59 protein-coding genes (2 of these 59 only partly in view) are annotated in these 55,862 nt (G+C 64.5%); 19 read left to right on the forward strand and 40 right to left on the reverse strand.

All coding sequences use genetic code 11. The features are described from left to right. The 4 genes from MB818_RS11765 to MB818_RS11780 all read right to left on the reverse strand — a co-directional run. On the reverse strand, positions 1-156 hold the 5' end (the start) of the coding sequence (locus MB818_RS11765; RefSeq protein WP_234139804.1) for a F0F1 ATP synthase subunit gamma. 720 nt of this gene lie to the left of the window's left edge; only the first 156 of its 876 coding nucleotides appear in the window; it begins with the start codon at positions 154-156; its stop codon lies beyond the left edge, outside the window. A 15-nt stretch (positions 157-171) separates the two neighbouring features. Then, complete coding sequence (atpA, locus tag MB818_RS11770) at positions 172-1,710, reverse strand: F0F1 ATP synthase subunit alpha (protein ID WP_234139805.1); 1,539 nt, start codon at positions 1,708-1,710, stop codon at positions 172-174. After that, positions 1,711-2,271 carry a F0F1 ATP synthase subunit delta gene (locus tag MB818_RS11775; protein WP_234139806.1) on the reverse strand — a complete coding sequence of 187 codons (561 nt, stop codon included), beginning with the start codon at positions 2,269-2,271 and terminating at the stop codon, positions 1,711-1,713. A gap of 274 nt (positions 2,272-2,545) precedes the next feature. After that, positions 2,546-3,280: a class I SAM-dependent methyltransferase gene (locus tag MB818_RS11780; protein WP_234139807.1), complete on the reverse strand. Its 735-nt coding sequence runs from the start codon at positions 3,278-3,280 to the stop codon at positions 2,546-2,548. 60 nt (positions 3,281-3,340) lie between these two features. Between MB818_RS11780 and gloB the strand changes: the two genes are divergently transcribed. From gloB to MB818_RS11795, 3 genes are all read left to right on the forward strand, one after another. Continuing rightward, the gene (gene gloB / locus MB818_RS11785) at positions 3,341-4,108 is read left to right on the forward strand and encodes a hydroxyacylglutathione hydrolase (RefSeq protein WP_238905183.1); all 768 of its coding nucleotides are present in this window, start codon (positions 3,341-3,343) and stop codon (positions 4,106-4,108) included. A gap of 174 nt (positions 4,109-4,282) precedes the next feature. After that, positions 4,283-6,610: an ATP-dependent Clp protease ATP-binding subunit ClpA gene (clpA, locus tag MB818_RS11790; protein ID WP_238905185.1), complete on the forward strand. Its 2,328-nt coding sequence runs from the start codon at positions 4,283-4,285 to the stop codon at positions 6,608-6,610. Continuing rightward, a complete protein-coding gene (locus MB818_RS11795; protein WP_234139810.1) occupies positions 6,610-7,569 on the forward strand; it encodes a M23 family metallopeptidase in 960 nt (319 codons plus the stop codon). The genes clpA and MB818_RS11795 overlap by 1 nt, the downstream gene beginning before the upstream one ends. Positions 7,570-7,572: 3 nt before the next feature. Here the strand turns inward: MB818_RS11795 and MB818_RS11800 are convergent, their stop codons facing one another. From MB818_RS11800 to MB818_RS11810, 3 genes are all read right to left on the reverse strand, one after another. After that, positions 7,573-9,873: a peptidoglycan -binding protein gene (locus MB818_RS11800; protein ID WP_238905187.1), complete on the reverse strand. Its 2,301-nt coding sequence runs from the start codon at positions 9,871-9,873 to the stop codon at positions 7,573-7,575. A gap of 3 nt (positions 9,874-9,876) precedes the next feature. Next, positions 9,877-11,058 (reverse strand): biopolymer transporter ExbB, encoded by a 1,182-nt coding sequence (locus MB818_RS11805; protein ID WP_238905189.1) that lies wholly within the window; start codon positions 11,056-11,058, stop codon positions 9,877-9,879. Positions 11,059-11,128: 70 nt separating this feature from the next. Next, a complete protein-coding gene (locus MB818_RS11810) occupies positions 11,129-11,659 on the reverse strand; it encodes a gamma-glutamylcyclotransferase (protein WP_234172086.1) in 531 nt (176 codons plus the stop codon). A 65-nt stretch (positions 11,660-11,724) separates the two neighbouring features. Here MB818_RS11810 and MB818_RS11815 point away from each other — a divergent pair, with 65 nt between their 5' ends. Then, on the forward strand, positions 11,725-12,726 hold the full coding sequence (locus MB818_RS11815; protein WP_238905191.1) for a DUF2125 domain-containing protein: 1,002 nt from the start codon (positions 11,725-11,727) through the stop codon (positions 12,724-12,726). Positions 12,727-12,738: 12 nt separating this feature from the next. Here the strand turns inward: MB818_RS11815 and MB818_RS11820 are convergent, their stop codons facing one another. The 4 genes from MB818_RS11820 to MB818_RS11835 form a co-directional block, all read right to left on the reverse strand. Continuing rightward, positions 12,739-13,599, reverse strand: coding sequence for an extensin-like domain-containing protein (locus tag MB818_RS11820; protein ID WP_234176613.1), 861 nt, complete (start codon positions 13,597-13,599; stop codon positions 12,739-12,741). Next, positions 13,596-14,519: a prephenate/arogenate dehydrogenase family protein gene (locus tag MB818_RS11825; protein WP_238905193.1), complete on the reverse strand. Its 924-nt coding sequence runs from the start codon at positions 14,517-14,519 to the stop codon at positions 13,596-13,598. Before MB818_RS11825 ends, MB818_RS11820 begins: the two co-directional genes overlap by 4 nt. Further along, complete coding sequence (gene hisC, locus MB818_RS11830; protein WP_238905197.1) at positions 14,516-15,601, reverse strand: histidinol-phosphate transaminase; 1,086 nt, start codon at positions 15,599-15,601, stop codon at positions 14,516-14,518. Before hisC ends, MB818_RS11825 begins: the two co-directional genes overlap by 4 nt. A 66-nt stretch (positions 15,602-15,667) precedes the next feature. Then, a complete protein-coding gene (locus MB818_RS11835; protein ID WP_238905199.1) occupies positions 15,668-17,083 on the reverse strand; it encodes an aminotransferase class V-fold PLP-dependent enzyme in 1,416 nt (471 codons plus the stop codon). 105 nt (positions 17,084-17,188) lie between these two features. Between MB818_RS11835 and MB818_RS11840 the strand changes: the two genes are divergently transcribed. Next, the gene (locus MB818_RS11840) at positions 17,189-17,647 is read left to right on the forward strand and encodes an Lrp/AsnC family transcriptional regulator (protein WP_234139818.1); all 459 of its coding nucleotides are present in this window, start codon (positions 17,189-17,191) and stop codon (positions 17,645-17,647) included. On the opposite strand, the gene rpiB is transcribed toward MB818_RS11840, so the two are convergent. From rpiB to MB818_RS11855, 3 genes are all read right to left on the reverse strand, one after another. Further along, entirely contained in the window at positions 17,644-18,093 is a 450-nt protein-coding gene (gene rpiB, locus MB818_RS11845) for a ribose 5-phosphate isomerase B (RefSeq protein WP_234172078.1), read from the reverse strand. The two genes, MB818_RS11840 and rpiB, sit on opposite strands and share 4 nt — an antisense overlap. Before the next feature lie 130 nt (positions 18,094-18,223). After that, positions 18,224-18,844, reverse strand: a complete 621-nt coding sequence (gene rpsD / locus MB818_RS11850; RefSeq protein ID WP_164133047.1) for a 30S ribosomal protein S4 — start codon at positions 18,842-18,844, stop codon at positions 18,224-18,226. Between the two features lie 201 nt (positions 18,845-19,045). After that, positions 19,046-20,110 (reverse strand): Hint domain-containing protein, encoded by a 1,065-nt coding sequence (locus MB818_RS11855; RefSeq protein WP_234139820.1) that lies wholly within the window; start codon positions 20,108-20,110, stop codon positions 19,046-19,048. Positions 20,111-20,347: 237 nt separating this feature from the next. On the opposite strand from MB818_RS11855, the gene MB818_RS11860 reads away from it, so the two are divergent. Beyond that, the gene (locus MB818_RS11860; protein WP_238905201.1) at positions 20,348-22,381 is read left to right on the forward strand and encodes a molybdopterin-dependent oxidoreductase; all 2,034 of its coding nucleotides are present in this window, start codon (positions 20,348-20,350) and stop codon (positions 22,379-22,381) included. Here MB818_RS11860 and MB818_RS11865 read toward each other — a convergent pair. Beyond that, positions 22,378-23,085 (reverse strand): GNAT family N-acetyltransferase, encoded by a 708-nt coding sequence (locus MB818_RS11865; protein WP_238905202.1) that lies wholly within the window; start codon positions 23,083-23,085, stop codon positions 22,378-22,380. The two genes, MB818_RS11860 and MB818_RS11865, sit on opposite strands and share 4 nt — an antisense overlap. 88 nt (positions 23,086-23,173) lie before the next feature. Here MB818_RS11865 and pdxR point away from each other — a divergent pair, with 88 nt between their 5' ends. Next, positions 23,174-24,577 (forward strand): MocR-like pyridoxine biosynthesis transcription factor PdxR, encoded by a 1,404-nt coding sequence (gene pdxR, locus MB818_RS11870; RefSeq protein WP_238905203.1) that lies wholly within the window; start codon positions 23,174-23,176, stop codon positions 24,575-24,577. A 90-nt stretch (positions 24,578-24,667) separates the two neighbouring features. Here the strand turns inward: pdxR and MB818_RS11875 are convergent, their stop codons facing one another. The 6 genes from MB818_RS11875 to MB818_RS11900 all read right to left on the reverse strand — a co-directional run bounded on the left by MB818_RS11875 (position 24,668) and on the right by MB818_RS11900 (position 32,388). Beyond that, on the reverse strand, positions 24,668-26,503 hold the full coding sequence (locus MB818_RS11875) for a BCCT family transporter (protein WP_234139824.1): 1,836 nt from the start codon (positions 26,501-26,503) through the stop codon (positions 24,668-24,670). A gap of 107 nt (positions 26,504-26,610) precedes the next feature. Further along, positions 26,611-27,624: an Ldh family oxidoreductase gene (locus MB818_RS11880; RefSeq protein WP_238905205.1), complete on the reverse strand. Its 1,014-nt coding sequence runs from the start codon at positions 27,622-27,624 to the stop codon at positions 26,611-26,613. 12 nt (positions 27,625-27,636) lie between these two features. Further along, complete coding sequence (locus tag MB818_RS11885) at positions 27,637-28,269, reverse strand: DUF3726 domain-containing protein (protein ID WP_234139826.1); 633 nt, start codon at positions 28,267-28,269, stop codon at positions 27,637-27,639. Then, complete coding sequence (locus MB818_RS11890) at positions 28,266-29,954, reverse strand: hypothetical protein (protein ID WP_238905207.1); 1,689 nt, start codon at positions 29,952-29,954, stop codon at positions 28,266-28,268. Before MB818_RS11890 ends, MB818_RS11885 begins: the two co-directional genes overlap by 4 nt. Before the next feature lie 5 nt (positions 29,955-29,959). Further along, positions 29,960-30,940, reverse strand: a complete 981-nt coding sequence (locus MB818_RS11895) for a membrane dipeptidase (RefSeq protein ID WP_238905209.1) — start codon at positions 30,938-30,940, stop codon at positions 29,960-29,962. After that, positions 30,937-32,388: an aldehyde dehydrogenase family protein gene (locus MB818_RS11900; protein ID WP_238905210.1), complete on the reverse strand. Its 1,452-nt coding sequence runs from the start codon at positions 32,386-32,388 to the stop codon at positions 30,937-30,939. Before MB818_RS11900 ends, MB818_RS11895 begins: the two co-directional genes overlap by 4 nt. Before the next feature lie 102 nt (positions 32,389-32,490). Here MB818_RS11900 and MB818_RS11905 point away from each other — a divergent pair, with 102 nt between their 5' ends. Next, positions 32,491-33,363 (forward strand): LysR family transcriptional regulator, encoded by an 873-nt coding sequence (locus tag MB818_RS11905; RefSeq protein WP_234184294.1) that lies wholly within the window; start codon positions 32,491-32,493, stop codon positions 33,361-33,363. Between the two features lie 3 nt (positions 33,364-33,366). Here the strand turns inward: MB818_RS11905 and MB818_RS11910 are convergent, their stop codons facing one another. Beyond that, entirely contained in the window at positions 33,367-33,798 is a 432-nt protein-coding gene (locus MB818_RS11910; RefSeq protein WP_238905212.1) for a DUF1489 family protein, read from the reverse strand. A 131-nt stretch (positions 33,799-33,929) separates the two neighbouring features. Between MB818_RS11910 and MB818_RS11915 the strand changes: the two genes are divergently transcribed. Then, positions 33,930-36,212: an adenosylcobalamin-dependent ribonucleoside-diphosphate reductase gene (locus MB818_RS11915; protein WP_234165836.1), complete on the forward strand. Its 2,283-nt coding sequence runs from the start codon at positions 33,930-33,932 to the stop codon at positions 36,210-36,212. Positions 36,213-36,301: 89 nt separating this feature from the next. Beyond that, positions 36,302-37,027, forward strand: coding sequence for a DNA repair protein RecO (recO, locus tag MB818_RS11920; protein ID WP_238905214.1), 726 nt, complete (start codon positions 36,302-36,304; stop codon positions 37,025-37,027). Here recO and MB818_RS11925 read toward each other — a convergent pair. From MB818_RS11925 to folK, 10 genes are all read right to left on the reverse strand, one after another. Then, complete coding sequence (locus MB818_RS11925) at positions 37,011-37,406, reverse strand: META domain-containing protein (RefSeq protein ID WP_234142939.1); 396 nt, start codon at positions 37,404-37,406, stop codon at positions 37,011-37,013. The genes recO and MB818_RS11925 overlap by 17 nt on opposite strands. A 7-nt stretch (positions 37,407-37,413) precedes the next feature. Beyond that, complete coding sequence (gene rnc / locus MB818_RS11930) at positions 37,414-38,091, reverse strand: ribonuclease III (RefSeq protein WP_234139835.1); 678 nt, start codon at positions 38,089-38,091, stop codon at positions 37,414-37,416. After that, positions 38,088-38,927 carry a signal peptidase I gene (lepB, locus tag MB818_RS11935; protein ID WP_234139836.1) on the reverse strand — a complete coding sequence of 280 codons (840 nt, stop codon included), beginning with the start codon at positions 38,925-38,927 and terminating at the stop codon, positions 38,088-38,090. Before lepB ends, rnc begins: the two co-directional genes overlap by 4 nt. Positions 38,928-38,959: 32 nt before the next feature. Then, positions 38,960-39,406, reverse strand: a complete 447-nt coding sequence (gene acpS / locus MB818_RS11940) for a holo-ACP synthase (RefSeq protein WP_234139837.1) — start codon at positions 39,404-39,406, stop codon at positions 38,960-38,962. Then, a complete protein-coding gene (locus MB818_RS11945) occupies positions 39,403-40,023 on the reverse strand; it encodes a LysE family translocator (protein WP_238905216.1) in 621 nt (206 codons plus the stop codon). The genes acpS and MB818_RS11945 overlap by 4 nt, the downstream gene beginning before the upstream one ends. Continuing rightward, on the reverse strand, positions 40,020-40,766 hold the full coding sequence (locus MB818_RS11950; protein WP_238905218.1) for a pyridoxine 5'-phosphate synthase: 747 nt from the start codon (positions 40,764-40,766) through the stop codon (positions 40,020-40,022). The genes MB818_RS11945 and MB818_RS11950 overlap by 4 nt, the downstream gene beginning before the upstream one ends. A gap of 36 nt (positions 40,767-40,802) precedes the next feature. Then, positions 40,803-41,459, reverse strand: coding sequence for a DUF2062 domain-containing protein (locus MB818_RS11955; protein WP_234216943.1), 657 nt, complete (start codon positions 41,457-41,459; stop codon positions 40,803-40,805). A 31-nt stretch (positions 41,460-41,490) separates the two neighbouring features. Then, a complete protein-coding gene (locus MB818_RS11960; RefSeq protein ID WP_234139841.1) occupies positions 41,491-43,623 on the reverse strand; it encodes a RelA/SpoT family protein in 2,133 nt (710 codons plus the stop codon). A gap of 28 nt (positions 43,624-43,651) precedes the next feature. Next, on the reverse strand, positions 43,652-44,005 hold the full coding sequence (gene rpoZ / locus MB818_RS11965; RefSeq protein WP_234139842.1) for a DNA-directed RNA polymerase subunit omega: 354 nt from the start codon (positions 44,003-44,005) through the stop codon (positions 43,652-43,654). Between the two features lie 91 nt (positions 44,006-44,096). Beyond that, positions 44,097-44,666: a 2-amino-4-hydroxy-6-hydroxymethyldihydropteridine diphosphokinase gene (folK, locus tag MB818_RS11970; protein ID WP_238905220.1), complete on the reverse strand. Its 570-nt coding sequence runs from the start codon at positions 44,664-44,666 to the stop codon at positions 44,097-44,099. Positions 44,667-44,803: 137 nt separating this feature from the next. On the opposite strand from folK, the gene MB818_RS11975 reads away from it, so the two are divergent. The 6 genes from MB818_RS11975 to MB818_RS12000 all read left to right on the forward strand — a co-directional run bounded on the left by MB818_RS11975 (position 44,804) and on the right by MB818_RS12000 (position 48,896). Then, positions 44,804-45,376: a LabA-like NYN domain-containing protein gene (locus MB818_RS11975; RefSeq protein ID WP_234139844.1), complete on the forward strand. Its 573-nt coding sequence runs from the start codon at positions 44,804-44,806 to the stop codon at positions 45,374-45,376. Positions 45,377-45,567: 191 nt separating this feature from the next. Then, positions 45,568-46,518 (forward strand): 4-hydroxy-3-methylbut-2-enyl diphosphate reductase, encoded by a 951-nt coding sequence (gene ispH / locus MB818_RS11980; RefSeq protein ID WP_234165830.1) that lies wholly within the window; start codon positions 45,568-45,570, stop codon positions 46,516-46,518. A gap of 249 nt (positions 46,519-46,767) precedes the next feature. Then, positions 46,768-47,220 carry a DUF3429 domain-containing protein gene (locus MB818_RS11985; protein WP_234165829.1) on the forward strand — a complete coding sequence of 151 codons (453 nt, stop codon included), beginning with the start codon at positions 46,768-46,770 and terminating at the stop codon, positions 47,218-47,220. Then, a complete protein-coding gene (locus tag MB818_RS11990) occupies positions 47,217-47,810 on the forward strand; it encodes a class I SAM-dependent DNA methyltransferase (RefSeq protein WP_238905221.1) in 594 nt (197 codons plus the stop codon). Before MB818_RS11985 ends, MB818_RS11990 begins: the two co-directional genes overlap by 4 nt. After that, positions 47,803-48,270: a ribonuclease HI gene (gene rnhA, locus MB818_RS11995; protein ID WP_234216945.1), complete on the forward strand. Its 468-nt coding sequence runs from the start codon at positions 47,803-47,805 to the stop codon at positions 48,268-48,270. The genes MB818_RS11990 and rnhA overlap by 8 nt, the downstream gene beginning before the upstream one ends. Further along, complete coding sequence (locus MB818_RS12000) at positions 48,267-48,896, forward strand: trimeric intracellular cation channel family protein (RefSeq protein ID WP_234176585.1); 630 nt, start codon at positions 48,267-48,269, stop codon at positions 48,894-48,896. The genes rnhA and MB818_RS12000 overlap by 4 nt, the downstream gene beginning before the upstream one ends. Positions 48,897-48,962: 66 nt before the next feature. On the opposite strand, the gene MB818_RS12005 is transcribed toward MB818_RS12000, so the two are convergent. The 6 genes from MB818_RS12005 to def (MB818_RS12030) are packed head-to-tail and all read right to left on the reverse strand — an operon-like array spanning position 48,963 to position 51,870. Continuing rightward, entirely contained in the window at positions 48,963-49,202 is a 240-nt protein-coding gene (locus tag MB818_RS12005) for a GlsB/YeaQ/YmgE family stress response membrane protein (protein ID WP_234139850.1), read from the reverse strand. Between the two features lies 1 nt (position 49,203). After that, a complete protein-coding gene (locus tag MB818_RS12010; protein WP_234139851.1) occupies positions 49,204-49,440 on the reverse strand; it encodes a hypothetical protein in 237 nt (78 codons plus the stop codon). Positions 49,441-49,453: 13 nt separating this feature from the next. Then, a complete protein-coding gene (gene fmt, locus MB818_RS12015; protein ID WP_234165826.1) occupies positions 49,454-50,359 on the reverse strand; it encodes a methionyl-tRNA formyltransferase in 906 nt (301 codons plus the stop codon). Between the two features lie 4 nt (positions 50,360-50,363). Beyond that, positions 50,364-50,861, reverse strand: a complete 498-nt coding sequence (gene def, locus MB818_RS12020; protein WP_234139853.1) for a peptide deformylase — start codon at positions 50,859-50,861, stop codon at positions 50,364-50,366. Continuing rightward, positions 50,858-51,355, reverse strand: coding sequence for a peptide deformylase (def, locus tag MB818_RS12025; protein ID WP_234139854.1), 498 nt, complete (start codon positions 51,353-51,355; stop codon positions 50,858-50,860). The genes def (MB818_RS12020) and def (MB818_RS12025) overlap by 4 nt, the downstream gene beginning before the upstream one ends. Then, positions 51,352-51,870, reverse strand: coding sequence for a peptide deformylase (gene def / locus MB818_RS12030; RefSeq protein ID WP_234139855.1), 519 nt, complete (start codon positions 51,868-51,870; stop codon positions 51,352-51,354). The genes def (MB818_RS12025) and def (MB818_RS12030) overlap by 4 nt, the downstream gene beginning before the upstream one ends. Positions 51,871-51,969: 99 nt before the next feature. Here def (MB818_RS12030) and MB818_RS12035 point away from each other — a divergent pair, with 99 nt between their 5' ends. After that, positions 51,970-53,142 carry a MalY/PatB family protein gene (locus tag MB818_RS12035; RefSeq protein WP_238905222.1) on the forward strand — a complete coding sequence of 391 codons (1,173 nt, stop codon included), beginning with the start codon at positions 51,970-51,972 and terminating at the stop codon, positions 53,140-53,142. Between the two features lie 113 nt (positions 53,143-53,255). On the opposite strand, the gene MB818_RS12040 is transcribed toward MB818_RS12035, so the two are convergent. Next, on the reverse strand, positions 53,256-53,606 hold the full coding sequence (locus MB818_RS12040; RefSeq protein WP_234142924.1) for a hypothetical protein: 351 nt from the start codon (positions 53,604-53,606) through the stop codon (positions 53,256-53,258). Positions 53,607-53,807: 201 nt separating this feature from the next. Between MB818_RS12040 and MB818_RS12045 the strand changes: the two genes are divergently transcribed. Continuing rightward, the gene (locus MB818_RS12045) at positions 53,808-54,797 is read left to right on the forward strand and encodes a glutathione S-transferase family protein (protein ID WP_238905223.1); all 990 of its coding nucleotides are present in this window, start codon (positions 53,808-53,810) and stop codon (positions 54,795-54,797) included. Here the strand turns inward: MB818_RS12045 and MB818_RS12050 are convergent. Further along, entirely contained in the window at positions 54,779-55,141 is a 363-nt protein-coding gene (locus tag MB818_RS12050) for a response regulator transcription factor (protein WP_234139859.1), read from the reverse strand. The two genes, MB818_RS12045 and MB818_RS12050, sit on opposite strands and share 19 nt — an antisense overlap. A 185-nt stretch (positions 55,142-55,326) precedes the next feature. Here MB818_RS12050 and cobD point away from each other — a divergent pair, with 185 nt between their 5' ends. Continuing rightward, a protein-coding gene (gene cobD, locus MB818_RS12055; RefSeq protein ID WP_238905224.1) for a threonine-phosphate decarboxylase CobD crosses the window boundary here: on the forward strand, positions 55,327-55,862 show its 5' portion. The gene runs 454 nt beyond the window's last position; 536 of the gene's 990 nt are visible here — the first part of the coding sequence; its start codon is at positions 55,327-55,329; its stop codon lies off the right edge, out of view.

Here is a 55,862-nt window from a genome sequence, read left to right on the forward strand (position 1 = left end):
CACGGCATTGAACCGTTCGGCATAGGGGCGGGCCGCTTCAGCGGATTCCTGGGCGCGGCGGAGCTTTGCCGCCGCGACCATTTGCATGGCTTTGGTGATCTTGCGGGTCGATTTGACCGACTCGATCCTGTTTTTAAGGTCCTTGAGAGAAGGCATGTCCCAACTCTCTCCTTATGCGAACGTGGCGGCGTATTCGTCGATCGCTGCCTTGAGTTTGTCCTCGGCGTCGCCCTTGATCTTGGGATCTTCCTTGGTGATCCACTCAAGAACATCGGCCCGCTTGCCGCGCATATGCGCGATCAGGCCCGCTTCCCACCGGCCGACATCCTTGAGGGCGATCTTGTCGAGATAGCCTTTGGTGCCAGCAAAGATGACGCAGACGATTTCCGCGTTGGTCAGCGGCGAGTACTGCGGCTGCTTCATCAGCTCGGTCAGACGCGCGCCACGGTTCAGCAGCTGCTGGGTTGCGGCGTCGAGGTCGGAACCGAACTGGGCAAAGGCCGCCATCTCGCGATACTGGGCCAGCGACAGTTTCACCGGACCGGCAACGGTCTTCATCGCGTTGGTCTGGGCCGAGGAGCCCACACGCGAGACCGACAGACCGGTGTTCACGGCGGGGCGGATGCCCTGGTAGAACAGTTCGGTTTCCAGGAAGATCTGGCCGTCGGTGATCGAGATCACGTTGGTCGGGATAAAGGCCGACACGTCGCCGCCCTGGGTTTCGATGACGGGCAGAGCGGTCAGCGAACCGGCGCCGAAGTCCTCGTTCAGCTTCGCCGAACGCTCCAGCAGCCGCGAGTGCAGGTAGAAAACGTCGCCCGGATAGGCTTCACGTCCCGGCGGACGGCGCAGCAGCAGCGACATCTGACGATAGGCCACGGCCTGTTTGGACAGGTCATCATAGATGATCAGCGCGTGACGGCCATTGTCGCGGAAGTACTCGGCCATCGCGGTTGCGGCATAGGGGGCCAGGAACTGCATCGGCGCGGGGTCGGATGCGGTGGCGGCGACAACGATGGAGTATTCCATCGCGCCGTTTTCTTCCAGCTTCTTGACCAGCTGGGCCACGGTCGAGCGCTTCTGGCCAACAGCCACGTAGACGCAGTAGAGCTTCTTGCTCTCGTCGTCGCCAGCGGCATCGTTATAGGATTTCTGGTTCAGGATGGTGTCGAGCGCGATCGCGGTCTTGCCGGTCTGACGGTCGCCGATGATCAGCTCGCGCTGGCCGCGACCAATCGGGATCATCGAGTCGACGGCCTTGAGGCCGGTCGCCATCGGCTCGTGCACCGATTTACGCGGGATGATACCGGGCGCCTTGACGTCTGCAACGCCGCGCTTTTCCGCCTTGATCGGGCCTTTGCCGTCGATCGGGTTGCCCAGACCGTCGACAACGCGGCCCAGCAGCGCTTCGCCTTGCGGCACGTCCACGATGGAGTTGGTGCGCTTGACGGTGTCGCCTTCCTTGATGTCCCGGTCGGAACCGAAGATCACGACGCCGACATTGTCGCTTTCCAGGTTCAGCGCCATACCCATGATGCCGCCCGGGAACTCGACCATTTCACCGGCCTGAACATTGTCGAGGCCGTAAACGCGGGCGATACCGTCGCCGACGCTCAGCACGCGACCGATTTCGGCCACTTCTGCTTCCTGACCAAAATTCTTGATCTGGTCCTTCAGGATTGCAGAAATCTCTGCAGCTTGGATACCCATTTATCCGACCTCTTTCATTGCATTCTGGAGGGAGTTGAGCTTGGAGCGGATCGAGCTGTCGATCATCTTCGAGCCAACTTTGACGACAAGACCGCCGATGAGGCTTTCATCCACGGTCGCATTGATGGTGACCGATTTGCCGACCTGCTCGCTCAGCGTCTTGGTCAGTTTTTCGATCTGGGTCTTGGTCAGCGCCTTGGCCGATGCGACCTCTGCCGTGACTTCGCCGCGCGCCTCTGCCAGCGCGTCGCGCAGCGCGTTCAGCAGTTGCGGCAGCACGAACAGACGCCGTTTCTGCGCCATCAGGCCCAGCGCGTTGGCCAGAACCGGATTCAGTTTCATCTTTTTGGCAACCGCGGTGATCGCGGCCTCCTGATCGGCGCGCGAGACCAGCGGCGAGGCGATCAGGCTGCGCAGATCGGCGCTGTCACCCAGGGCGGCGGTCAGATCGTTGATGCCGGTTTCCAGACCCTTGAGGTCATTGTTGTCTTGCGCGATCGCAAAAATCGCGGTGGCATAGCGCTGAGCAATGCCTGCGGAAATCGAAGCTGGTTCGGACACGTCCACCCTTCCGATATTTTGGCCCCGAACGCGCGTGGCGCGCGACCCCGGGGGCGTGAAGATACCCCGCCCTGGCGGCAGGTCATCAAAATCAGGGGGGATGTAGCAGAGCAGTCCCAGTGTCGCAATATAGTATAGCGATAACGGCCTTGCACCCAAATCATGTGTTTTCAAGGCGTTACCTGAACTGCGACCCTTTGGACCCTCTTAAGTGCTTGAAAAATGTTACCCGTTTGCAGCTTTTCGCGATTCCTGTGACGCATCCGGGGCCTGATCAGGCCGGCTTCAACAACCCGTCCAGCGCCTTGACCGGGCGGCGCGTGGCGTCGCGAGCCGGGTTTCCGCGCGGCGGGTGCACCCGTTTCGAAACCTCGACGATGAACACCCCACCCGCCATGATGGTGGGCAGCCGGGTGCCCGTCCGCTCGATCAGGGCGCCCGATTTCAGCCAGAAGCGTTTGAACGAAGGCGGCTGATACAGGGCCGAACAATGGAATTCGGGCAGGAACTGATGCTTACGCAGCTGGGTTTCCAGCTGGCCCAGCGTATAGGGGCGGCCAAAGCCGAATGGCGTCTTGTCAGAACGTGACCACAGCCCGGCCCGATTGGGCACCACGAATATCGCCTTGCCCCCCGGCCCCAGCACCCGCCAGCATTCATCCAGCACCTGGGTCGGATGTTCCGAAGTTTCAAGCCCGTGCATCACCACCAACCGGTCCACATGGCCGGTCTCGATCGGCCACAGCGTCTCCTCGCACAGGACCGAGACATTGGGCATACCAGCGGGCCAGGGCATCACCCCTTGCGGGCCGGGCATCAGGCCGATCACCCGCCGCGCCTCGGTCAGATATGGCCTGAGCAGCGGCACCGCAAAGCCGAAGCCCGCGACCGTCTGGCCCTTGGCCTCGGGCCAGATCTCCAGCAGTCGGCCGCGCACAGCGGCCTGCGCCGCCCGCCCCAAGGTGCTGCGGTAATAGAAATTCCTCAGGTCCTGCACGTCCAGATGCATTGCAGCCGCTCGCCCGATCTGTTTGGCTGGGGCAGTCTAACAACGAAAGGCCAAAAGACCATGCCCCATGAGATCGTGACGGTCCCGTGCCTCGACGACAATTACGCCTATCTCGTACATGACGCCGAAAGCGGCAAGACAGCGCTGGTCGACGCGCCGGAGGCGGCCCCGATCCAGGCCGAGCTGGATCGGCGCGGATGGTCGCTGGACCAGGTTTGGCTGACCCACCATCACTGGGACCATGTCGACGGGCTCGAGGCGCTGCGAACCCGCTACACCCCCACTGTGATCGGGGCCGAGGCCGACGCGCATCGCCTGCCTCCGCTCGACCTGGCCGTGTCCGAGGGCGACCGGTTCGACCTTGGCGGCGACCCGGTCGAGGTCCTGGATGTATCGGGCCACACGGTCGGGCATATCGCCTTCTACCTGCCAAGTGGCAAGGCGGTGTTTACCGCCGACAGCCTGATGGCGCTGGGCTGCGGCCGCCTGTTCGAGGGCACGCCGGACCAGATGTGGGCCAGCCTGTCGAAACTCGCCGCCCTGCCCGACGACACCCTGGTGTGCAGCGGCCATGAATACACCCAGTCGAACGCCCGTTTCGCCCTGACAGTCGATCCGGGCAATGCGGCCTTGAAAACCCGCGCCGACGAGATAGATCATGCGAGGGCCGAGGGGCGTCCGACCGTTCCCAGCCTGCTGTCGCTGGAAAAGGCCACCAACCCGTTCCTGCGCGCAGCCGATCCCGGTATCCAGAGCCATCTGGGCATGCATGGGGCAGACCCCGCCCGTGTCTTTGCGGAAATCCGCGCCCGCAAGGACCGGTTCTGATGCCGCAAATGCAACATTCGCGCCACCTGTCACCATAAATGTGAGCGGCAAACGCAAGAAAACTCTTGAAGAGCCGCACACATCAACCAAACTCTAATACTATGAGCACATGGTTGGATGTGGGGTCCGACCGCTACTCGGCCCCCTCCCGACCCAAGACAGAGGAGCACGCCTGTGCCTTCATTCTCGAGCACACTTGAGCAGGCCATTCATGCCGCCCTGGCGGCTGCAAACGAACGGCGCCACGAATTCGCCACGCTGGAACATCTGCTGCTGGCGCTGCTGGACGAACCCGACGCGGTGCGGGTGATGCAGGCGTGCAGCGTCGACCTGAAGGAACTGCGCGATACTCTGGTGGAGTTCATCGACGAGGATCTGTCGAACCTCGTCACCGATATCGACGGGTCCGAGGCGGTCCCGACCGCCGCGTTCCAGCGTGTGATCCAGCGCGCCGCGATCCATGTGCAAAGCTCGGGCCGGACCGAGGTGACTGGCGCCAACGTGCTGGTGGCGATCTTTGCCGAGCGGGAATCGAACGCCGCCTATTTCCTGCAGGAACAGGACATGACCCGTTATGACGCGGTCAATTTCATCGCCCATGGCGTCGCCAAGGATCCCGCCTATGGCGAGAACCGCCCGGTGACCGGCGCCGAACATGGCGAGGAAGAGACATCGAGCGCGCCCACGGGCGATGGCGAGCAGAAGGAAAGCGCGCTTTCCAAGTATTGCGTGAACCTGAACGCCAAATCGCGCGCCGGCGACATCGACCCGCTGATCGGCCGTGACCACGAGGTCGAGCGCTGCATCCAGGTCCTGTGCCGCCGCCGCAAGAACAACCCGCTTCTGGTGGGCGATCCGGGCGTGGGCAAGACCGCCATCGCCGAGGGGCTGGCGCGCAAGATCGTCGCCGGCGACATTCCCGAGGTTCTGTCGAAAACCACGATCTATTCGCTCGACATGGGCGCGCTGCTTGCGGGCACCCGCTATCGCGGCGATTTCGAAGAACGGCTCAAGGCCGTGGTCAACGAGCTTGAGGATCATCCCGACGCGGTGCTGTTCATCGACGAAATTCATACCGTGATCGGTGCCGGGGCCACCTCGGGCGGGGCGATGGATGCCTCGAACCTGCTGAAACCTGCGTTGCAGGGCGGCAAGCTGCGCACCATGGGCTCGACCACCTACAAGGAGTTCCGCCAGCATTTCGAGAAGGACCGCGCGCTCAGCCGCCGGTTCCAGAAGATCGACGTGAACGAACCCACGGTCGAGGACAGCGTCAAGATCCTGAAAGGACTGAAACCCTATTTCGAGGAGCATCACGAGGTCCGCTATACCGCCGACGCGATCAAGTCGGCGGTGGAGCTCAGCGCGCGCTACATCAACGACCGCAAGCTGCCCGACAAGGCGATCGACGTGATCGACGAGGCCGGCGCGGCGCAGCATCTGGTAGCCGAAAGCAAGCGGCGCAAGACCATCGGCGTCAAGGAGATCGAGGCCGTGGTGGCCAAGATCGCCCGCATACCGCCCAAGAACGTCACCAAGGACGATGCCGAGGTTCTGAAAGATCTCGAAGCCAGCCTGAAACGGGTGGTGTTCGGCCAGGACAAGGCGATCGAAGCGCTGTCGAGCGCCATTAAGCTTGCCCGCGCGGGCCTGCGCGAGCCGGAAAAACCCATCGGCAACTACCTGTTCGCCGGTCCCACCGGTGTCGGCAAGACCGAGGTGGCCAAGCAGTTGGCCGAGACGCTGGGCGTGGAGCTGCTGCGCTTCGACATGTCGGAATACATGGAGAAACACGCCGTCAGCCGCCTGATCGGCGCACCGCCGGGCTATGTCGGCTTTGATCAGGGCGGGCTTCTGACCGACGGCGTCGACCAGCATCCCCATTGCGTGCTGCTGCTGGACGAGATCGAAAAGGCGCATCCGGATGTCTACAATATCCTGTTGCAGGTGATGGATCACGGCCAGTTGACCGACCATAATGGGCGCACGGTGAATTTCCGCAACGTGGTGCTGATCATGACCTCGAACGCGGGCGCCTCGGAACAGGCCAAGTCGGCCATCGGCTTTGGCCGCGACCGGCGCGAGGGCGAGGATACCGCCGCCATCGAGCGCACCTTCACGCCCGAATTCCGCAACCGTCTTGACGCGGTAATCTCGTTTGCGCCGCTGCCCAAGTCGGTCATCCTGCAGGTGGTTGAGAAATTCGTGCTGCAACTGGAGGCCCAGTTGATGGATCGCCATGTGCATATCGAACTGACCTCGAAAGCCGCCGAATGGCTGGCCGACAAAGGGTATGACGACAAGATGGGCGCCCGCCCACTGGGCCGGGTGATCCAGGAGCACATCAAGAAGCCTCTTGCCGAAGAGTTGCTGTTTGGCAAGCTGGCCAAGGGCGGTGTGGTCCGGGTCGGCGTCAAGGGCGGTGAGCTGGTGCTGCAGATCGACGGCCCTGACCGGCCGCGGATATCTGGCGACAAGCCCCCCCTGCTGACCGCAGATTGATGCGCCCGGGGCTCACGCTCCTTCTATCGCTCGCCGCCTTGCCCGCGGCGGGTGATCCCGTTTTGGATCTGCCCATCGACTGTACTCTGGGCGCATCCTGTCACATTCAGCAATATGTCGACCGCGATCCTGGAAAGGGTGCGCGCGATTTCACCTGCGGTGGGCTCAGCTATGACGGCCACAAAGGCACCGATTTCGCGCTCCCTACGCTGGCGCATATGCGCGCAGGGGTCGATGTTCAGGCCTCGGCGCCCGGTATCGTGACAGGCCTGCGTGACGGGGTCGAGGATCGTGTCTATGGACCTGACAATGCGGCGGCGGTCGAAGGCCGTGAATGCGGAAACGGCGTGGTACTAAGGCACGAAGATGGCTGGGAAACCCAGTATTGCCACCTCAAGAAAGGTTCGGTCAGGGTGCGCAAGGGCGACCGAGTTGAGCGTGGCGCCATCCTTGGACAGGTTGGGATCAGCGGCAAGGCCCAGTTTCCTCATGTGCATCTGTCGGTCCGCCACAACGGCGCGGTGGTCGACCCCTTCGATACCGGTGATACGGCGCAATGTAATGCAAGTGGGGGCAGCCTCTGGCGAGAAACGCCCATTTACGAGGCCAGTGGCTTGATCGACGCGGGCTTTGCCGACGCGGTTCCCGAATATGCGCAGGTACAAGACGGCACCGCCACCCGGGCCAGTTTGCCCGGGGACGCAGGCGCATTGGTGTTCTTTGTCCTAGCGTTTGGCGGGCAAAAAGGTGACATCCTGCGGCTGACGGTCGAGGGTCCCGGAGGACAGCTGATGCAACAGGACATGACCCTAGACCGCGCTCAGGCACAGTTCTTTCGCGCGGCGGGACGCCGCCTGAAGGGGCCGTCCTGGCCCGCAGGTACCTATGAAGGCACCGCATCCCTGTTGCGTAAAGGGGTCGAGGTCGACCGGACACTGGCGACAGTCTCGGTCGAGTAAGCGCTACTTCTCGGTCAGTTTCAATTCGATCCGCCGGTTCTGCGCGCGCGCTTGGTCGGTGTCGGCCGAATTGACGGGCTGGTATTCACCAAACCCGTTAGCCGAGAGCCGGTCAGGTGGCAGGCCCAGCGCGTCGACCATGTAGCGCACCACCGACAGCGCCCTGCCCTGGCTCAGCTCCCAGTTATCGGCATATTTGCCGGTGCCCAGCAGCGGCACGTTGTCGGTATGCCCATCGACCCGGATCACCCAATTGATTTCGGGTGGGATATCGGCGGCAATCGCGCGCAGGATCCGCGCCACCTTGGCGATCTCGAACTGACCCTCGGGCGACAGATCGGCGCTGCCCGGATCGAACAGCACCTCGGAGGAGAACACGAAGCGGTCGCCCTCGATCCGCACGCCTTCCTGATTGCCCAGCACGTCGCGCAGCCGCCCGAAGAATTCCGAGCGATAGCGCTCCAGATCCTTGGCCTGCTCGGCCAGCACACGGGCCTCTTCCTCCAACCGCTTGCGCTCGGCCTCTTCCAGCAGGCGGCGCTTGCGCTCCTCGGAGGCGGCACGGGCCAGCGCGGCGTTCAGGTCCTGGCCCAGGCTTTGCAACTGCACTTCGGCAGAGGCGTTGCGGGCCTTGTAATCGTCCAGCAACGCCTGAAGGCTGCCCAGCTGGTTGCGCAGGGCTGCGACCTGCTGGTTCAACAGCGCGGTCTGGCGCTGCGCCTCGGTCGACACCGCCTGTTCCTCGCTCAGAGCGGCCCGCGCCTGCGCCAGCAACGCTGCACGCTCCTCGGCCAGGCTGCGCTGGCGGGCGGCACTGCTTTCCGCCTCGGTCTGCGCGTCGAGCGCCGCCAGCAGACGCCGCTGCAACACCTCGTTATCCGAGGCGGCGGCCTGCGCACGATCAAGCGACTCCAGCGCCATCAGCAGCCGCGCCTCGACCGAGGCGCGATCTTCAGCGGTGGAATCGGCGGCGGTACGCGCGGCGGTCAGATCGGCGCGCGCCTGAGCCAGCTCGGCCTCCAGCCCGGCCTGGATGCTGGCCGCCTCGGCCTCGCCACGCGCCAGACGTTCCTCCAGATCGGTGCGAGTGGTGTCGGCCTCGGCGCGGGCCTTGGCCAGTTCCGCCTCAAGCGCCGCACGCGCGGCGGCATGTTCGGATTGCAGCCGGTCAAGCTCGTCCTGGTATTGCGAACGGGTCGCCACGGTGGCCGCGCGCTGCTGGGCCAGCGCCGCTTCAAGCGCGCTTTGTGTTTCTTCCGCATGGGCGCGCGCTTCGGCCAGAGCAGCACGGGTCTCGCCGCCTTCGGCGCGGAGCCGGTCCAGCTCGGCCTCAAGCGCGCTGACGCGCGCGGCATCCTCGGACCGGGCCACCTCCATCTGGCCCAGCACCCGGGTCAGACGCTCGGCCAGTTCGTCGCGTTCGCGCGCCTGGGCGCGGGCCGCCTCGATCCGGGACAGCGCCTCGGCCAGTTTCGCGTCCAGCTGTTCACGCGCGGCGTCCGCCGCCGCCAGCAGGGTCAGCGTATCCTCGGCCTCGCGGCGCTGCGCCTCCAATGCCAGAGTCATCGCGGTCAATTCAGCATCGGCGTTTTCAAGCTTCTCGCGCAGCGCCTGAGCGGCGGCGGCTTCGGCCAGGCGGGCAGCCTCTTCCTCGCTCAACTGCTGTTCCAGCGAGCTGATCTGCGCGGCGTTCTCTTCGCCCGAGCGGCGCAGATCGGCAATCATCGCCTCCAGCGCCTCGCGCCGGGCGGCGGCCAGCCTTGCCGCCTCGGTCCGGTCGTCGATCTCGTCGCGAGCCTGTGCCAGTGCCAGGTTCAACGCCTCCTGTTCGGTAAGAAGCCGGCCCCGCTCGGCCTCAAGCGCCGCCACATCGCCCAGCGCCCGGTCGCGATCGGCCAACAGCGCGGCGACCTGCGCCTCGAAGGCGGTAATCCGGGTCGCGGCCTCGTCCAGCGCGGCGCGGCTGCGGTCACGTTCGACCGTCAGCGAGGCAATCAGCGCCTGAGCCTGGCTCAGATCGTCCTGGGTATCGTTGAGCGTGGCATTGAGCGCGCCCAACCGCGCCTGCAACTGGTTGTTGGTGCGTTCCTCTAGCCCCAACGCCTGCGCCAGCCGCCCAACCTCGCCTGCCAGCGCGTCCAGCTCGTCCTCTTGCCCGGAAATGGTCTCGCGCAGTACGAACTGCACCACCATGAAGATGGTAAGCACAAAGGTCAGCACCATCAGAAGGCCGGTCATCGCATCCACGAAACCTGGCCAGACCGACCCCTGAAACCTGTGTCCGGTGCGGCGTGACAGGGCCATGGATCACCCCTCGTCGCGGGTGACGCCGCGCAGCGGACGCCGCGGAACCGACAGCGCCTTGGCCAACAGCTCGATATCCTTGCGCAGCTCGGCCATGCTTTCCTGCCGACCGGCGGAAATCTCCTCGAGAATGCGCAACATCTGCACGTCGATCGAGCGCAGCCGCATCCGGCTTTCGGCGTCAAGCCCGTCATGGGCGCCCTGTTCACGCAGAAAGTCGATCAGCGCCTCCTGCCCCGCCGCCACCCGGTCGAGCGCGGCAGTCACGTCCTCGGTCTCGGCCTGGCGCTGGTTCATCTCGGCAATTGTGTCGACCAGTGCCCCCAGCTTGCCGCTGACCTCGGCGCGGCCCTCTTCCGAGGTTGCGAACATGGCGTGCAGCGCGTCCATCTGCTCGACCATCGTGTCGACCACCCCGGCAATGGCGCCGCTTTCCGAGTGTCCCTCCTCGCCCGAGGAAAACCCGACCCGGGTGATGGTCGACAGCCATTCCTCGAGTTCGCGGTAGAACCGGTTCTGGCCGTGGCCGGTGAACAGCTCCAGCAATCCAACGATCAGCGACCCGGCCAGACCCAACAGCGATGAACCAAAGGCGGTGCCCATGCCTCCCAGCTGCGCCTCAAGCCCGGTCATCAGCCGGTTGAAGACGGCCAACCCCTCTTCGCCCTCTTGCGGGTTGAGGCTGCGGATGGTGTCCACCACCGCCGGGATCGTGGTTGCAAGGCCAAAGAACGTGCCCAGAAGACCCAAGTATATCAGTACGTTGGTGATATAACGGGTGATCTCGCGCTCTTCCTCGATCCGCTCGGCCACCGAGTCGAGGATCGAGCGGGTTGAGCTGGACGAAATCTGCATCCGCGCCACGCGCGAGCGCAACAGCGAGGCCAACGGCGCCAGCATCGAGGGCGGTCTGGTATCCTCGCGCTCATGCCCGGCGGCGAACTCCTCGATCCAGCGGACCGACCCGATCAGCTGCACCACCTGCCAGAAACAGGCCAGCACACCGATCAGGAAGACCAGCAGGATGAACCCGTTCAGATAGGGGTTGGCCTGAAACACCGGCAAAACGCGCGGCATGGCGACAAAGACGCCAAAACCCGACAGGCCGATGACGATCAGCATCATCAGGATCTGGCGGGTCGGGTGCGAGAACTGCGGCCTCGCTTCTCGGTCTGGCTGGGCCATTCGCGGCGTTCCTGAACCCTTGACTGCTCTGGCCCGAACCTATCGAAAAGAGAGGCGCAACGCCAAGGGTTTATGCGGTAATCTCGCGCACGCGGGCGGAAAGCCAGTCGAGATCGGGATCGTTGAGCCCAATTTCCGCCAGATGGGCCGCGGTGTTGTAGAGATACTCGGTATTGGGGCCGCGCCCGCCGATCGCGGTGGCGATGATCTGGGCCTGCCGCTCCAGCGGCATGCCGCCGCAATACTGCTCGTGATCGGGGTCGATGACATAGGTGACCGCGCGCACCAGGCCGCCGATATCCAGTGCCACGTCCAGCTCACGCTCAAGATATGCCGAGGAGATCAGTTCGCGTTCGCGCAGCTCGTCCAGAGTGCGTGCCTCGTGCCCCGGCTCGACCGCAAAGGCGATGCCCCGGCACTGTGCGTCGTGCACGGCGTCAAGCGCCAGCACCAGCCCCGGTTTTTCCTCGGTACCGCGATGGTGGATCGAACTCATGCAGAAAGAGCGCGACCAGCCGTTCAGCGTCGCCAACTCGCGTCGCGCCACCGGAAAACCCGGGTTCCACATCAAAGATCCGTATCCGAATACCCACATCGTCATCGCGCTGGTCCTTGCCCGTTTCGGCCTATAAACAGGAAAACGAGCAGAGACAAAAGGGGCAGGCGATGTTGAACCTGGTGCGGGTGGCGCTGCTGGCGGCGGTGATCTGGTCGGGCTATTGGGCGGTTGCGGGGTTCGGCCTGCGCGGTTCTGTCGTGAGCTGGTTCGAAATGCAGGCCGCGCGCGGCTGGCAGGCCGAATATGCCGAGACCGGCCTGTCGGGCTATCCCTTCCGTCACCGGATCGAAATCGAGGCTCCGGCTTTGGCCGACCCGGACACCGGCACCGCCTGGCGGGCCGACTGGCTGGCGCTGCAAAGCCCGGCGATCTGGCCCGGACGGCGAAGCCTGTTGTTTCCCGACACACCTCAGCGACTGTCCTATTTCGACCGGACCCTGGTGATCGAGGCCGAGGCTATGCGCGCCGATCTGGATCTGGCGCCGGGGGTGGTGCTGGAACTGCGCACGATGGGGTTGAGCGCAGGCGAATGGTCGGTCACCCGCGATGGCGAGGTTCTGGCCGATGCCGACGCGCTGACCCTGTCGATGACGCAACAGGATCAACCCGAAGCCTATGTGCTGCACGCCGAACTCAGCGATCTGGCACCGGGTCGCGACCTGCGCCGCGCCATGGGCGGGGCCGAGGGGCTGCCGCGCAGTTTCGAACGGGCCGAGATCTCGATGGCGGTGACCTTCGACCGCCCCTGGGACCGCGCCGCGCTGGAGGAGCGCCGCCCGCAGCCGGTCGAGATCAACCTTTCTCTGGCCGAGGCCGCCTGGGGCGAATTGCGCCTCTTTGCCGCCGGCAAGGTCAGCGTCGACGAATACGGCATCCCCACCGGATCGGTGGCGCTGAAGGCCGAGAACTGGCGCGAGATGGTGGCGATGGCACAGCAGGCGGGCGCCCTGTCCCAGCAGGCCGCCGAGCCGCTGAGCCGGGTGCTGACCATGCTGGCGGGGCTGGGCGGAAACCCGGACGCGCTGGATGTGGAACTGGGCTTTCGCCGTGGCTTTGTGACGCTGGGGCCGATTCCGCTGGGTCCGGCGCCGCGCATCATCTTGCGGTAGGAGACAAAGGCGTCAGCGGCAATAGGGGCCGCCCCGGTGGCGGGCGGTGTCCAGATGCAGATGGTCCTTGTGATAGCGGTCCGCCTCTGGCCCCAGCACGGTGCCGAACGGGCCGCAGGCCTCTTTCCAAACCTGCCGTAGCATCTTGCGCGTGGCGCCGCGTTTCCAGCCTTCGAGAACGGTGATCCGCTCGCCGTCATTCATCACAAAGGCCGAGATGTCGATCGCGCGGCCCTTGCCATGTTCCGAGATCTTGGCGCCGCGCTGGTTGTTGCGAGTCCGGCACGAGTAATGCGCGGCGACCTGAAGCTCGACCACCGGACCGCGACGGCGAAAGGTGGGTTTGACGCTGCGCGCGACCCAGTGATTCAACGCCTCTGCCGTGCCGCATTCCATCACCGCCGGCGTGCTGAGCCGCACGCCCGAGACCGAGGTGACACGCACCGCGTCCTTGATACCGCAACCCTTGATCTTGCCCGGAACCCGGCCTGCTGCACTGCCCTGAATATCCGGGTTTCCGCAGACCGCACCCTTCATCCGCTTCTTGCGGCCAAACAGCGCGCGCTCTTCCACCTCTTTCGGGCGCAGCTCGGGCCGTGGCGACAGGTCGAGGCCGGGCGCGTCTGGTCGGGGTGGCGTGGCGGCGGCCAAAATCTCCTGTTCCGAGGGCGGGCGCAGGTTCGGGCGCATCCGGGTCACCGCAACCGAGGCGGCGGCCTCCTCTGTCGCCACAGCGATGGCGGCCTGAACCACCGGATCGGCAGCAACCGCGCGGGGCACCGGCCGCAGCGAGCGGGCCGGGGCATTGGCCGCCAGCGGCAGCGCCCAGAGCGTCAGCACCAGCGCCGACAGGAGACGCCCGCGCCCGGTCATGCGGGCTTGCCCTTGACCCGGCCGAAATCGGGGGCGTCAGTGTCCTGACCCGCCTCGATGATGCCCCGGCGGATTGCGCGGGTGCGGGTGAAATAGTCGAACAGATAGGTCTCGTCGCCCATGCGGATGGCGCGTTGCAGCATGAACAGTTCCTCGGTGAAGCGGCCTAGGATATCCAGCGTCGCCTCGCGATTGTTCAGGAACACATCGCGCCACATGGTCGGGTCCGATGCGGCGATGCGGGTAAAGTCGCGAAACCCCGCCGCCGAATACTTGATGACCTCGCTTTCGGTCACCCGCCGCAGATGGTCGGCCACCCCCACCATCGTATAGGCAATGGCATGGGGCACATGGCTGGTCACCGCCAGCACCAGATCGTGATGATCGGCCTCCATCTCTTCGACATTGGCCCCCATGCCCTCCCACAGCGCGCGCAACCGGGCTACCGCCTGCGGGTCGCTGCCCTCGGTCGGCACCAGCAGGCACCAGCGGTTGTCGTAGAGCTCGGCAAAGCCCGATTGCGGCCCCGAATGCTCGGTCCCGGCCAGCGGGTGAGCCGGGATGAAATGCACCTCTTCGGGAATATGCGGCCCCACCGCGTCGATCACCGCGCGCTTGACCGAGCCGACATCGGACACCGTGGCGCCCGGTTTCAGCACCGGGCCGATTTCCGCCGCCACCTGCCCCATCGCGCCCACCGGCACGCAGAGCACCACCAGATCGGCCCCCTCGGCCGCTTCGGCGGCGCTGTCGCAGACCCGATCGCACAGACCGATCCGGCGCGCGGTGTCCCGCGTCGCCTCAGAGCGCGCATAGCCCGTCACCTCGCCCGCCAGCCCGGCGCGCTTGATCGCCCAGAACATGGACGAGGCGATGAGGCCCAGACCGATCAGGGCGACGCGGTCATAGACCGGGCTCATGCGCGACCCTCCTTGAAGGCGCGCACGGCATCGACGACGGCACGGCATCCGGCCTCATCGCCCACGGTAATCCTAAGCGCCTGCGGCAGGTTGTACCCCGCCACCCGGCGCACGATCAGGCCGCGCGATTGCAGGAACAGGTCGCAGGCCTCGGCCTCACCCTGATCGGAGAAACGGGCCAGGATGAAATTGGCGCAGGACACGTCCGAAGGCACGCCAAGCTCGGCCAGCCGCGCGGCCAGCCAGGCCCGCCAGGTGGTATTCTGCTCCCGGCACTGGGCGACCCAATCCTGATCGCGCACCGCCGCCTCGGCCGCGGCCAGCTGCATGGTCGACAGGTTAAAGGGCTGGCGGATCCGGTTCAGCACGTCGATGATCTCGCGCGGCGCGTAACCCCAGCCGATCCGCAGCCCGCCCAGCCCGTAAATCTTGGAAAATGTGCGGGTCATGATGACGTTGTCGCGGGCCGAAACCAGCGCGGCGCCACCATCGAACCCCTCGACAAACTCGGCATAGGCCCCGTCGAGCACCAAGAGCACATGACCGGGCAGACCGTCGGCCAGCCGGGTCACCTCGGCCTCGGAAATCATGGTGCCGGTGGGGTTGGCCGGATTGGCCAGGAAGACCAGCCGCGTGCGGTCGTTGACGGTCGCCAGGATCGCATCGACATCGACAACGCGCTGACGCTCGGGCACCTGAACCGGGGTCGCCCCCGCCATCCGCGCCAGGATCGGGTACATCGAGAACCCGTGCTCGGTATAAATCACCTCGTCCCCCGGACCGGTATAGGCCTGAGCCACGAATTGCAGCACCTCGTCGCTGCCGACACCGCAGATGATCCGGTCGGGGTCCAGCCCGTGCACCGCGCCGATGGCGGCGCGCAGTTCGGCATGGTCGGTGCTGGGATAGCGATGCGCCTGCGCCGCGGTGGCCCGGATCGCCTCGACCGCCGCCGGGCTGGGGCCCAGCGGGTTCTCGTTCGAGCTGAGCTTGATCACATTGGCCACGCCGTCCACATGGGCCTTGCCCCCCTGATAAAGGGCGATGTCCATGATGCCGGGCTGCGGGGTGAACTGGTTCATGCGGGGCGCTCCTGAAGATTAGCCCCTCATACCGGTCTCATTCGGCTGAGAAAAGACGCAATTCCCTCATGCGGCCTTGAAGCGCGCGGTGGCAGGATCCCCCTGATAGAGCGGCACATAGTCTCCGGTCCGCCGTGACAGGTCATTCACCGCGTCGATGATGAAGCGCACTGTCGCCTCGTCCATCAGGTAAGAGAAGTTGAGCCGCACCCAGCCGGGCTTGTGCATCTCGCGCCCGGCGGCCAGATCGGCATGCAGCGCCTCGGAGGTGGCCCGGTCGATCCCCAGCAGCCGGTGGCCGTAAGGACCGGCACAGGCACAACCGCCACGCGCCTGGATGCCATGCACGTCGCTCAGCATCCGGGTGAACAACTGCTGATGCACCGGACGGCCAGCCTCGTCGCGCACCTGGAACGAGAAGAAGGGCAGCCGGTGACCCTTGTCGGTACCCAGCAGCATCAGATGCGGATTGTCGACCCAGCCCTCCAGCGCCATGGTGTTATAAAGCGCCTCGCGCCGGGCGATCTCGTCCGCGCCCACCGCGTCCTTGACGATAAAGGCCAGCGCGGCGCGGATATCGCCGATCACGTTGGGCGTGCCCGCCTCTTCGCGCGCGGCCAGGTCGGGGCTGTAATCATGCCCCCAGGGCGAGACGAAGCTGACCGTGCCGCCACCGGGCCAGGTCGGCACATCGCGCCGCACCGCGCCGCGATTGACCACCAGAACGCCCGAGGCACCGGGGCCGCCGGGAAACTTGTGCGGCGAGACCACGATGGCATCCTTGCGCAGCCCGCCCTCGCCCATGTCGATGGGCAGATAGGGCCCACCGCCCGCATAATCCCAGACCGACAGCGCCCCATGCGCCTTGAGCAACCGGGTCACCGGCACGGTGTCGGTGATGATGCCGGTCACGTTCGAGGCCGCCGAAAAGGCGCCGATCATCAGGTCGCTGCCCGCATGGGCGCGCAGCGCCGCGTCCAGACGGGCCAGGTCCGGCCCGCCCTCGGGTGCCTCGGGGATCTCGACCACCTTGGCGCCGCTTTCGCGCCAGGGCAGGATATTGGAGTGATGTTCATAGGGTCCGATAAAGACAACCGGCCGGTCAGCCTCCCCAATCCCAAACAGGCTGACCAGCCGGTTCAATCCGGCAGTGGCGCCCGACCCGGCAAAAATCACCGCGTCGTCTTCCGTGGCGCCGACACACCGGCCGATCTCGTCCCGCGCCTCCCTGCGCAGACGAGTCATGTACGATCCGCAAAAAGACGCCTCCGTATGGCTGTTGGCATAGAACGGCAGGACATGTTCGGTCACATACCGCTCTACCTGCCGCAGCGCTCGGCCCGAGGCGACGTAATCGGCATAGACCAGCGGCACGTCCCCGTTGAGGCCGGGGATCATCACCCCTTCTCCGATCAGCCCGTCGGCCAGGCGTCCGGCACGGGCATCACCTTCGATCACTTGGCGAAACTGGGAAAGGGTCATGTCTGCGGTCTCCTGCTGGTGAGGGCAGATTGACCTAACAAACCAGAGAATTTCTCACCTATCTTTAGTTGATTTTCTAAATTTTCGTGTCATTTGATAGAAGCCATGAAAAAGATAGACCATATTGACACAAGACTGTTGAAAGAGCTGCAACGCGATGCCTCGCTCAGCCAGCGGGACCTGGCCGACCGTGTCGGGCTGTCGCAGAATGCCTGCTGGCGGCGGTTGAAGGCGCTAACGGATGAGGGCGTGCTCAAAGGCTCCACCGCACGCGTCGCGCGCGAGAAACTCGGGCTCGATCTGGTGGTTTTCGTCATGCTGCGGACCCGCCACCATTCGGCGGAGTGGCTGCAAAAGTTCCGCACACATGTGCTGACCATCCCCGAAGTGGTGGATTTCCACCGCATCGGGGGCGACTACGACTATCAGCTCAAGGTGGTGACGCGCGACATGGCCAGCTATGACAAGGTTTATCAGCGGCTCATTGAGAAGGTCGAACTGGACAGCGTCACCAGCTATTTCGCGATGGAGGCGATTGCCGAGGGGAGGCCACTGCCGCTTTAGCCCTCGGGCGTTTCGATCATGTCCACGCGCGTTGCATGGCGGCCGCCTTCGAATTCGGCCGACAGAAACGCATCGACGATATCCAGCGCCAGCCCCTCGCCCACCACGCGCGCACCGATCGAGAGCATGTTGGCGTCATTATGCATGCGGATCATCCGGGCCGAGAACGTATCGGAGCAGACACCGCAACGGATGCCCGCGACCTTGTTGGCGGCCATCATGATGCCCTGACCGGTGCCACACAGTACGATGCCCAGGCTGCAATCGCCCGAGGCGACCCGCTCTGCCGCGGCGCGGCCATGTTTGGGGTAATGGGTGCTTTCGGTGGTTTGCGGGCCGATATCGACCACCTCCCAGCCCTGGGCCGAGATATGCGCGGCAACCGCGCGACGCAGTTCGATGGCAGCGTGGTCGCTGGACAGGACGATACGTTTGCTGGCGGTCATGACGGCAGGCTCCGAATTGCGCAAAGGGCTTTGGCCGCGCGATACCCACAGCGACCGACAGGGTCAACCCGGACAAAAGAAAGCCGCGCAGAATATGCGCGGCTTTCAGAAATCTCGGGAACTGAACGGATCAGTTCTTGGCGTAGTATTCGACGACCAGGTTCGGTTCCATCACCACTGCGTAGGGCACATCGCCCAGGCCGGGGGTACGGACGAAAGTTGCGGTCATCTTCGAGTGGTCGACTTCCAGATAATCCGGAACGTCGCGCTCGGCCAGCGACACGGCTTCGAGAACCGAGGCCAGCTGCTTGGAGCGGTCACGCACCTCGATCACGTCACCCTCTTTCACGCGGTAGGACGGGATGTTGACGCGCTTGCCGTTGACCAGAACGTGACCGTGGTTCACGAACTGACGGGCGGCAAAGACGGTCGGCACGAACTTGGCGCGGTAGACGACGGCGTCCAGGCGGCGTTCCAGCAGGCCGATCAGGTTTTCACCGGTGTCGCCCTTCACACGTTCGGCTTCGCCGTAGATGCGGCGGAACTGCTTTTCGGTCAGGTCGCCGTAATAGCCTTTCAGCTTCTGCTTGGCGCGCAGCTGGAGGCCGAAGTCGGACATCTTGCCCTTGCGGCGCTGGCCGTGCTGGCCGGGGCCGTATTCGCGGCGGTTGACCGGGGATTTCGGACGACCCCAGATGTTTTCGCCCATCCGGCGGTCGATTTTGTACTTGGCAGACGTGCGTTTGGTCACGGCTGATCTCCTTCGTTATGGTCGAGGCCCAAAGGGCCACTATGAAGGGCGTTGTCCTCTTGCCTTGCGGCATGACAGGCGATCCCTTGCGGGAGCCACCAACACCAATGAAGCCGCGCTTATAGCCGCGCGGCAGGGGGAGTCAACAGGGGTTTTGCAGGGGATGCGCGGAATGAACCGCCCGCGCATCCGGGATCGGCCTCAAGCGGCCTCGTGCAACATCAACGCCGCCTCGGTCGGGGTCAGGCTGCGCCGGGCAAAGCCGCCATAGAGGTACGGGTCGGCCTCGATCTCGGGCATGCGCTGCAACAGCCGCCGCCGGTCGGTTTCGGCCAGCGCCGAAAGCGCCGCGTGGGCGGGATGAAAGCTTTCGGTTTCGATGCCGTTGGCCCAGAGGATCTGGTGGCTGGGCAGCATGAGGTGGACATAGGTCACCTCGCGCAGGGTCAGGTCGACCATGATCGTACTGTCATTGACCAGGTCGCGCGCCGGTACCAGCACCTCGTCGGTGTTGAACAGCGCCTGCGCGGTCGGACCGCGCAGCAGCATCCGGTGTTCGGGCGAGACCAGCAACTCGGCGTCGGGCCGGTCGATGCCCAGCGCCCCCACCCGCATACGGATCGGGCGCAGGTGCGGCATTACGAACAGGCGCGCGCCGGTCATCCGGCGCTGGCCGATCCACTGGATCTCCTGCGGGCCGCTGTCTCGGGTCTGAACCTTGTCGCCTTCGCGCAGCTCCTCGATCAGGCGCGGGCCGGTCGGCGTGGCAATGCGGGTTCCGGGGGTGAAACAGATCACCCCGCCGCGTTCGCGCGCGCCCGGCAGCGGATCGGCGCTGTTCAGGTTGTGATGCACCACCCACAGATCGGTATCGCGCGGTGGCAATTCGTCGATGAACATCAGAAGCGGCGGCGTGCCATTGCCTGTTTCGATCACGGTGATGGTGTAGCTCTGCGCCCCGTTGGTGACCACAAAGGCCTGATCCATCAAGGGGTCCTTGACCTCGACCGCCTCAACATCGGTACGATGCTGTACCGCCGCCCCGACCAGACGCCTCACCTTGCGGGCCGCGCGTTTGCGCAGCGCCTCTTCTCCGTCCGCCCGGTCCAGCCGCAACACGCCCGTGGGCCCATCCACCTGCACGGTCTCGCCACGCCATGACCAGACCGCCCCCGCGGTCAGCGCGTCGAGGGGAGCCCCCTCAAGACCATCCAAATCCGTTTGCGACCAGGAAATGACGAACGTGCCGCGAAAGCCCGTTTTCATTAACCGTCTGCCTGCCTCAGTTTTATTATTAAGTTTTCGGTAGCAAATTATTGCTAATAGGGGAAGAACTTTGTTTCCAGTCTCTTAAAACGTGTTCTTAAGGCCGCAGTGATGCGGCCCAAGGCTGAATGGCGGGTACCCGCCGATGATTGGTCTGCTTGTTTTGACTTGTTTTGGCCGTTTTCCACCAGTCCTGTTTGGCTATCTTGTCCTCTCACCTTCTGATCGGAGACCAAGATGACCCTTACCCTGCCCTCTGTCTGCCCGCTGGATTGCCCGGATACGTGCAGTTTGAGCGTCACTGTCGAGGACGGCCGGGTTGCGCAGGTGCGTGGATCTGCGGCCAATCCCTTTACCGCCGGGGTGATCTGTAACAAGGTCGCGCGCTATTACCCTGATTTCGTGCATGGTCCCCGTCGGCTGACCCACCCCCTGCGCCGCACCGGGCCGCGCGGTTCGGGGGCCTATGAACCCATCAGCTGGGAGGGTGCGCTCGACCTGATCCACGAGGGGTTCTCTCGCGCAATCGCCACAGCTGGGCCGCAGTCGGTGCTGCCGCTGAACTATGCCGGCCCGCATGGAGAGCTGGCAGGCGGCTCGATGGACCGGCGGTTCTTTTACCGGATGGGTGCGACGATGCTGGATCGCGGACCGCTCTGCGGCGGCGTGCGCGGCACCGCGTATACAAGTCTGTTCGGCTCTGCTCCCGGTATGCCACCGGAACAGGCCGAGCTGGCCGACCTGGTATTGGTCTGGGGCAACAATGTCACCGTCTCGAACCTGCATCTGATGCGGGTTCTCAAACGGGTCCGCGCGGCGGGCGGGCGGGTTGTGGTGATCGACCCGCGCCGGATCAAGCTGGCCGAACAATGCGATCTGCACCTGCAACTCCACCCCGGTTCGGACGTGGTGCTGGCACTGGCGCTGGCGGCTGAACTGGAACGACGCGGCGCGCTGGACCATGGTTTCATCGGCAAATGGGTGCTGGGCGCCGACCGGTATCTGGAGGCCGCGCGCACCCATGACGTGGACGCGGTGGTGCGCCATTGCGGGTTGACCCCGGTCGAGTTCCACATGCTGGCCGACTGGATCGCCGGAGCGCGCACCATGGCAACCTCTCTGGGCAACGGGATCGAGCGCGGCCGCTCGGGCGGGGCGGGCCTGCGCGCGGCAATGGCCCTGAACGCGCTGACCGGCCAGCATGGCCGCCCCGGCGCGGGCGTGATCGCCAAGCCCGGCCTCGCCTTTCCGCGCACCACGGCACGACTTCAGGGCGATCATCTGAAGCAGCCCGGAACGCGGGTGTTCAACATCGTCGATGTGGCGGCGCATCTGCTGGACGACAGGCTCGACCCGCCGATCCGTGCGCTGATGATCTACAATCACAACCCGGTGGCGACACATCCGGACCAGTCCAATATGATCCGCGCGCTCAACCGGCCGGATCTGTTCATCGTCGGCGCCGATGTGACCATGACCGACAGCATGGCCTATTGCGACGTGATCCTGCCCGCCGCCAGTCATTTCGAGTTCGACGATATCTATGGCGCCTATGGGCAGACCTGGCTGCAACGGGCCGAACCGGTGATTGCCCCAGTGGGTGAGAGCCTGCCGAATACCGAGATCTTCCGCAGGCTGGCCGCCCGGTTCGGCTATGACGAGCCCGAGTTCCGCGACAACGACGCGGCGCTGATGGACCAGGCGATAGACGGCACCGATCCGCGTTTGGGGGGCCATGCGCCCAGTCAAATGCCGACCGATCGCGCGTTGGATATGGCAAGGCCTTCCGATGCACCGCTGGTGATGTGCGACACCGTGATGCCCGCCACGCCCTCGGGGCGGATCGAGCTGTACAGTCAGGATCTGGAGGATCGGTTCGGCTGCGGCCTGCCGCGCCATGATCCGGTTGCGCCCGACCTGCCCTTTACCCTGATCACACCCAGTTCGTCGAAACGGACCAATGCCACCTTTGGCGGCCATAGCGACAGCCTTGACCCCGAGACGGTCGAGATGCATCCGCAAGATGCCGCGCGGCTGGGTCTCAGCGATGGCGACCCCGTGGTTCTGCGCAATGGGCGTGGCGCGGTGGCGTTGCGGCTGAAGATCACCGACGCCACCCGGCCCGGCGTCCTCTACAGCCCCAAGGGCACTTGGCTCGAAAGCTCGTCCACCGGGCAGACGGTGAATGCGCTGATCCCCTCGGATATCCGAACAGATATCGAGAGGGGCGCCTGTTACAACGAGACCTTTGTTGAGGTGGATCGGGCCTAGGCCCGGTCGTCGCCCAAACTGCGGCGTTGCTGACCGTCGGGGGTGAAATTCTCGGGCGCCAGCCAATCGACAAAGCGCTGCCGCAGTTCGGGCCAGTCGCGATCCAGGACCGAGAACCAGGCCGTATCGCGATTGCGGCCCTTGTAGACGATGGCCTGTTCGAACAAACCGTCATAGTGAAACCCCAACCGTTCCGCTGCCCGGCGCGACGGCGCGTTCAGCGCGTCGCATTTCCACTCGAAACGACGATAGCCCAGCGTGTCGAAGGCATGAGACATCATCAGGAACATCGCCTCGGTCGCCACCCGGCTGCGTTGCAGAACCGGCGCAAAGGCGATGCCGCCAACCTCGATCACCCCATGCTCGGGCTGGATGCGCATATAGCTGGCAATGCCCTGCGCCTGCCCGCTGACCCTGTCGCAAATGGCGAAATAGAGCGGGTCCTCGGTGTTGCTCATCGCCTCCAGAAACGCCGTCATGTCAGCCTGCCCGTCAAATGGACCAAAGGGCAGATAGGTCCATCCATGCCCCTCGGTATCGGCGGCGAAGGCGTGCCAGAGATCGGCGCCATGACGGGCCGCCTGCAACGGCTCCAGCCGGGCAAAGCTGCCTTCCATCTGCTGCCGCCGGGGTCTTGGGCATCCCCGCCATCCCGGCAGTGCCGCCCCGATCGGCTGACCCAGTTCGTTTCTGCGTTCCATCATCTCCGTCCCTCCTGCGCTACTCTCTGTTTGCCCATAAGGTGGACAGCCGTTAACCTCCAAAATCAGAATAAACAGGCAAACCAATTTCATGAGCCAGACCTCTTGGCCCGCCATCTCGATCGAGCGCAACAGCCCGGTGCCGGTCTTTGAACAGATCTGTAGCGCCATCCGCGCCCGTGCCAGTACCGGCGCCCTGCCCGAGGGCACAGCGGTGCCGCCCACACGGATACTGGCGGTCGAGCTTGGCGTGTCCCGCTCGACGGTGGTAACCGCCTATGAGCAGTTGGTGGCCGAAGGGTATCTGCGCGCGCGCCAGGGCTCGGGCCATGTTGTCTGTGCCATGGGGGAAGTCGAGACCGCCCCGCCGGCCGCGCGCGCCCGACCGACGCAGGTCGAAACCGCCCCCGCCAAAGCGCGTCCTTTCGTGGCGGGCACGCCGGACATGCGGCTGTTTCCCTACCGGCAATGGGCGCGCACCGTGGCACGGCTCTGCCGCTCGAACCCGCAGGCGATGTTCACGACCGGTGACGCTTTCGGCAATCCGGCGCTGCGCGGCGCCATCGCTGCACATCTGCGCGACTGGCGCGGGGTCGAGGCCGCGCCCGAACAGATCATCATCACCGCCGGGGCCACCGATGCGCTGGAACTGTGCATGCGCAGCCTGTCGCGTCCCGGCGAGGTCATCGCGCTCGAGGATCCGGGCTATGGCCCATTGCGCAGCTTTGCCAAGGCACAGGGCTTGCAGCCGGTCTTTCTGCCGCTCGACGAACAGGGGGCGACGCTGCCGCCACCCGACACAGCGCCGCGACTGGCGGTGCTGACCCCCTCGCATCACTATCCGCTGGGCGGTGCCATGTCCCCCAGCCGTCGCAGTGCCTGGACACAATGGGCGCGGTCCGGCGATGCCTGGATCATCGAAGACGACTATGACAGCGAGTTCCGCTATGCCGGGCGCCCGATCCCCGCCATGGCCGGGTTCGATCCGCTGAGCCGCACCATCTATGTCGGCTCCTTTTCCAAGATCTTCTCGAACGCGCTGCGACTGGGCTACCTGATCGCGCCCGAACCGCTGCTGGAGCCGTTCCGCCAGACCGTGCGCCGGTTCGGGGTCCGGGCCAGTTCGATGCCGCAGCAGGCATTGGCCGAGTTCATGTCGAGCGGCGAGTTCTACCGGCATCTGCGCCGGGTGCGGCGGGTCTATGGCGAGCGCCGGCGCTTTCTGCTGGACCGGCTGGCGCGGGAGTTTGCCGAATATGGAACCGCCGCCGACCATCAGGCCGGAATGCAGACGGTGCTGCACCTGCATCCCGGCCTTGATGACATGGCGCTGGCCGAGCGCGCCCGTGCGGCGGGGCTGACCGTTTCCGCCCTCTCGCGCTATTGCGCGGTGCCGGGGCGCGGCAACGGGCTGATCCTGGGGTTCTGCGCCTTTTCCGAAGACGAGATGGACCCGGCCCTGGACACGCTGCGTGCCCTGCTGGAGACGGCATGACACATAAAAGCGAAACGGACCCGCGCCAATCCGGCACAGGCCCGTCTGCAAGGGTCGGGGCCGGGCGGCAAACCGCCCGGCACATTGGCTTTACTCGGCCGGCTTGCCCACGGTCAGGCCCAGCTTTTCACGTTTTCCATCGCGATAAAGCGCCTTGACCAGCGACACGCACATCAGCCCCATCACCACGGTAAAGGGCAGAGCACCGATGATCATTGCGCTCTTCAGCGCCTCCATCGGGTCGGCGCCGCCATTGGTCTTGCCCGCGATCAGCAGCGTACCGATCACCGCGGTCAGGATCACGCCCCAGACGATCTTGTGCTTGTTGCCGACTTCCTGATCGCCGCCCGACATGATGGTGTTCATCACCAGGATGCCCGAGTCCGCCGAGGTGACGAGGAAGGTCATGATCAGCACAACGCACATGACGGTAATCGCCGACAGGAACCCACCCGACAGCATCTGGCCCAGGGTCACGAACAGCTTGGCGGTGTTCGACGCGCCGATGATGGCGCCATTGGCATTGCCGGTCAGTTCCAGGTCGATGGCGGTGCCGCCCAGGATGGTCATCCATGCAAAGCAGACCAGCGCCGGGGCGAACAGGCAGCCGACGATGAATTCACGCACCGTGCGACCGCGCGAGATGCGCGCCAGGAACAGGCCCACAAAGGGCGAGAACGCGATCCACCAGGCCCAGTAGAAGGTGGTCCAGCCTGCCTGCCAGCCGAATTGACGGCCCGGCTCGCCCGCGGCATAGGCTGCGGCCAGAACCTCGTCGGACAGTGCGGCGGCTTCGCCTTCGAGGCCGGATTTGAACCCGTCAAACGAGCCCCAGGCATTGGTCGCCCCACCGCGCAGCGCGTCGGCATAGGGGGCGGCCTCGGTCGGCAGAGCGGCGGCAAAAGCGGCCGGATCCTGCGGGCCATAGGCGCCAAAGCTGATCGAGAGGAAGTGGAGGATATAGTCGACCAGCGCCGTGGCATAGGTCGTCATGGCGAACAGGAACGAACCAAACACCACAAAGGTGAACAGCAGGATCAGCGACATCACCAGGTTGAGGTTCGAAAGATACTTCACGCCGCGGCCCACGCCCGATACCGCCGAAATGACCGACAGACCCATGATCACGAAGAGGCCCGAGATCAGGCCGACGGTGCCCGGTGCAGGCGCCTCGCCGGTCATGTCCATCATCCATTCCATGCCGGTGATGGCATACATGCCATCGATGAACTGCGACACGCCAAAGCCGATGGTCACCGACACGCCAAGGATGGTTGCCACCACGCCCAGAATGTCGACCACATGGCCCAGGAACCCGTTCATCAGCGGGCCGAACAGCGGTGTCAGCGCCGAACGGATGGTCAGCGGCATGTCACGGGTATAGGCGTAATAGGCCAGCGCCAGGCCGGTCACCACATAGATCGCCCAGGCGTGAAAGCCGTAATGGGCAAAGGTGTAGCGATAGGCCGATTGCAGTGCCTCCTCGGAGTTGCCGGCAACAGCGCCCGAAACCACGACAGGGTTCGAGCCCCACAGGCCCAACGGTTCGGCGGTGGCGAACACCATCAGGCCGACGCCCAGACCGGCACCGAACATCATCGAGAACCAGGAGAAGTTGGAGAACTCGGTGCCCTCGCCGGGCCGGCCCATGATCCGCTTGCCGGTCTGCGGCAGCGCCGCCAGCACGAACAGGAACACGGCAAAGAAGCCGACGATGACGATGTAGAAGACGTTGAAATCCTCCAGCAGACGCCAGTTCAGGCTGCCCAGAACGCCATTGGCATTCGCGGGCCAGACCAGGGCCCAAAGGACCAGGCCGACCATGATCGCCTTGGAGAACAGCGCGATCTCGACGCTATGTCCCTGATAGAAACCGGACGCGGCCCTTTTGACCTCGATCTCGGTGAATGGTGGTTTTACTGACATGCGATCCCTCCCTGACGCAACAATTTGCTTACTCTAGCGATCCCGCGCCGGTCAGAGTGACGCAGGACCGATGGTTTTTGTCGCAGAAGCGACGTCTGAAATGTCGCTTATGCCGCGATGATCTTTTCGATCCGTTCGAGGGTCGCGACGTTGACCGCGACTCCCTCTTCGCGCGAGAGGAGTCGGCGGGCGCGACGCCCGTCGCCGGGCAAATGTGCGTTGTCCTGATCATGAACCGCCCCCGCCAGACGCGCAACCAATGGGGCAAACCGGTCACCCGAAGTCGCGCCGGGGTCGATCGCGATAAAGAACTGGCCGGTGCGCGGCGGCCCTCCCGCCGTGCCGGAAAAGGGCGAAGCGTCGATGCCCAGCGTCGCGCCCGTCAGCGCGGCGGCCATGGTCTCGACCAGCAGGGCAACCCCGACTCCCTTGTAGCCCCCCGATGGCGCCATCGAGCCTTTCAACCCGACCTCAGGGTCGGTGGTGGGGTTGCCGTCGGCGTCCAGTGCCCAGCCGACCGGGATCGGCTTGCCCTCGCGGGCGTGTTTCATCACTTCGCTCTTGGCGATGGTGCTGGCGCTCTGGTCGATCAGGATCGCCGGTTCACCATCCTCACCCGGCACGGCAAGCGAGAACGGGTTGGTGCCGACCACCGGTTTCGATCCGCCCGAGGGCGCGATCGAAGCGGGCGCATTGGTAAAGCCCAGCCCCACCAGCCCCGCCCGCGCAAGACGGGCGGTGTGATATCCCAGCACGCCGCAGTTATAGCTGTTGCGGATCGCCAGAACGGCAACGCCCTGGCTGCGCGCCAGCGGCATCAGCTGGTCAAAGCCGAGATCGATCGCAGCATGGGCAAACCCGGTCGCCGCATCCGCAGTCAACACCGAGGGCGCGGGCCGGTCGAGCCGGGGTTCGGCCCGCCCGTCGACCTTGCCGCATTGCACATGCTCGCAATAGATCGGGATATAGAGCAACCCGTGGCTGGCGATACCGTCGGCCTCGGTCGCGGCGGTGGCCACGGCCAATGGCCGGGCATTGGCCTCGGAGGTGCCAGCGGCCACCAATGCGCGAAAGCTCAGATCTTCGATCTCGTCCAGGCTCAGGGTGCGGGTTTCGGTCATGGGGTCCTCGGTTCAGTCATTGTCGGAAAGCCCCGCGCCTGCGCCCTTCAACCGGGATTCCTCGGTTGCGGGGGCATAGGTGCGATGGGCGAAACGGTTCAGGGTGGCCCAGGTCTCGGGCGCGGGTTGGGCGCGGCTGCGCATGGGCGTCGCGGCGTCGATCTGGCCGCCCAATGTCACCTCGACCAGAGGCGCAAGGTCCGGTGTCGCGCCGGAAAGGTCGAGCGCCTTACCATCGGTGACGGCACATCCGCCCTCCCAGCGCAGGGAAACCGGGCGACCGATCTGCTGCGCGATCAGCGCGGCAAAGGGCACCAGCAGCGCGGGCCGGGCCACCTGTTCCAGCCGAAACCCTGCATCGGACAGCTCTGCCGCGCGATCCGAAAGCGCCGCCCCCGCCGCCAGCGGGCAGAGCGTGCCGCCCGGCGCGGCCCAGGTCATGCCCCTTGGGTCGGGAGAAAGATCGGCAAGCGGCACCCCATCGACCCGGGTCAGCAGCGCGGCCAGTTCGGCGCAGGCGTCAATGTCATGGGCGGCCAGCCAGCGGGTCGCCTTGGCCGCCTCTTCGGCAAGGCCCCAGGGATAGCCCGCGCCACGCGTCGCGCGCTTGGCGGTGGCCTCGATCTCGTTGAGGGAAAAGCTCATGCCGGCACCTCTGGATAGACCCAGTCATCCGCCGTCTCGGGCGAAAGCTCCTCGGGGTATGGCGCACCCGCATACATGCAAATCCGCACCCAGCGATCCGAACGGGGGTCGAAATGGATAGCGCCAAAGAAGGCAAGTTTCGCCCGCAGCATGTCGATGGGCAGCACCGAGGCGCTGATCGTGTTGTCGTGGATCTCGCCATATGGGGCCACTCGGCTCATCTGGGCGCGGCGCACGGTGTGGCGGTGCTCTGGATGGGCCAGCAGGAATTCCGCCACCGGACGGGCACCGTCCCAATCGGCCAGTGCCGCATGGGCCGCCGCCGCATCGCGGGCCGGGGCCAGCGGCTGTTCGTACTCGGCAATCGGCTCGTCGAACCGCTCGCCCAGACGCGGCTCCAGCTTCTCCTCGGAGACATACCAGGCGCGGGCGCAGTTTTCGGGCGCCGACCAGTCGAGGTCAAAGGCCCAGGCGTAGCTGGCCGCGATCAGGCCGCGCAGTTCCGAGATCGGCATGGCCCCGTCGATGCGAAACGCGCCCGGATTGCCATCGGCCATGCAGCTGGCCAGACCGTCCACCAGATCGGGATAGGGTTCCAGGATCAGCGAGGCGACCAGTTCCTGCCCCTCCTCACTGAGCGCGCCCTCGGCCCAGCGCATCAGCCGGTCCCAGGGGTGATCGTTCAACAGGTCATCGCCCGTCACATGGCGCGAGAGCACCTCCATGTCGCGGCGCAGATCGGCCAGTTTCTCAAGCTGGATCGGGTGTTCGGAACGCCACTGGCCCAGCGACACCTCGCTGCGCCTCAGCATCCGGCGAAACTGCGCGGCCGCGTCGGGGCTGGCGGTGGCGACACTGCGCACCCGGGCAATCGCCTCTTCCCGGGCCATGACCCAGTTGTTGAACAGGACCGGGTGGTTGACGATATAGGGCGCCATGCCCAGACCGGTGGAATTGCCGATGCCCATCCGCCGCGCCAGCGCCGGGTCCAGATCGACCGCGCCTTCACCGCCCTTGGCCCGTGCCATGTGCTGCACCAGATCGCGCACGAAGACACGGGTCAGATAGACCGACAGCATCTCGGCCTGAAACGGCACCTGCATCTCGGGGCGGTCGGCGATCTGCTCGCGATCCGCCGCGCCCAGCTTGCCCGAGCCATAGACGGCGGTGGTGCGCATCAGATAGCCCACCTTGTCGATCTCGGCGCGGTCGGGCTGTTGCCCGCTCGCCAGCGCGTCGACCACATGCGCCCAGAGCCGCACAGACCGGTTGGCCCGGCTGACCGAAATTTCGCACTCGCTTACCCGGCCCGCCTCTTGCAGCGGCACGTTCTGCGACAGCCGGTTGATGTCGTCCTCGGTCGGGCTCCCGTCGAACAGGGTGAATGTGGCATCCCAGGCGGTGGCGATCACCCGGTCCGAACGCATCTCGGGCGGCAGGTCATGGGCAAAGGCCACCAGCGAATAGGCACGGTCGGGCCCCTGCGCGGTATAGACCGCATGGCCCACACCCGCCGCGTCGATGCGGAATACCGGGCGCGAAAAACTCCAGTTCTCGCGCGCCATGCGCCGGGTCAGGATGCGCATGAAGCTGAGGCGGCATTGATGCAGCGACCCCAGCCGCGACAGCCGCATGACTGTCGCCGGATCCCTGCGTTGGATGTGCCTGTTCGGGGCGGTGTCCATCTCTCTCATCCTTGCGGGACGAAGTTCTGGGCAAAGAACCTGTACCAGTTCCCGCCCATGATCCCGGCCACTTCGTCCTTGTTCAGGCCGGTCGCGCGTAACCCGTTCTCGATATTTCCAAAATCGCGATTGTCCTGGAACCAGTGCGGCATCGGGGGAAAGCCCGGCGCGCTGGCGGAACCCTCGCCAAAGTCGATCTCCTTGGACCAGCGCCCGGTGCGCATCCATTCCACCACGCTGTCGGGCTGGTCCTGGCACAGGTCGGTGCCGATCCCCAGATGGTCGACTCCGTACCGCTCGGCGGTGCGGGCGATCATCTCGCAGAAGCTGTCCAGCGTGCAGGCCGACTTGTCCTTCAGGTGATGGGGGTAGACCGAAAAGCCCAGCATGCCGCCGTTTTCGGTCACCGCCCGGATCACATCGTCACGCTTGTTGCGCAGGGCCGGGGCCCAGTCATGCGGGTTGGCATGAGTGATGGCGATGGGGCGTTCCGAGATCTCGGCGGCCTCGATGGTCGAGCGGTCGGCGGAATGGCTCATGTCCACCACCAACCCCACCCGGTTCATCTCCTTGATGACCTGACGGCCCATGCGGGTGATGCCCGCATCCTCGGCCTCGTAACAGCCGGTCGCCAGCAGCGACTGGTTGTTATAGGTCAACTGCATGAAGCGCGCGCCCAGCGTGTGCAGGATCTCGACCAGCCCGATATCGTCCTCGATCGGGCTGGGGTTCTGGAACCCGAAAAAGATCGCGGTGCGCCCGGTCTCGCGCGCGATGTCGATATCGCCGGCCCATTGCCCCTTCATGATCAGGTCGGGGAATTGCTCGAACCAGCGGTTCCATTTCTCGAAATTCAGGACCGTCTCACGAAAGCTTTCGTGATAGGCGATGGTGACATGCACCGCATCGACATGGCCCGCGCGCAGCTGGCGAAAGATCTTTTCCGACCAGTTGGCATATTGCAGGCCGTCGATGCGATAGCTCATTGTGGTGCCCCCGCGCTGATGTAAGCGGTCTTGACCGTGGTATAGAACTCGGCCGCCGCCTTGCCCTGTTCGCGCGGCCCGTAAGAGCTGTCGCCGCGGCCACCAAACGGCACGTGGTAATCGGTGCCCGCCGTCGGCAGGTTCACTGTCACCACCCCGGTGCGCGCGTTGCGGCGGAAATGGGTGGCGCGTGCCAGCGACTGGGTGACGATGCCCGAGGTCAGGCCGAAGTTGGTATCGTTCACCACGCTCAGCGCCTCGTCATAGCTGCCGACCTTGATCACGCTGGTCAGCGGCGCGAACATCTCTTCGCGGTTGATGCGCATGGTGTTGGTGGTGTTCAGGAACACGCCGGGCGACATGTAATAACCGTCCTGCGGCATATCGAGCCGCTGGCCGCCGCAGGCCAGTTCGGCGCCCTCGGACTTGCCCAGATCGACATAGGCGAGGTTCTCGTCCAGTTGTTGCTGGCTCACCACCGGGCCCATCTGAGTGCCCTCGGCCAGCGCATGACCCACCTTCATCGCCTGCGCGCCCGCCACCAGCTTCTCGACAAAGGCATCGTGGATGGCCGCGTGCACCACCAGCCGCGAACTTGCGGTGCATTTCTGCCCGGTGCCGCCAAAGGCACCGCCCAGCGCCAGCGTCACGGCAAGATCCAGATCGGCGTCATCCATCACCGCCAGCGCGTTCTTGGACCCCATCTCCATCTGCACCTTGGTCAGGTTCTGGATGGCGGCGGAGGCGATACCCTTGCCCACCGGCACCGAGCCGGTGAAGGAAATCGCGTTGACCAGCGGGCTTTCCACCAGCCGCTGACCAATGCTGCGACCCGAGCCCATGACCAGGCTGAACAGGCCCTTGGGGATGTCCTGGCGCGCGATGATCTCGGTCAGCGCCACGGCGCTGGCCGGGGTGATATTGGCCGGTTTCCACACCACCGCATTGCCATAGCAAAGCGCGGGCGCGATCTTCCACGAGGCAGTGGCGGTGGGAAAGTTCCACGGGCTGATCACCGCAACGACGCCCACCGCCTCGCGGCGCACGTCGATCTCGACGCCCGGGCGCACGCTGTCGGCATTCTCGCCCAGCTGGCGCAGGCATTCGGCGGCGTAATAGGTAAAGAACTGACCGGCGCGATAGACCTCGCCCTTGCCCTCGGCCAGCGGTTTGCCCTCTTCGCGGCTGAGCAGGGTGCCCAGTTCCTCGGCCCGGGCCATCAGCTCGGTGCCGATGGCCATCAGCACCGCCTGCTTGCGCTCCATCCCGTAGGCCGCCCATTCCGCCTGGGCGCGCCGGGCCTGAAGCAGCGTCCCATCGAGCTGATCGGCGCTGGCCTGGGCAAACATACCAACCAGATCGCTCAGGTCCGACGGGTTGCGGTTTTCGATTTCAGCTTCGCCCGCCAGCCATTCGCCCGCGATGAGATTGAGTTTTGTGTCCGACATGCCTCTGGCCCAGTTCCTCGAATGAATTGGGTCATGGTGGACTCCGCGCACCATATCGGTCAAACTTAAACTTCTTAATGAAATTTCAGGTTTTCTGAACTCATGATCAAGATCGAGATGCTGCGCTGTTTCAGCACTGTTGCACAAACAGGAAACCTTGCCGATGCCGCAATGCGGATGGGGCGGACTCAGTCTGCGCTGTCGATGACCCTGAAACAGTTGGAGGAGCATCTGGGCCAGCGCCTGTTCGAGAACGAGCGCAAGAACCGCCTGACCCCGCTGGGACAAGAGGTGTTCCGCTTTGCCCAGCAGCAGTTGCGCCAGTTCGACGATACCATACAGGCGATCGAGGCGGCGGCGCGGGCGCCGCAGGGGCTGCTCAGGGTGGCGTCGATCCCCTCTGCCTCTGGTCTGGCGCTGCCAGGCGCGATCGAGACGATGATGCAGCGCCATCCTTCGCTGGATCTGGAACTGCGCGACATGGATAGCGGCAGGGTGGTGGATGCGATCCTGCAAGGGCAGGCCGATCTGGGCATTGTCTCGGGCCAACCGGTGCTGAACGGGGTCGAAAGCGAAACCCTGTTCGAAGACGCCTATGGCCTGCTTTGCGCCACCGGTCATCCGCTGGCGCAGCAACCACAGGCACCCGATATCGACGCGGTCTTTGCCTCGGGCTTCATCCGCAACAGCCTGTGCGGGCTGATCGAGGCGCCCGAGATACGCGCCGCCCTGCCCCGCGCCCGGATCACCGTGCACAACACCCATTCGCTGTTGGCGATGGTGCGGACGGGCAAATGGGTGACGATCCTGCCGCGCTCGGTGGCACGGGTACAGCCGACAGAGCTTACATTCCGCCCCATCGCCGGGCTGGAGGAACAGCGCAGCGTGTCTCTCTTGATCCACACCCGGACCCAGTTCCCGCAGCTGGTCGCGGAATTCGCCGACATCCTGCGTCACAGCCCCTGGACCGGCTGAGGTTCAGATCACCCCGATCTCGGCCAAGGCCCGGTTCAGGTCCTCGGGCAACGCATCGTCCTGCGCGCGTCCCTTGGGCAGGTCGGGCGGCGTGTCGGCGGGGTTCAGATAGCGCCAGCCCTGAAACGGGCGTTTCTGGGTGCTGTGGGTGCGGTGCAATTCGGGGTCGAGCACCAGCGCGCAATGCCGGGTACCGTCCTGCCCGTTCACCTCGTCCATCCGCAGCACCCGCTGGCGGCACTGGATCAACCCCTTGATCACCCAATAGATCGAACCGCCCGCCAGGATCTCGCTCTCGCGTTTGGGCCACATGCGGGTGACATGGCGCGGCAGCCCGTCCGGCGTCTGCGTCCGCCGCATCGCCTGCCATTCGGCAAGGTTGTCGACGCTTTCCGTCCCGACGCTGAGCTTGATCAGATTGAGGTAGTTATCCACAGCTTTCCCACAGAGTCGTCCAGAGACCCACCTTGATATTGTAGCTCACCCCACCCGGGCATCAAGCAGTTGTGGCCTACCTCACATTTGGTTTAGTCTGGATGTCTCTTCCAGCACGAGGGAATCATCCGATGAGCCGTTTCGCCGCCCCCATCGCCGAGCAGATTTGGGACATGAAATACCGTTTCAAACAGGCGGACGGCACCCCGATCGACCAGACGGTCGAGGACAGCTGGCGCCGCATCGCCCGCGATCTGGCCCGCGTCGAACAGGATCCCGACCGCTGGGAGCGGGAATTCTACACCGCGCTGGAGGATTTCAAATACCTGCCCGCCGGGCGCATCACCGCCGGTGCGGGCACCGCGCGGCAGGTGACGCTGTTCAACTGCTTTGTCATGGGCACCATCCCCGACAGCATGGGCGGCATCTTCGAGATGCTGAAAGAGGCGGCGCTGACCATGCAGCAGGGCGGCGGCATCGGCTATGATTTCTCGACCATCCGCCCGCGCGGCGCCGATGTAAAGGGCGTGGCCGCCGATGCCTCGGGGCCGCTCAGCTTCATGGATGTGTGGGACGCCATGTGCCGCACCATCATGTCCGCCGGTTCCCGCAGGGGCGCGATGATGGCGACCATGCGCTGCGACCATCCCGATATCGAACAGTTCATCGCCGCCAAGTCCGACCCCGCCCGCCTGCGCATGTTCAACATGTCGGTGCTGGTCACCGATGCCTTCATGGAGGCGGTCAAGGCCGATGGCTCGTGGGAGCTGCAATTCGACGGCAAGGTCTATCACACGGTCGAGGCACGCACCCTGTGGAACAGGATCATGCAGGCCACCTATGATTATGCCGAACCGGGCGTGATCTTCATCGACCGCATCAACGCGGCCAACAACCTGAACTATGTCGAAACCATCGCCGCCACCAACCCCTGTGGCGAACAGCCCCTGCCGCCCTATGGCGCCTGCCTGTTGGGCTCGATCAACCTGGCGCGGTTGGTGACGAACCCGTTCGAAGACGCAGCCGAACTGGACCCCGAGGCGCTGCAAAAGCTGGTCGCGACCGCCGTGCGGATGATGGACAACGTGGTCGATGCCTCGAAATTCCCGCTGCCCGAACAGGCCGCCGAGGCGCAGAACAAGCGCCGGATCGGGCTGGGCGTGACCGGGCTGGCCGATGCGCTCTTGATGCTGGGCCTGCGCTATGGCAGCGACGAGGCCGCCAAGCAGACCGAGGACTGGCTGCACGCCATCGCCCGCGCGGCCTATCTCGCCTCGGTCGAGCTGGCCAAGGAAAAGGGCGCCTTTCCCCTGTTTGACGCCGAGAAATACCTGGCCTCGGGCACCATGCGGGCCATGGACGAGGATGTGCGCGAGGCGATCCGCGCCCATGGCATCCGCAACGCGCTGTTGACCTCGATCGCGCCCACCGGGACCATCTCGCTCTATGCCGGTAACGTGTCTTCGGGGATCGAACCGGTCTTTGCCTATGCCTATACCCGCAAGGTGCTGCAAAAAGACGGCAGCCGGACCGAGGAAGAGGTGGTCGATTACGCGGTGCAGATGTGGCGCGACAAGTTCGGCGACACGCCCCTGCCCGACTATTTCGTCAACGCCCAGACGCTGGCGCCTGCCGATCACGTGCGGATGCAGGCGGCGGCGCAGAAATGGATCGACAGCTCGATTTCCAAGACCATCAACTGCCCCGAGGATATCTCGTTCGACGAGTTCAAGGACGTCTACATGCAGGCCTGGGATCTGGGCTGCAAGGGCTGCACCACCTACCGGCCCAATGATGTGACCGGTTCGGTCCTGACGGTCTCGGAAAGCGCCGACAAGGCGCCGGGTGAAAGCGCCCATGCGCCGCACGAGTTCGAAGGTGGCGACGTTATCTATATGTCCGAACCGCTGGACCGGCCCGAGCATCTCGAAGGCAACACCTACAAGATCAAGTGGCCCGACAGCGAGCATGCGCTCTACATCACCATCAACGACATCATCATCAACGGTCACCGCCGCCCGTTCGAAGTCTTCATCAACTCCAAGAACATGGAGCATTTCGCCTGGACCGTGGCACTGACCCGGATGATTTCGGCAGTGTTTCGGCGCGGCGGCGACGTGTCCTTTGTGGTCGAAGAGTTGAAGGCCGTGTTCGACCCGCGCGGCGGTGCCTGGGTCAAGGGCAAGTACATCCCCTCGATCCTGGCGGCCATTGGCGGGGTGATCGAACAGCACCTGATCGCCATCGGTTTTCTCGAAGGCGAGGGCATGGGCCTGAAATCGGACCCGCAGGCGCAGGTGGTGAATGGCGACGCGCCGCGCGGCAAGGCCTGCCCCAGCTGCGGCCAGTTCGACATGCAGATGGTCGAGGGCTGCATGACCTGCCGCAGTTGCGGCCATTCCAAATGCGGTTGAGGCCCAGACGGGCCTGAACCGCGCGGGCGGGCCTTGCGGTCTGCCCCCGGATGCGGCCATTCTGGCCCCGAACGAGCGTGAGGGGCGACATGGATTGGCGTGATCAGGGTATCCTGCTTTCCGTGCGTCGCCACGGCGAGACGTCGGCCATCATCGACACCTTTACCGCCAGCCATGGCCGCCATGCGGGCGTGGTGCGGGGTGGTACCAGCCGCCGCATCGCGCCGATCCTGCAACCGGGGGCGCAGCTCGACCTCAGCTGGCGCGCCCGGCTGGAGGAGCATCTGGGCAGTTTCACGGTGGAACCGCTGCGCTCGCGCGCGGCGGCGGCGATGTCGGGGCGGCTGGCGCTGGCCGGGCTGAACGCGGTTGTCTCGCTCTTGTCCTTTTGCCTGCCCGAGCGCGAGGCGCATCCCCGACTATACAAGCAGTCCGAACAGCTGCTGGACCTGCTGGGTCAGGACGAGATCTGGCCGCTGGCCTATCTGCGCTGGGAGCTGGCGCTGCTTGACGCGCTGGGCTTTGGCCTTGACCTGAGCGCCTGCGCGGTGACCGGCGCCAGCGACGATCTGGTCTATGTCTCGCCGCGCAGCGGGCGCGCGGTCAGCGCGGGGGCCGCAGGCGAATGGGCCGACCGGCTGTTGCCGCTGCCCCCCTGCCTGCGCGGCGAAGGCCCGGCATCGGATCCAGAGATCGCACTGGCCCTGCGCACCACCGGCTATTTCCTGGAACACCGCGTCGCGCCCGCCCTGGGCCATGCGCCGCTGCCGCAGGCGCGCGAGCGGCTGATCGACCTGATCAGTCGGCTGCCCTGAACAGCATCTCGTGCCCGGCCTCGTTGCGCAGAATCAGCACCGCGCCCGAGACCTCGATCTGTTCCATCGCCAGCAATGCGGCGAAAAAGACCCCCTCGGCCTCAAGCTCTGGACAGGCGGCGCGGGTGGCGACCAGATCGGCGATTTCGAACCACGGATAGGGCGCGTCCAGCCGGGCGGTAAAACTGTTGCACGGCCCCTGCCCCGCGATCTGGCCCGGTTCGGGAAAGCGCAGCTCTGCCCCGGCGGCAAAGGCGGCGCCGTCGATGCTCTGGGCCTGCCAGACCTGCCCGGCGGCACCATAGGCGGTGGCGGTCTCGTCCTGCCCGCAATATCCCAGCGCCAGCGCGGGCAGCAAAAGGGCGAGGCGGGCCAGCATCGCGGGCCTAGTCCAGACTGTCGAGCAGCTTGCGCGCGGCGGTTTGTTCGGCCTGCCGCTTGGCCCCGGCGGTGGCCTCGGCCCGGCGGCCATCGGCAAGCTCTGCCAGAATGGTAAAGACCGGCGCATGATCGGGGCCAGAACGTTTTACCAGAGTATAACGCGGCGGAGTCTGGCCACGCGCCTGCGCCCATTCCTGAAGCGCGGTCTTGGCGTCGCGCGCGTCGGCCTCGACCTGATGGATACGCGCGCCCCACAGCCGCAGGATCACCGCCTCGGCAGCGGCAAAACCGCCATCGCGATAGACGGCGGCAATCACCGCCTCCATCGCATCACCCAAGAGCGCCAGCTTGCGCCGCCCGCCTGACATCATTTCGGAGCGGCCCAGTTTCAACACAGCGCCCAGATCGACCTCGCGGGCAACCTCGGCGCAGGTCTCCTTGCGCACCAGCGCGTTGAAGCGGGGCGCCAGCTGACCCTCGGTCGCGTCCTTGTCCGCCTCCAGCAATGCCGTCGCCATCACCAGCCCCAGCACCCGGTCGCCCAGAAACTCCAGCCGCTGATTGTCCTGCCGGGTGGCCGAGGAGATCGAACCATGGGTCAGCGCGCGCACCAGCAGTTCGGGCCGCTCGAAAGAGTAGCCCAGCCGCGCCTCAAAGGCCTTCATCTCTGCCGAAAGCTTCACTCGATCCCCTTGAAGAAACGGTCGCTGCGCCAGGTCCAGAAGAACAGCATCGACCGGCCCGCCGACGAGAACATGATACGGTCGGCCCGCCCGATCAGGTTCTCATAAGGCACATAGCCGACCCCACCGGCCGATTGCGGCAGGCGGCTGTCGCTGGAATTGTCGCGGTTGTCGCCCATGAAGAAGTAATGCCCCTCGGGCACCGTGTAGACGCCTGTGTGGTCCGAGGCCTGATTGCCGATATTGACGATCTTGTGACTGACCCCGTTGGGCAGCGTCTCGATCTGGCGCGACTTCTGGCAGATGCCGCCCTCGCCCACCGGGCCGTTCTCGCAGCGCGGGCGCAGGCGCTGGGGGCCTTGTGCCTCGGCCAGTTCCTCGAACACGCCGTCATCTTCCAGCTTTACCGCCTGATCATTGATGTAAAGGACGCCGTCCTTCATCTGGATGCGGTCGCCCGGCAAGCCGATCAGACGCTTGATGAAATCGCGCCCCGAAACCGGATGACGGAACACCACCACGTCGCCACGCTCGGGCGTGCCGCCGAACAGGCGGTCATTATCGCCCTTGGCCCAGCCGCAAACATCCTCGGCGTCGATGTCGATGCCGAATTGCGGCAGCACCAGGCTGGGGCACGAAGCATAGGAATAGCCATAGGCCATCTTGTTGACGAAGAGGAAATCGCCGATCAGCAGCGTTTCCTTCATCGAGCCCGAGGGGATCCAGAACGGCTGAAAGAACAGCGTCCGGAACACGCCCGCGATCAGCAGCGCATAGACGATGGTCTTGATCGTCTCGACAAAGGCATTTCCGGTCTTGGCGGCTTTGCTGGCCATCAGGCTCTCCAGTTGCTGCGGGCGTTTCGGGGCTACATGCGGGGCGGGGCGGGGTAAGTCAAGTTCACCTCCCCCGCCTCGGCGAGCGGACGCGCCTCGATCACGACAAAGGCCTGCGCCCAGGGGTGATCATCGGTCAGGGTGACATGAATGATCGCCTCGTAGCCTTCGGGCGTCATCTCGCGCAGGCGTTCGGCGGCCCAGCCGGTGACTTGCATGACGGGCTGGCCACTGCGCAGGTTGCTGACCGCCATGTCCTTCCAGGCGATGCCCATGCGCAGGCCGGTGCCCAGCGCCTTGGAACAGGCCTCTTTCGCGGCCCAGCGCTTGGCATAGGTGCCGGCGGTGTCGGCGCGACGCTCGGCCTTGCGCTGCTCGATCTCGGTAAAAACGCGGTTGCGAAAGCGGTCGCCAAAGCGGTCGAGCGTGCGCTCGATCCGCTCGATATTGGCCAGATCGGTGCCGATACCCAGGATCATTGCAACCGGGCCGTCAGCAGTTTCAGCGCCGCGCCGCCAAAGAGCAGCGCAAAGCTCAGCTCGAACCAGCGGCGCAGGCGGCGGTATCCCTCGCCGATGGCGCGGGTCGAAAACAGCAGCGCATAGCCCAGAAACAGGCAAGTCGAGGCGGTGATGAGCACAGCGAACAGTGCAAATACGCTTGCCAGAGATGCCGTGGGCGGCAGCGCGATGGCAAAGACCGCACCCCAGCTCAGGATCGCCTTGGGATTGGTCAGGTGGATCAGATAACCACGCAGGAACAGCCGCCGGGCCGTGCCCGTGGCGGTTCTGAAGGGTTTGATGCCTTGCGGGGCCAGGCCCGCGCGCAGGGATTTCACCGCCAGCCAAAGCAGGTAAAGCGCCCCGGCATAACGGACCGTCTCGACGATCCAGACATGGGTCAGCATCAGCGCGCTCATGCCCAGCGCAGCGGCCAATCCCCAACTGGCCGAACCTGCCACGATGCCCAGCGCCACGGCCAGTGCGGCCCCGCGCCCTTCGGCCATGCCGGTACCGGCAATCGTCAGGGTGGCAGGCCCGGGACTGCCGCCCGCCACCAGCCAGCCCAGGACGACAAGGCCAAGCCCGGGTGTCATGCCCGCGCCTCGTCCATCAGGCGGCGCATTTCGGCGATGGCGGGTGTGAGCCCGCGAAAGATCGCCTCGCCGATCAGGAAATGGCCGATATTCAGCTCCCTCACCTCGGGAAAGGCCGCGACCGGCTGCACCGTGTCATAGGTCAGCCCGTGGCCGGCGTGCACCTCGAGCCCCAGCGAATGGGCAAAGGCGGACATTTCGCGCATCGCCTCCAACTCGCGGTCGCGCTTGGCGAAATCGCCCTCGGCATGGGCATCGCAATAGGCCCCGGTATGCAGTTCGATCACCTGCGCGCCGATCCGGTGCGCGGCCTCGATCTGACGTTTGTCGGCGGCGATGAAGATCGATACCCGGCACCCCGCTTCGCGCAGCGGCGCGATGAAATGGGCCAGCCGGTTTTCCTCGCGCGCGACCTCAAGCCCGCCTTCGGTGGTGCGCTCCTCGCGCTTTTCGGGCACGATGCAGACCGCGTGCGGCTTGTGGCGCAGCGCGATCTTCTGCATCTCGTCGGTTGCGGCCATCTCGAAGTTGAGCGGCACGCTGAGCGCCGCCATCAGCCCGTCGATATCGGCATCGGTGATGTGGCGGCGATCCTCGCGCAGATGCGCGGTGATGCCGTCGGCACCGGCCTGCTCGGCCAGGATCGCGGCGCGGATCGGGTCGGGGCTGGCACCGCCGCGCGCGTTGCGCACGGTCGCCACATGGTCGATATTCACGCCAAGACGCAGGTGGGGAACAGACATGACGGGATTTCCTTTCCGACTCGCTCGCGCCCGACCCTAGCCGGGATTTTCCGGGTTTGGCAGATCGGCCTGTGCCTTTTTCTTGATCGCCTCGAACTTGGCCTTGATCTTGGAGCGGCGGCGTTTCTGATAGGTGCTGATCACCGGCAGGCTGAGGTAATAGCAGACAACGCCCGCAACGATCCCCGGTACGATGCCGCCGATCATATAGGGAAAGAATACCTCATCATAGAAAAGCTCGAGCGCCTGCCAGTCGGCGTCGCGATCAGTGAAAAGTGCCAGAAAGTTGTCTTTCAGCTCTCCCGCAGCACCGGCGAATTTGCGCATCAACCCCTGTTCGGCGCCTTCCTGAAACTCGGTTCCCAGCAGGAAATGCCCGGTTTGCAACGAGATCACACCGATCGGCACATAGGTCAACGGATTGCCAAAGAAGGTACCGCTGAGCCCGGCCAGGATATTGCCGTTGATCAGCCGAGCGAGGATGGCTGCGATCACGAAATGGATGCCGTAGAAGGGCGTGAACGAAGCGAAGACCCCCGCACCGATGCCCCGCGCGATCCGTTCGGGCCGGTCCGGCAGACGACGCACCCGGTGTTTGACATAGTGAAAGGCACGGGTCCAACCGCCACGCGGCCAGATCAGTTCCCACAGCACCTGCAGCGGAGAGCGTCGATCTCGGCGCTTGAAAACCACGCTTGGATGTCCTTTCCCTGCCTTCCGGCGTTTAAACCGCCACGGCGCCCGCCTTGGCCTTTTCCCTGTAGCGTTCAACCGAGGCCACGTCACCCTCTGCCTCGAGCGCCAGCATCAAGGAATGCAATTGTTCCACATCGCGCAATTCGACGCTGATCATGAGGCGATAGAAATCCGGCTTGCGGTCTATGAATTCCAGATTGGAAATATTGGCCTTCTTCTCGCCTATCAATGTGCAAATCCGCCCCAGCACCCCGGCGTCGTTGCCGATCGTCAGTTCTAGCGTGGCGCCATAGGCGGCCGGGTGGGTGCCGGAATGCCAATGCAAATCGACCCAGCGTTCGGGTTGCGTCTCGAACTCGCTCAGCCGGTCGCAGTCAATCGTATGCACCACCACGCCCTTGCCGCGATAGGTGATGCCGACGATACGCTCGCCCGGCAGCGGTTGGCAGCAGGGCGCGCGGTCAAAGCTCTGCCCCGGTTCCAGACCGATCACGGCGCGGCGCGGGGGAATGGCGTCGCCCTCGTCTGGGGCCAACTCGGGATAGACAGCCTGCACCACGTCATGGGCGGTGAGTTCGGCCGAACCCAGACGGGCCAGCAACTCGCCGCGATCCTTCAACCGCAGGTGCTTGGCGGCGGTATCAAGCGCCTTGTCGGTGGCCTTGCGCCCGACATGGTCAAAGGCCGAGCGCGCCAGTTCATGCCCCAGCTTGATGAACCGTTCACGGTCCACCTCGCGCAACGCACGTCGGATCGCAGTCTTGGCCTTGCCCGTCACCGCGATTTCAAGCCAACTCACCTGCGGCGTCTGGCCCTCGGCGGTAATGACATCGACCGACTGGCCGTTCTTGAGGCGGGTCCACAACGGCACCCGGATCCCGTCCACCTTGGCCCCGACGCAGGCATGCCCGATCCGGGTATGGATGGCATAGGCATAGTCGATCGGGGTGGCGCCGCGCGGCAGCTTGACCACGTCACCTTTGGGGGTGAAGCAGAACACCTGGTCGGAATACATCTCGAGCTTGACCGCTTCGAGGAAGTCTTCGTGATCCTCCTCGCTGTCGAACTGTTCGGTCAGGCCCGCAATCCACTTGGCCGGATCGACGGCAAAGGGGTTCTGGGTGCGCACCCCGTCGCGATAGGACCAATGCGCCGCCACCCCGGTTTCCGCTACGTCATGCATCTGGCGGGTGCGGATTTGCACCTCGACCCGCTTGCCGTCGCGCCCCGACACCGTGGTGTGGATCGAGCGATAGCCGTTCGATTTCGGCTGGCTGATATAGTCCTTGAACCGGCCAGGCACCGCGCGCCAGCGTTGGTGGATGGTACCGAGCGTGCGATAACAATCCTCTTCGGACTGGGTGATAATGCGAAAGCCGTAAATATCGGACAGGCGCGAGAATCCCTGGTCCTTTTCCTGCATCTTGCGCCAGATCGAATAAGGCTTCTTGGCACGCCCGAACACTTCGGCCTCGATGCCCGCCTTGTCCAGTTCGTGACGCATGTCGCCGGTAATCCTGTGGATTACATCGCCGGTCTCGCGTTGCAGCGTGATGAAGCGGCGGATGATCGACTGGCGCCCCTCTGGGTTGAGCACGCGAAAGGCCAGATCCTCCAGCTCTTCGCGCATCCACTGCATGCCCATGCGCCCGGCAAGCGGCGCATAGATATCCATCGTCTCGCGCGCCTTGACCGCCTGCTTATCCGGGCGCATCGCCTTGATGGTGCGCATGTTGTGCAGACGGTCAGCCAGCTTGACCAGGATCACCCGCAGGTCCTTGGACATCGCCATGAACAGCTTGCGGAAATTCTCGGCCTGCTTGGTCTCGCGCGACGACAGTTGCAGGTTGGTCAACTTGGTCACCCCATCGACCAGCATCGCCACCTCTTCGCCGAACAGCTCGGACACCTGGCCATAGCTGGCCTTGGTATCCTCGATCGTGTCGTGCAGCAGCGCGGTGATGATGGTGGCATCGTCCAGCCGCTGTTCGGTCAGAATGGCGGCGACGGCAACAGGATGGGTGAAATAGGGTTCGCCAGAATGGCGGAACTGGCCATCATGCATCTGATGCCCGAACTCATAGGCCCGGGTCAGACGCTCGGCATTGGTCTTGGGATTGTAGTTGCGGACCAGGGCAATCAGGTCGTCAGCAGAAATCATCCGGTCCGCATCCTCTCACGCGGCGTTCTCAGCCCTGCCCCTGGGCCTCCATGAGGGCGCGCAGCAGGCGTTCTTCGGACATGTCGTCCTCGGCCGGGCGGTCGCTCTCGGCACCCATCAGCAGGGCCATCTGGTCATCTTCGGGCTCGTCCACCTCGATCTGGGTCTGGTTCGCCTCGATCAGGCGTTCACGCAGTTCGTCGGCGCTCTGGGTCTCGTCGGCGATCTCGCGCAGCGACACGACCGGGTTCTTGTCATTGTCGCGGTCCACGGTGATCGAGGCGCCGGCAGAGATCTCACGCGCCCGATGAGCGGCAAGCAATACCAGCTCGAACCGGTTCGGAACCTTGTCTACGCAATCTTCTACCGTCACGCGGGCCATCAGCGACTCTCCAAAGTGCAGCTTTGTCCAGAAAGCACGGTTCTAGGCGCGATTCCCCAGCTTGACAAGCGGGAAATGCCCGGTTTTACGGTCAAAGCGGCCGGATCTCGGCTAGGTCCCTGGCAGGCAGCGCCGCCAGCATCTCCTGCACGGTCAGCCCCAGGACCGGATGGTGCCATTCGGGGGCGACATCTGCCATCGGCACCAGCACGAAGCCCCTATCCTGCAACCGGGGATGAGGCAGAATCAGTTGGTCGGGCGCCAGTTTGGTCTGGCGCGCCGGGTCCAGCTGTCGCCAGGCGTCATAGCTTTCGCGATCCGGCAGGATTCGGTCGCCATAACAGATCAGGTCCAGATCCAGTGTGCGCATACCCCAGCGCTGTTCGCGGGCGCGCCCGTATGCCGCCTCCACTTCGTGCAATAGCTGCAAGAGAGCAGCCGGAGAAAGCTCGGAGCTGAAGGAAATCGCGGCGTTGATATAGTCGGGTCCCGCGCCTGCTGGAAAGCACGGGGTTGTAAAATACCGACTCTCTGCGAGCACCCTTACCCCGCGCGCAATCAGCTCATTCGTCGCATTCCGCAACGTTATGCGCGGAGGATTTTGATCAAAAGAAAGATTTCCTCCCAATGCGATAACGCCAATTTGCTCTTTCTCGATCATAAGCGGCTTCCGTGAACGTCAAGAGTGGACTTGCTATACATGCCGATTCTCCTACATTAGTGCCACCGAACCGCCGAATTTATTTGCACTCACTCACGGACAGCAGGCGGTTTCGGTACATACCGGAAGGAACAATTATGTTTTATAAGGACGAACGGCTAGCGCTGTTCATCGACGGTTCGAATCTTTATGCGGCGGCCAAGGCTCTCGGCTTTGATATCGACTACAAGCTTCTCAGGCAGGAGTTCATGCGTCGCGGAAAGATGCTGAGAGCCTTCTATTACACGGCACTGCTGGAAAACGACGAATACTCTCCGATCCGTCCGCTTGTCGATTGGCTGCACTATAACGGGTTCACCATGGTGACCAAACCGGCCAAGGAATACACCGACAGCATGGGGCGCCGGAAGGTCAAGGGGAACATGGATATCGAACTGACCGTCGATGCCATGGAACTGGCCCCGCGCGTCGATCATATCGTGCTCTTCTCGGGCGATGGCGATTTCCGCCCGTTGGTGGCCAGCCTGCAACGTCAGGGCGTGCGTGTCTCGGTCGTTTCGACCATCCGCAGCCAGCCGCCGATGATCTCGGACGAGTTGCGTCGGCAGGCCGACAACTTCATCGAGCTTGAAGAGTTGCGTGATGTGATCGGCCGTCCCCCGCGCGAAGTGCCGGCAGAGTCGCGATCATTTGCGGCCAACGGCAACTGATCCGAGCCAGCACACCCCATCAAGAAAATACGGCCAGATGAGCGATCATCTGGCCGTATATCATTAAGTATCACTGCCTGCTTCAATACCCGCCTTCTAGCCGGCTCCGGTGACGGATTCGTGACACCCAGAACCGGGCTGGATCTGAACCGCACAAAACCTTACCTGTGCTCAGGCAAGGAGACCCGCCCATGACCAAATCGCCCCTCACCCTTTATCTTGCCGCGCCGCGCGGGTTTTGCGCCGGTGTCGACCGCGCCATCAAGATCGTCGAGATGGCAATCGAGAAATGGGGCGCCCCCGTCTATGTCCGGCACGAGATCGTGCACAACAAGTTCGTGGTCGACGGGTTGCGTGCCAAGGGGGCGGTGTTCGTCGAGGAACTGGATGAATGTCCCGATGATCGCCCGGTGATCTTTTCCGCCCACGGCGTGCCCAAAGCAATCCCGGCCGAGGCCGAGCGACGCAAGATGATCTATGTCGATGCCACCTGCCCGCTGGTGTCCAAGGTCCATATCGAGGCCGAGCGGCACGCGGAACGCGGCCTTCAGATCATCATGATCGGCCATCGCGGTCACCCTGAAACCATCGGCACCATGGGACAATTGCCCGAGGGCGAGGTGCTGCTGGTCGAAACGGTCGAGGATGTCGCCCGCATCGCGGTGCGTGACCCAGAACGCCTCGCCTTTGTCACCCAGACCACCCTGTCGGTGGACGATACCCGCGACATCGTGGCAGCACTTCAGGCCCGGTTCCCGCAGATCGTCGGCCCGCACAAGGAAGACATCTGTTACGCCACCACCAACCGGCAAGAGGCGGTCAAGGCGGTGGCGCCGAAATCGGACGCGCTCCTAGTCGTTGGGGCGCCGAACTCGTCGAACTCGCGCCGCCTGGTCGAGGTCGCGGCCAAGGCGGGCTGCTCTTATGCGCAGTTGGTGCAGCGCGCCGGTGACATCGACTGGCGCGCGCTGGACGGCATCGCAACCGTTGCCGTCTCTGCTGGTGCCTCGGCCCCCGAATTGCTGGTGAATGAAGTGATCGACGCCTTTCGCACACGGTTCGACGTGACGGTCGAGGTGGTCGAAACCGCGGTCGAACATGTCGAGTTCAAGGTTCCGCGGGTATTGCGGCAGCCGGCATGAGCCTGCGCAAATGATCCCCACCCGAATTTCAGCACGGTAGACGCTTCTGTTGCAAACGCGACAGCCAGCATTTGCAACCTGCTGGCAAGCGTCACCGAAACCGCGCTTTCACCCAACGGCAATCGTGGCTAGTCTGGCCGCGAATACTCAACAGGCGCGGGCGACAAACTCGGTCGGTTGTTGAGACCCCTTTTTCAATCTCGGCATTGCCGTTGATTGCCTCATCGGCTCACCTTTGAAGGAGCGCACATGACCACCATCCCCCGCGCACCGCTGATCCTGGGCCTTGCCGGGCTGATCCCGTTCCTCTGGGGCGCGCTCACCTATCTGAGCCCGGCCTTGCAGGCCTGGGGCGCCGCTGCGCTCGGCCCGCGTTTTGTGGGACCTTATGTGCAGATCGCCTATGGCCAGATCATCCTTGCCTTCATGTCCGGCGTCCTTTGGGGCTTTGCCACCAAGGCCGATGACCGCCGCGCCGCGACCGGCTATGCGCTTGCGGTGCTGCCCGCGCTCTGGGCCTTCTTCATGACCGGGGGCGGCCCGACCGGAGCGGCGATCAACCTGATCTTCGGCTTTCTGGGCCTGTTGATGCTGGATGCCGCCTTTGCCAGCTGGGGCCTGGCGCCGGTCTGGTGGATGCGGCTGCGCCTCTTGCTGACAGCGGTTGTCACCCTGTGCCTGGCGGTGGGGGCCTTTCTATGAGCGATCCAGAAACGATCCGCATCTATGACAGCCGCGCCAGCGACTATGCCGCGCTGACCGAGGATTACAACGCCACCGACCCCATGCTGGAGGCCTTTGTCGCCATGCTGCCAAGCGGCGCTCGGGTGCTGGATCTCGGGTGCGGCCCCGGCACCTCTGCGGCCCATATGGCGCGGGCAGAACTTGCGGTCGTGGCGGTTGATGCCTCGGCCGAGATGGTGGCGCTGGCGGCGCAACACCCGGGCGTCACCGCCCGTCAGGCCCGTTTCGACGAGATCGGGGAGACCGCCGCCTATGACGGCATCTGGGCCAATTTCAGCCTGCTGCATGCCCCCCTTGCCGAGTTTCCCGGCCATCTCGCCCGGCTCCATCGGGCCTTGAAACCCGGCGGGATTTTCCATATCGCCCTCAAACTCGGAACCGGCGAAGGGCGTGACAGCCTCGGCCGGTTCTATAGCTACCATCAGGAGGACGCGTTGGAGCATCTGTTGCAGCAGGCCGGTTTCACAGTTATCGACCGCGCCTTCGGCGCCGGGCCGGGCCTCAGCGGCAAGGTCGAGGACTGGATCGCGATGCGCGCCCATGCCTGAGCTCTTTGCCTATACCGACGGCGCCTGTTCCGGCAATCCCGGCCCCGGCGGCTGGGGCGTGCTGTTGCGCGCCATCGAGGGCGAGACCGTGCTGAAGGAACGTGAGCTGTCCGGCGGTGAAGGGGAGACCACCAACAACCGGATGGAACTGCTGGCCGCGATCAACGCGCTGGAAACGCTGGAACGGCCCTCGAAAATCACCGTGGTCACCGACAGCGCCTATGTAAAGAACGGCGTGACCGGCTGGATCTTCGGCTGGAAGCGCAACGGCTGGAAAACCGCCGGCAAGAAGCCGGTCAAGAATGTCGAGCTGTGGCAGCGGCTGGATGCGGCGCAGGCGCGCCATGACGTGACCTGGGAATGGGTCAAGGGCCATGCAGGCCACCCGGAAAACGAACGCGCCGACGAGTTGGCGCGCGCAGGCATGAAACCCTTCAAGCCGAAGAAGGCCCGCGCGTGAGCCTGCTTGCCCTGCTCGATTACGCCTCGGTCCTGGTCTTTGCCCTGACCGGCGCGCTGGTGGCCAGCCGGGCGCAGCTCGACCTGGTTGGATTTGCCTTTGTCGCCTGCCTGACGGCGGTGGGCGGCGGCACCATGCGCGACCTGCTTTTGGGCCGCGACCCGGTGTTCTGGGTTGGGCAACCCGCCTATATCCTGATCGCCTCGGGCGCTGCCGCGCTGGTCTTTTTCACCGCACACCTGGTCGAAAGCCGCTATCGCCTTCTGATCTGGCTCGACAGTTTCGCGCTGTCCATCGCGGTGGCTGCCGGCACCGGGGTGGCGCTGGCACAAGGTCAACCGCCGGTGATCGTGGTGCTGATGGGCATGATGACCGGCTGTCTGGGCGGGCTGATGCGCGATGTGGTCTGCAACGAGGTGCCGCTGGTCCTGAAACAGGGCGAACTCTATGTCTCTTGCGCGCTAGCGGGGGCTGTGGCGGCGGTGATCGCCGCCGGGCTGGGGCTGGCCACCCTGCCTGCGCTGGGCCTTTGCGCGCTTGTCTGTTGGGGTCTGCGCGCCGGATCGCTGGTCTTTGGCTGGCGCCTGCCGGTCTACAAGAGCCGCCCGCCGCGCACGCGCGGCTGACCCCCCTTCATTTCGCCCAAAATACTCCGGAGCGCGAGGCAGAGCCTCGCATCCCCCCGGCGCGTCTCAGCGCCGCCGCAGATAGGTCTGCCAGAGCCAGACAACCAGAAGCGCCCCCAGCACCGCGCCGACAAAGCCCGACAACCAGCCCATCATCGTCAACAGCGCCCGCAGGATCAGCCCGCCGATCAGCGCGCCCACGATGCCGATCAGCATGGTGGTGGGAATATCCGCCTCGACCCGCATCAGCCGGGTGGCGAGGAACCCGGCAGCGGCGCCGATGATGATCAGGACAACGACATGCATCTCATTTCCTCCAGTGGAAGGGCACGATGATCAGCGCGCCAATCGAAGAGAGAATGGCGTTCATCCCCGGGGATCCGAAACCGATCCCGAACATGATCCGCAGGAAGTAGAACAGGAAGGCCCCGCCGACACAGATGATGATGGATTGCAGATAGCCGTTGTGGGTGAACCCCGATTTTTCCGAGATGTAACCGACGATCCCGGCGATCACCACCGTTCCCATCAGAACCATGAACATGCGCGATCCCCTTCTACAGGCGGGTTCCCTTTGGCACGGGCCAGCCGCGCAGGAAGATGTCGGCATCCTGCGCCCCTTTGCCCGCCCGTTGCAAGCGGGTGAGTGACACAGCGCCGGTACCACAGGCCACGGTCAACGCATCGTCCAGCACTGCGCCGGGGGCGCCCTGCCCCTCGGCCAGGCGCGAGGCGAGCAGTTTCACCCGTTCCCCCGCGATCTCGGTCCAGGCGCCGGGAAAGGGTGAGAGGCCCCGGATCTGCCGGTCGATCTCGACCGCCGGGCGGGTCCAGTCGACCCGCGCCTCTGCCTTGTCGATCTTGGCGGCATAGGTGATGCCATCCTCGGGCTGCGGCTCCGCAGTCAACTCGGGCAGACGTGCCAGCGCCTCGACGATCAGGTCGCCCCCCATGGCCGACAAGCGGTCATGCAACGCGCCGGTGGTCTCCTCTGCCCCGATGGGTGTCGTGGCGCGCAACAGCACCGGCCCGGTATCCAGCCCCGCCTCCATCTGCATGATGCAAATGCCCGTTTCAGCATCTCCCGCCATGATCGCCCGGTGAATGGGCGCCGCGCCGCGCCAGCGCGGCAACAGGCTGGCGTGGATATTGAGGCAGCCGTGGCGCGGCGCGTCCAGCACCGTTTGCGGCAGGATCAGCCCATAGGCCACCACAACCGCCACATCGGCGCCCAGCGCCGCGAAATCCGCCTGCGCCTCGGTCCCTTTCAGCGAGACCGGGTGGCGCACCTCCAGCCCCAGGTCCAGCGCACGGGCATGGACGGGCGTGGGGCGGTCCTTTTTGCCGCGCCCCGCCGGGCGGGGTGGCTGGCAATAGACGGCGGCGATCTCATGCCCCGCACCTACCAGCGCCTCCAGTACCGGAACCGAGAAATCGGGGGTTCCCATGAACACGACGCGCATGACCTCAGCCCCCCAGCTTGCGCGCCTTGCGCAGCAGCATGTCGCGTTTGACCTTGCTGAGATTGTCGAAATACATCCGCCCGTTCAGGTGGTCGATCTGATGCTGCACGCTGGTCGCCTCGATGCCGACAAAATCGCGCCGGTCGACCTGCCCCTGTTCGTTCAGGAACCGCACCGTCACCGCGCGCGGGCGTTTCAGCCTGGCCGAGACGCCGGGCAGGTTGGGGCTCGCCTCGTCATGTTCACGCAGCTCGACCGAGGCATGCAGGATCTCGGGGTTGGCCATCCGAACCGCACGGCCCCGCTCAGACGAGCCATCGACCACCGCCAGCCGCAGCATCACCCCGATCTGTGGCGCGGCCAGGCCCACGCCCGGCATCGCCTCCATCGTGTCGATCATGTCGTCCCAGATGGCGCGAATCTCGTCGGTGATCTCGCTCACCTCGGCGGCGCGGCTGCGCAGATGCTTGTCGGGCCAGGGCAGACAGCGGCGGACGGTCATGGATGGTTTTCCTCATAAGCGGAGAGCACGGCGGCGCGGGCCTGCGGGTCCAGATGATCCAGCGTGACGACCCCGTTCAGATGGTCGAATTCGTGCTGGATGCAACGCGCCTCGAACCCGTCGAAATCGGCCATGTGAATGTCGCCCTCGGGCGCGGTCCATTGCACCGTCACCGCCTTGGGCCGGGTGACGGGCACCGAGAGGCCGGGGATCGACAGGCAGGCTTCTTCCATCTCGACCGGCACCCGCTCGGCGGCCATGATCACAGGGTTGATCATCGCCATCGGGCTGGGCGTGCCTTCTTTCCAGCCGACATCCATGACAAAGAACCGCTGCATCACGCCCACCTGCGGCGCGGCCAGCCCACGCCCCTTGGCGGCATACATGGTGTCGAACATGTCGCGGATCAGATCGTCGGGCACGATCCCCTCGACGGGGTCACAGCGCTGCGACAGGCGTGCATCGGGCCAGGTCAGGATCGGCAGGACGCTCACGCCCGCGCCCGCTCGCGCTTCAGCTTCTGCATCTTGCGGGTGATCATCTGGCGTTTCAGCGGCTTGAGGTAGTCGATGAACAGCTTGCCATCCAGATGGTCGATCTCATGCTGCACGCAAGTGGCCCAGAGCCCGTCAAAGGTCTCGCTTTGCAATTTGCCGTCGCGGTCGATCCATTCGACATCCACCACCTTGGGGCGGGTCACCTCGGCATATTGCTCGGGGATCGACAGGCAGCCTTCCTCGTAAACATTGGTCTCGTCCGAGGCGGCCACCACGCGCGGGTTGAACATCACCAGCGGGCGGGCGGCAGCGCCCTCTTCCTTGACGCAATCCAGCACGATCAAGCGGTCGAGCACACCGATCTGCGGCGCGGCCAGGCCGATGCCCGGCGCGTCGTACATGGTCTCCAGCATGTCGTCGGCCAGCGCCCGCAATTCGTCCGAGATATCGGCCACGGGCGCGCAGACCTTTTTCAGGCGCGGATCGGGATGAATGAGAATAGCACGTTTCATGGTCCCGATTTAGGCGATTGACCGCCCTGCTGCAACGCCCCTTGCGCATGGCGGCAAACTGGCTAGCCTCTGGCCGACAATTGACCCTCGGAGACCCAGATGAGCTTTGACGACCTGATCGACCGCCACGGAACCTTTTGCTCGAAATGGGACATGATGGAACCCATCTATGGCGTGCCCGCACAGGACGGTCTGGCCATGTGGGTCGCCGACATGGATTTTCGCGCGCCCGAACACGTGCTGGCCAAGCTGCGCGAGATGACCGACCACGGGGTGCTGGGCTATGTGGATTATTCCAAACCCTATACCGATGCGATCCGCTGGTGGATGCGCAACCGCCACGACTGGGATGTGGCGCCCGAGGCGATCTTTACCACCACCGGGCTGGTGAACGGTGTCGGCATGTGCCTTGACACCTATACCAAGCCGGGAGACGGGATCGTGCTGTTCACCCCGGTCTATCACGCCTTTGCCAAGGTGATCCGCAATGCGGGCCGGCAAGTGGTGGAATGCCAGATGGTCAACAATGACGGCCGGTACGAGATGGATTTCGCCGCCTATGACGCGCAAATGACCGGCAACGAGCGCATGGTGATCCTCTGCTCGCCGCACAATCCCGGCGGCCGGGTCTGGACACAGGAGGAACTGCGCGCGGTGGCCGATTTCGCCAAGCGGCACGATCTGCTTCTTGTGTCGGACGAGATCCATCATGACCTGGTCTATCCCGGCCATACCCATATCCCGATGCCCAACGCGGCGCCCGATATCGTCGACCGGCTGTTGATGCTCACCGCGCCGTCCAAGACGTTCAACATCGCGGGCCTGCATACCGGGCAGGTGATCATCCCCGACCCCGAACTGCGTGGACGTTTCGCCAAGCGGATGGCGGCGCTGTCGCTGGCACCGAACTCGACCGGGCAGATGGCGACGCTGACCGCATATTCTCCCGAAGGGGCGGAATGGGTTGATGGGCTGCTGGCCTATCTGGACGAGAACCGGCGCCTCTTCGAAAGCGCCATCTCGGCCATTCCCGGTTTGCGCGCGATGCCGCTCGAGGCGACCTATCTCGCCTGGGTGGATTTCTCAGGCACCGGCATGGACCGGGCCGAATTCACCGAGAGGGTCGAACAGCAGGCCAGGATCGCGGTAAATCACGGCACCAGCTTTGGTACCGGTGGCGAGAATTTTCTGCGCTTCAACCTTGGCACCCAGAGGGCGCGGATCGAGGACGCGATCGACCGGCTCAACCGCGCCTTCGGCGACCTGCAATAGGTGATATGCGGTAGGCGAGCCCGGTTCGCGCATCGATAACCAGACCGACCTCGATCAACCTGACCCGCATGATTGCACAGGGCCCGTCGAGGACGCCCGCAAGGCAGAGGAGGCTACTCCTTGCCCAGCAACCCGATGGGCGCGTCCACTCCGCGTTCAAAGTCGAGCGGGGCATGATCCTGCGCCAGCGTTTGCCGCTTGAACTCATAGACCATCTCGCCGCCTTCAGCGCCCGAGGCCACGATCAGGCATTGATAAAGCAGGTTCGGCCCCTCGTAGATATCGACCAGCCCGCGCAGTGGCGGCGTGCTTTCGGCTTCGACGGCAAACCCGTCGCGCCACAGCCGAAGTACAGTATAAAACATACCGATATGTTCCACCCGCAAGCGGCTCATCTTCTTCAATCCAGCGATCCGGGCCCGGGCCAGATCCTCGCCGACTTCTTTTGAAATATAGGTGCTCATAAAGCGTCTCCGTGCGAACCTCATCAGCCTGCCGCAGCATCCATTAAAATCAAGCAAAGATTTTCATGTTCGGTGCATGGCACCCGCGTGCTTTCCGCGGGGCCGCGCCGGATGTGCAGCTGCGCAGGTCACGTGCGCGGCAACGGCGTGGTATCCCGCACCGCAGATCCTAGATGCTGATCAAAGCAGAAGGAGACTCCGATGGGCCTGCTGATCGACGGCATCTGGCATGACACCTGGTACGATACCAAATCCAGCGGCGGCGCCTTCCAGCGCTCGGCGGCGCAATTCCGCAACTGGGTCACCCCCGATGGCGCCCCCGGACCATCCGGCAAAGGCGGCTTTGCCGCCGCATCGGGCCGCTACCACCTTTATGTCAGCTATGCCTGTCCCTGGGCACACAGGACCCTGATCTTTCGCGAAATCAAGGGTTTGTCCACACATATCCCGGTTTCGGTCGTGCACCCCGACATGTTGGACCAAGGCTGGACCTTTGCACCCGAGACAGAGGGCCGCACCGGTGACCGCCTGTATGGGCTGAACTATGCCCATCAGATCTATACCCGTGCCGACCCAGCCTATTCCGGACGCGTCACCGTGCCGATCCTGTGGGATACCGAACGCCGGACCATCGTTTCGAACGAAAGCGCCGAGATCATTCGCATGTTCAACTCGGCCTTCGATCACCTGACCGGAAATCACGAAGATTTTTGGCCGGAGTGCATCCGAGAAAAAATCGAGACGGTGAACGTGCGTATTTACGAAAACGTAAACAATGGCGTCTACAAATGCGGATTTTCCACGACTCAAGAGGCATATGACGCTGCGGTGCACCCACTGTTCGACACTCTGGACTGGTTGGAATCACGTCTTGCGAACAACCGTTACCTGATGGGTGACCAGGTAACCGAGGCCGATTGGCGCCTGTTCACCACGCTCATCCGCTTTGATCCGGTCTATCATCTGCATTTCAAATGCAACCGGCGGCGGCTGATCGATTATCCGAACCTCTGGGCCTATACGCGGGAACTGTATCAATGGCCCGGTGTGGCTGGCACCGTGCATATGGATCACATCATCCGGCACTACCATTACAGCCACGATAGCATCAATCCGCACCGAATCGTTCCGATCGGACCCGAGCTCGACCATCTCGCGCCGCATGGACGCGATCAGCGCGCGGTGGCGTAGTGCTCGACCATCGCCGCCAGATCCTCGGGCGGCGTGTCGCCATGCACATAGGCGCAGGCGTTGGGACTGTGGGCAAAGATCGAACCGTCTGAAAAGAAGGTCGTGTTGGTAACGAAAATCACCCGCGCATCCGGGCGCCGGTAGCTGGCGAAATCCGCAACCGCCAGGGCGCTGCCCTGCTCAAGCACCAGATCCAGAACGATGATTTCGAACTCTGCCCGATAAAGCGCCAGGATCGCATCCTCTTGCGAAGTCACCAACGTGACCTCCAGACCCTGACGTTGCAGGTGACGCTGCCAGAGCGTGCCAAGCTCTGGGTTACTTTCGACGATCAACACATGCATAACAGTAAACCCGGCACTTCCGTTTGAGTTCGTTTGCGGCGCCAGTCTCCCTTGGCTCCGTAATCTGATCAAATGCTTTACAAATTGTTAACATCGGTTCCCGCGCACCGGAAGCCGCGTTCGTCCCTTGAGCTTCGGGCGGAAATCCGCTTGATGCAAGTCGCGATGTCGGGGAAGACAAGAACATGAACACGGGATTTGCCAATCCGTCCGCCAAGCCGGACGATCCGACCGATCCGCGCGCGCGCCGAGACCATGGCGGCGGGCTGGACGGGGCGATGCGCCAGTATGGCGGCGCGCGCGCCGACTGGATCGACCTGTCGACCGGCATCAATCCCCTGCCCTATCCGGTCGGCACGCTGCTGCCCGAGGACTGGACTGCGCTGCCCGATCACGGTGCCTTTGGTGAACTGACCCGCGCCGCGCGCGCGTTCTGGCACCTGCCCGACGCGGCGGCGATCCTGCCCGCGCCCGGCGCCTCGGCCCTGATCGCGCGCATTCCGGCGCTGGCAGATCCCGCGCGGGTGCGGATCACCCGGCCCACCTATAACGAACATGCCGCCGCCTTTGCCGCCCATGGCTGGCAGGTGGTCGATGATGGCCCGGCCGAGGCACGGGTGGTCGTGCATCCCAACAACCCCGACGGCCGCATCTGGACCGAGGCCGAGGCCGAAGGCGCGCTCTGCGTCATCGACGAGAGCTTTGGCGATGTGACACCCGA

Source organism: Ruegeria alba (assembly GCF_022321465.1).
Classification (GTDB): Bacteria; Pseudomonadota; Alphaproteobacteria; order Rhodobacterales; family Rhodobacteraceae; genus Ruegeria_B; species Ruegeria_B alba.

Coding starts and splice junctions, on each gene's coding strand:
- MB818_RS11860 (WP_238905201.1), top strand. CDS start 20,348: ATGACCCTTACCCTGCCCTCTGTCTGCCCGCTGGATTGCCCGGATACG.
- MB818_RS11815 (WP_238905191.1), top strand. CDS start 11,725: ATGTTGAACCTGGTGCGGGTGGCGCTGCTGGCGGCGGTGATCTGGTCG.
- MB818_RS11885 (WP_234139826.1), bottom strand. CDS start 28,269: ATGAGCTTTTCCCTCAACGAGATCGAGGCCACCGCCAAGCGCGCGACG.
- MB818_RS11895 (WP_238905209.1), bottom strand. CDS start 30,940: ATGAGCTATCGCATCGACGGCCTGCAATATGCCAACTGGTCGGAAAAG.
- MB818_RS11805 (WP_238905189.1), bottom strand. CDS start 11,058: ATGGCCCAGCCAGACCGAGAAGCGAGGCCGCAGTTCTCGCACCCGACC.
- lepB (WP_234139836.1), bottom strand. CDS start 38,927: ATGGCCAGCAAAGCCGCCAAGACCGGAAATGCCTTTGTCGAGACGATC.
- MB818_RS12005 (WP_234139850.1), bottom strand. CDS start 49,202: ATGCATGTCGTTGTCCTGATCATCATCGGCGCCGCTGCCGGGTTCCTC.
- MB818_RS11780 (WP_234139807.1), bottom strand. CDS start 3,280: ATGCATCTGGACGTGCAGGACCTGAGGAATTTCTATTACCGCAGCACC.
- recO (WP_238905214.1), top strand. CDS start 36,302: ATGGATTGGCGTGATCAGGGTATCCTGCTTTCCGTGCGTCGCCACGGC.
- MB818_RS11825 (WP_238905193.1), bottom strand. CDS start 14,519: ATGAGCCCGGTCTATGACCGCGTCGCCCTGATCGGTCTGGGCCTCATC.
- MB818_RS11975 (WP_234139844.1), top strand. CDS start 44,804: ATGTTTTATAAGGACGAACGGCTAGCGCTGTTCATCGACGGTTCGAAT.
- hisC (WP_238905197.1), bottom strand. CDS start 15,601: ATGAACCAGTTCACCCCGCAGCCCGGCATCATGGACATCGCCCTTTAT.
- MB818_RS12050 (WP_234139859.1), bottom strand. CDS start 55,141: ATGCATGTGTTGATCGTCGAAAGTAACCCAGAGCTTGGCACGCTCTGG.
- MB818_RS11865 (WP_238905202.1), bottom strand. CDS start 23,085: ATGATGGAACGCAGAAACGAACTGGGTCAGCCGATCGGGGCGGCACTG.
- rpoZ (WP_234139842.1), bottom strand. CDS start 44,005: ATGGCCCGCGTGACGGTAGAAGATTGCGTAGACAAGGTTCCGAACCGG.
- MB818_RS11925 (WP_234142939.1), bottom strand. CDS start 37,406: ATGCTGGCCCGCCTCGCCCTTTTGCTGCCCGCGCTGGCGCTGGGATAT.
- MB818_RS11795 (WP_234139810.1), top strand. CDS start 6,610: ATGCGCCCGGGGCTCACGCTCCTTCTATCGCTCGCCGCCTTGCCCGCG.
- MB818_RS11950 (WP_238905218.1), bottom strand. CDS start 40,766: ATGTCTGTTCCCCACCTGCGTCTTGGCGTGAATATCGACCATGTGGCG.
- atpA (WP_234139805.1), bottom strand. CDS start 1,710: ATGGGTATCCAAGCTGCAGAGATTTCTGCAATCCTGAAGGACCAGATC.
- MB818_RS12040 (WP_234142924.1), bottom strand. CDS start 53,606: ATGAGCACCTATATTTCAAAAGAAGTCGGCGAGGATCTGGCCCGGGCC.
- pdxR (WP_238905203.1), top strand. CDS start 23,174: ATGAGCCAGACCTCTTGGCCCGCCATCTCGATCGAGCGCAACAGCCCG.
- MB818_RS11890 (WP_238905207.1), bottom strand. CDS start 29,954: ATGGACACCGCCCCGAACAGGCACATCCAACGCAGGGATCCGGCGACA.
- MB818_RS11820 (WP_234176613.1), bottom strand. CDS start 13,599: ATGACCGGGCGCGGGCGTCTCCTGTCGGCGCTGGTGCTGACGCTCTGG.
- MB818_RS11915 (WP_234165836.1), top strand. CDS start 33,930: ATGAGCCGTTTCGCCGCCCCCATCGCCGAGCAGATTTGGGACATGAAA.
- MB818_RS11960 (WP_234139841.1), bottom strand. CDS start 43,623: ATGATTTCTGCTGACGACCTGATTGCCCTGGTCCGCAACTACAATCCC.
- MB818_RS12035 (WP_238905222.1), top strand. CDS start 51,970: ATGAGCTTTGACGACCTGATCGACCGCCACGGAACCTTTTGCTCGAAA.
- gloB (WP_238905183.1), top strand. CDS start 3,341: ATGCCCCATGAGATCGTGACGGTCCCGTGCCTCGACGACAATTACGCC.
- rpiB (WP_234172078.1), bottom strand. CDS start 18,093: ATGACCGCCAGCAAACGTATCGTCCTGTCCAGCGACCACGCTGCCATC.
- folK (WP_238905220.1), bottom strand. CDS start 44,666: ATGATCGAGAAAGAGCAAATTGGCGTTATCGCATTGGGAGGAAATCTT.
- ispH (WP_234165830.1), top strand. CDS start 45,568: ATGACCAAATCGCCCCTCACCCTTTATCTTGCCGCGCCGCGCGGGTTT.
- def (WP_234139853.1), bottom strand. CDS start 50,861: ATGACCGTCCGCCGCTGTCTGCCCTGGCCCGACAAGCATCTGCGCAGC.
- MB818_RS11800 (WP_238905187.1), bottom strand. CDS start 9,873: ATGGCCCTGTCACGCCGCACCGGACACAGGTTTCAGGGGTCGGTCTGG.
- MB818_RS11990 (WP_238905221.1), top strand. CDS start 47,217: ATGAGCGATCCAGAAACGATCCGCATCTATGACAGCCGCGCCAGCGAC.
- rnhA (WP_234216945.1), top strand. CDS start 47,803: ATGCCTGAGCTCTTTGCCTATACCGACGGCGCCTGTTCCGGCAATCCC.
- MB818_RS11855 (WP_234139820.1), bottom strand. CDS start 20,110: ATGAAAACGGGCTTTCGCGGCACGTTCGTCATTTCCTGGTCGCAAACG.
- MB818_RS11875 (WP_234139824.1), bottom strand. CDS start 26,503: ATGTCAGTAAAACCACCATTCACCGAGATCGAGGTCAAAAGGGCCGCG.
- MB818_RS11900 (WP_238905210.1), bottom strand. CDS start 32,388: ATGTCGGACACAAAACTCAATCTCATCGCGGGCGAATGGCTGGCGGGC.
- MB818_RS11985 (WP_234165829.1), top strand. CDS start 46,768: ATGACCACCATCCCCCGCGCACCGCTGATCCTGGGCCTTGCCGGGCTG.
- MB818_RS11945 (WP_238905216.1), bottom strand. CDS start 40,023: ATGACACCCGGGCTTGGCCTTGTCGTCCTGGGCTGGCTGGTGGCGGGC.
- MB818_RS11840 (WP_234139818.1), top strand. CDS start 17,189: ATGAAAAAGATAGACCATATTGACACAAGACTGTTGAAAGAGCTGCAA.
- MB818_RS11880 (WP_238905205.1), bottom strand. CDS start 27,624: ATGACCGAAACCCGCACCCTGAGCCTGGACGAGATCGAAGATCTGAGC.
- MB818_RS11835 (WP_238905199.1), bottom strand. CDS start 17,083: ATGACCCTTTCCCAGTTTCGCCAAGTGATCGAAGGTGATGCCCGTGCC.
- def (WP_234139855.1), bottom strand. CDS start 51,870: ATGAAACGTGCTATTCTCATTCATCCCGATCCGCGCCTGAAAAAGGTC.
- MB818_RS12010 (WP_234139851.1), bottom strand. CDS start 49,440: ATGTTCATGGTTCTGATGGGAACGGTGGTGATCGCCGGGATCGTCGGT.
- acpS (WP_234139837.1), bottom strand. CDS start 39,406: ATGATCCTGGGTATCGGCACCGATCTGGCCAATATCGAGCGGATCGAG.
- MB818_RS12045 (WP_238905223.1), top strand. CDS start 53,808: ATGGGCCTGCTGATCGACGGCATCTGGCATGACACCTGGTACGATACC.
- MB818_RS11810 (WP_234172086.1), bottom strand. CDS start 11,659: ATGACGATGTGGGTATTCGGATACGGATCTTTGATGTGGAACCCGGGT.
- MB818_RS11905 (WP_234184294.1), top strand. CDS start 32,491: ATGATCAAGATCGAGATGCTGCGCTGTTTCAGCACTGTTGCACAAACA.
- fmt (WP_234165826.1), bottom strand. CDS start 50,359: ATGCGCGTCGTGTTCATGGGAACCCCCGATTTCTCGGTTCCGGTACTG.